Source organism: Sphingobium naphthae, assembly GCF_043589935.1.
In the GTDB taxonomy this organism is placed as follows: Bacteria; Pseudomonadota; Alphaproteobacteria; order Sphingomonadales; family Sphingomonadaceae; genus Sphingobium; species Sphingobium naphthae_A.
In genome coordinates this window covers 166,886-222,649 of the sequence record NZ_CP171454.1, presented here as the reverse complement: position 1 = coordinate 222,649, position 55,764 = coordinate 166,886, and the positions used below count along the sequence as shown (strand labels likewise).

The window sequence follows — 55,764 nt, the reverse complement described above, 5'->3', positions numbered from 1 at the left end:
GCGCGCGCGCGCCGGTGGCCAGGATGATGTTCTTGGCGGTCAGTTCCTCGGTCTTGCCGTCCTTGGTGACGCTGAGCTTGCCCTTCCCGGTCAGCTTGCCATCGCCCATGTGAACGGTGATCTTGTTCTTCTTCATCAGGTGCGTGACGCCCTGATTGAGCTGCTTGGCGACGCCGCGCGAGCGCTTCACCACGGCGGCGATGTCGGCGCTGATCTTCTCGGCGGCCAGGCCATAATCGCCGGCATGCTGCATATAATGGTAGATTTCAGCCGACCGCAGCAGCGCCTTGGTGGGGATGCAACCCCAGTTGAGGCAGATGCCGCCCAGATTCTCGCGCTCGACGATGGCGGTCTTGAGCCCCAGCTGGGCGGCGCGGATCGCGGCGACATAGCCGCCGGGGCCGGAGCCCAGAACGATGAGATCGTAATTCTCAGCCATGATCAGTCTCTCTAATCTATTCCGCCGGAAGCGGCGGCACGGAACGGGGCTGGCGATCTTCGCCGATCGCCACGAAAGTAAAGGTCGCGCGGGTCACGCGATAGCTGCGGTCGTCATGCCGGGTCCGCCGCCAGGCCTCGACATCGATCTTCATCGACGTGCGGCCGACCGATTTCAGGGTCGCGAACACGGATACCTCGTCACCGACGACGACAGGCCGCAGGAAGGTCATGCCCTCCACCGCGATCGTCACGGCGCGGCCGTGGCTGTATCGGGCCGCGACCGAACCGGCCGCCGAATCCATCAGGCTCATCAGCCAGCCGCCGAAAATATCCCCATAGGGATTGGTGTCGGCGGGCATGGCGATGATGCGTACTGCCGGGCTGGCTTCCGGCGGCTGTTCGTCCGGGTGGCCCATCAGGCGAGCAGGCCCATCGGGTTCTCGATCAGCTCCTTGAACACCTGCATCAGGCGGGCGCCATCCGCCCCGTCGATGGCGCGATGGTCGAAGCTGCCGGTTGCCGACATGACGGTCGCGATCTGCACCGCGTCCTCGACGATATAGGGCCGCTTCTCACCCGCGCCGATCGCCATGATCATGGCCTGCGGGGGATTGATAACCGCTTCGAACTGCTTGATGCCGAACATGCCCATGTTCGACAGCGACGCGGTGCCGCCCTGATATTCCTCGGGCTTCAGCTTGCCGTCCTTGGCGCGGCTGGCAAGGTCCTTCATCGCGGTGGAAATGGCGGCGACGCCCTTGCTGTCGGCTTCGGTCACGATGGGCGTGATGAGGCCGCCGGGAATCGAGACGGCGACCGAAATGTCGGCGCGCTTGAACTGGAGCATCTGGTCGCCTGCGAACTGCACATTGCATTCGGGCACCTGCACCAGCGCGACGCCCAGCGCCTTGATCAGCAGATCATTGACCGACAGCTTGACCTTGCGGCTTTCCAGGCCGGCATTCAGTTCCGCGCGCAGCTTCAGCAGCTTGTCGAGCTGAATGTCCACGGTCAGGTAGATGTGCGGCACCTGCTGCTTGGACTCGGTCAGGCGGCGCGCGATCGTCTTGCGCATGCCATTGAGCTTGATGACCTCGTGCGGGATGCCGAAATCCTGTGCGGCGGCCGCGACCGGCGCGGGAGCCGGCGCGGCGGCGGCAGCGGCTGCGGGTGCAGCGGCGGCGGCGGGTGCAGCGCCGGGCTGCGCGGCCTCTATATCGGCCTTGATGATGCGCCCGTTGGTGCCGCTGCCCTTGACGCTTGCCAGGTCGATGCCCTTGGCTTCGGCCAGGCGACGCGCGAGCGGGCTCGCCTTGACGCGATCACCCGATGCCGGCGCGGCGACGGGCTTCTCCGGAACGGCGTCGGCCTTGGCCGCGGGCGCAGCCTCCGCCTTTTCCGGCACCGGATCGGCCTTGGGCGCGGGCGCATCGGCGCCGCCGGCGGCAGCCGCGGCGATATCCTCGCCTTCCTCGGCGATGATCGCGATCACGGTGCCGACCTTCACGCCCTCGCTGCCTTCCGACACCAGGATCTTGGCGACGACGCCCTCATCGACCGCTTCGAATTCCATCGTCGCCTTGTCGGTCTCGATCTCCGCCAGCAGGTCGCCGGACGAGACGGTATCGCCTTCCTTGACCAGCCACTTGGCCAGCGTGCCTTCCTCCATCGTGGGCGAAAGGGCGGGCATCTGGATCTTCTTGCTCATGCGTGCGGGGCCTCTTCTTGATTATCCGGCGGTCGCCATTTGCCGCCGTGTTTCCACCCATTCGCCGGATCGGTCAAGCAGCGGCTTGCGCAGACGTCATTTATACCCCACATTTCACCTGACTGGTTCGTTGACGTCTTCTTCCCGACCGTCACGGCCATAAGTTCAACGCGGGGGCGATTAAAAATGCGGACATATCTGGTCGTTGTGGACGAATCGCCGGAGGCGGAAACCGCCCTCCGCTTTGCCGCCCGGCGCGCCGCGAAGACCGGCGGCGCGGTGCGCATCCTCGCCCTCATCCCGCCCGCCGAGTTCGTGCAGTGGGGCGGCGTCCAAGCGACGATGGAGGATGAAGCGCTGCAACGCGCCGAGGCGCTGGTCACCAGCGCGGCGGGAACGCTGAGCGACGAATCCGGCATCCGCCCCAGCATCACCGTGCGCCAGGGCGATGCCGTGGCTGTCGTCCGCAAGACGCTGGAGGAAATGGACGATGTCGCCGCGCTGGTGCTGGGCGCAGCGGCGAGCGGCAATCCGGGCAAGCTCGTCACGCATTTCGCTGGCGCGGATGCCGGCAAGCTGCCCTGCCCGATCATGGTCATTCCCGGCGGACTCGACGCCGACGCGATCGACCGGCTGAGTTGATAGAGACTGCCACGCGCATTCAGTGACGCAATCCGCGTGCGGGCGACTTGCCACGCGGGCGCAGTGCGGCGGTTCAGCGCTTATGCTTGCCCCGCTTCGATCCCATATGCCGGATGTTGGTCGGCCGGCCCCGCTTGATTCCGGGGCGGGTCCGGTCGCGCTTCACTGGTCCCCCGCGGGGAGCCGGCGAGTCGGGCAGCTCGAAGCGCAGTGAGCCGTTGATCGGGTCTGCCTCCGCCAGTCGCAGCTCCAGCCGCTGCCCCACCGTGTAGCGATCGCCGCTCTCGACGCCCTGCAGGGCCTTGCCCGCTTCGTCATAGAAGAAATGCTCGGCGCCCATCGTCGAAACCGGCACCAGCCCGTCGCCGCCCAATCCCTCCACCGTCGCGAAAAAGCCGAAATTCTGCACGCCCGTGATGCGCGCCGGCATCACCTCGCCGACATGCGCCGCCAGATAGGCCGCGACATAGCGGTCGATCGTTTCCCGCTCGGCCTCCATCGCGCGCCGCTCATGGCCCGAGATCATCTCGCCGACACGGCCCATATTCTCATAATCGTCCTGGCTCAGCGAGGAGCGGTCCGGAACGTCCTTCCCCTTGGGCGCGGGCAGTTCCAGCCCATAGGCGCCCACCAGCGCCCGGTGCACCAGCAGGTCGGCATAGCGACGGATCGGCGACGTGAAATGCGCGTAGCTGCCCAGCGCCAGCCCGAAATGCCCCATATTCTGCGGCGCATAATAGGCCTGGGTCTGGCTGCGCAGGATCATCTCCATGATCTGCGGCTTTTCCTCCGCCTCGCCGATCTTCGCGATCAGCTGGTTGAAGGTGGAGGGCTTGACCACCTGCCCCAGCGCGAAACTGATGTCGAAGGTGGCGAGATAATCCTTGAGCGCCACCAGCTTGTCGCGGCTGGGCGGCTCGTGAACGCGATACATGACCGGCGCCTTCTTCGCTTCCAGCGCCTTGGCGGCAGCGACGTTGGCCGCGATCATATAATCCTCGATCAGCATATGCGCGTCGAGCCGCTCGCGCACCGCGACGCTGACGATCTTGCCCATCTCGTCCAGCACCACGCGCCGCTCGGGCAGGTCAAGCGCCAGCGGGTCGCGCGCCTGCCGCGCCTTGCGCAGCAGCGCCCAGCACGCCCAGAGCGGCTTCAGCGCCGGTTCCAGCAAGCCATTGTCCTTGGTCCCGTCGATCGCCGCTTGCGCATCTTCATAGGCGAGCACCGCCGCCACGCGGATCACCGCCCGCGTGAAGCGCCACGCCGTCACCTTGCCCTGGGCGTTGATGGTGAGGTGGCATGCCATCGCCGCCCGGTCCTCGCCCGCCCGCAGCGAGCACATGTCCGACGAAAGCTGGTGCGGCAGCATCGGCACGACCAAGTCGGGGAAATAGACGCTGTTGCCCCGCTTGCGCGCTTCCTTGTCGAGCGCGCTGCCGGGCCGCACATAATAGCTGACGTCGGCGATCGCGACGATCGCCTTGTAACCGCCGGGATTGGCCTCATCCTCGTCCGGCGCGGCCCAGACCGCATCGTCATGATCGCGCGCATCGACCGGATCGATCGCGACGATCGGCAGATGCCGCAGATCCTCGCGCTTGTCCGCGTGCAGCGGCAGGCTGGCGACGGCCAGCGCTTCCTCCTCGACCCGCTCCGGGAAGACATGGGGAATGCCATGTTTGTGGATCGCGATCAGGCTGAAGCTGCGCGGCGCGAAGGGATCGCCCAATATGTCGGTCACTCGCGCGGAGATGCGCGGCGGGCGGCCATGCGGCTCCGCCAGCACCAGGTCGCCCGGCCTCGCCTCGCCCGCGTCGCTGATCGGCGTATCCTTGCGGATGCGCTTGTCGACCGGGCGCAGCCACAGCTTGCCGTCCGCCATTTCCTCGACCACGCCCAGCAATTCCTCGCTGGCCTTGGCGAGCTTCTTCATCGGGTGCGCGATCCAGCCGCGTCCTGCTTCCTCGGTGCGCGCAAGGATGCGGTCGCCGATCGTCAGCGCCCCCCGCTTGCCTCGCTCCACCACGCGCAGCCGTGGCGCGGGCTGGCCCTCCGCTTCCCAGCGTTCGGGCGTGGCGATCAGCACCATGTCGTCGACATCGACGATGCGCAGCACCGTCACCTTGGGCACGCCGCCCATCTTGTGAAAGGCGCGCGCCGGGCCGATGTCGATCAGCCCCTCATCCGCCATGTCCTTCAACAGCGCCTTGAGCGCGATCTTTTCCTGGCCCTTGAGGCCGAAGGCCTTGGCGATCTCGCGCTTGCCGGCGGGCGTGTCGGCATCCGCGATGAAGTCCATCACCTGTTCGCGGGTCGGCAGGCCAGCGGGGCGGACCTTGGCGGGTTTCTTCTGTTTCTGGTTGGAAGCCATCAATCAGCTATAGGGACGCGCGGTGCGCAGCGCCAGTGCCGCCGCCGGACTGCTCCGCGACCTTGCGCATGTTCGCTTTCTGTTCTAAACATCCGCCATGGCGATCGAGAAAGGCAGAGGCGCGACCCTGAACGACGAAAGCCGCCGCTTCGCCCTGCCCGAGCGACAGGTCGATGGCGACTGGCTGGACATGGCGGAAGCGATCGACGGGCCGGCCCCCCGCCTGCGCACCCAGGTCACAGTCGAGCATCCCCGCACGATCATCGCTCGCAACAACTCGCCCGACATCGCCTTTTCGCAGTCGATCAACGCCTATCGCGGCTGCGAACACGGCTGCATCTATTGTTTCGCGCGGCCGACCCATGCCTATCTCGACCTCTCGCCCGGGCTGGATTTCGAAAGCAGGCTCTTCGCCAAGCCTGATGCCGCCACCCTGCTGCGCAAGGAACTGGGCAAGCGCGGCTATGTCGTCAGCCCCATTGCCATGGGCACCAATACCGATCCCTATCAGCCGATCGAAAAGGATTGGCGCATCACGCGGCAAGTGCTGGAAGTGCTGGCCGAAACCCGGCATCCCACCTTCATCACCACCAAGTCTGACCGCATCCTGCAGGACATCGACCTGCTCGCCGATCTGGCGCGCGACAATCTGGTCGCGGTGATGATTTCGGTGACGACGCTGGACCCCAAGGTCGCCCGCACGCTGGAGCCGCGCGCCGCCCATCCCGAAAAGCGCCTGGCCGCGATCACCCGCCTGGCGGAGGCGGGCGTGCCCGTGACCGCCAACATGTCGCCCATCATTCCGGCGATCAACGATCATGAAATCGAAAGCGTTGTCGCTCGCGTCGCCGCCGCCGGTGCGCGCCACGTCAGCTATATCCTCGTGCGCCTGCCGCATGAAGTCGCGCCCCTCTTCCGCGCCTGGCTGGACGAACATCATCCCGACCGCGCGGGGAAGGTCATGGCGATCATCCGTGACCTGCGCGGCGGCCGGGACAATGATCCCCATTTCGGCAGTCGGATGAAGGGGCGAGGCGTCTGGGCCGACCTCATCCGCACCCGCTTCATCCGCGCCAGGCGCAAGGCGGGCCTGGGCGGCGAGAAACTGGCGCTGCGAACCGACCTGTTCCGCCCGCCCGAAGGCGCACAGATGCGGCTTTTCTGAAGAAGCCACCATTATCAGGAGGACGCGAGAGGTCAGGCTGCATAAAGGCTGTAAATTCGCCGCACTCCCCTGCCTTGGACGCTGTAAGCGCCGGGACAATCACCCGCCGCGCAGCAGGCCTACGGCCGCGTCCTTTTCGAACAGGTAGAGGCATGTCCGCGCCGCCTGTCCGCGCGGGCTGTCCAGGCCGCCGTCGCGCTCGATCAGCAGATGCGCGTCGTCACGGGCGCTGTCGACCAGCGCCGCCATATGTTCGGGCGTCGCCAGCTTCATCTGCGCCTCGCCCGACTGGCGCGTGCCCAGCACTTCGCCCGCGCCGCGCAGCTTCAGATCCTCCTCGGCGATGCGGAACCCATCATTGGTCTCGCGCATCAGCGCCAGCCGCGCTCGGGAGGTTTCGCCCAGCGCATTGCCGCGCAGCAGCAGGCAGGTCGACGGCTTGTCCCCCCGTCCGACCCGGCCGCGCAACTGGTGCAGCTGCGCCAGCCCGAACCGGTCCGCGCCCTCGATGATGATGAGGCTGCTATTGGGCACGTCGACGCCCACTTCGATGACGGTCGTCGCCACCAATATCTGGGTGCGGTTGGCGGCGAAGGCCTCCATCGCCGCGTCCTTGTCAGGCCCCTTCATCCGCCCATGGACCAGGCCCACGCGCTCGCCAAAGCGCGTCTTGAGGGATTCCGCCCGCGCCTCGGCCGCTGCCTGGTCGCTGGTTTCGCTTTCCTCGACGAGCGGGCAAACCCAATAGGCCTGGCCGCCGCCATCGACATGGCGGGCGAGTGCATCGACCACCTCGTCCAGCCGGCTCGCCGCCATCACCAGCGTCCGGATCGGCTGGCGCCCCGGCGGCATTTCATCCAGCCGCGACACGTCCATTTCGCCATAATAGGTCAGCGTCAGCGTGCGCGGGATCGGCGTCGCGGTCATCACCAGCAGATGCGGCGAGCGCTCCGCCTTGCTCGCCAGCATCATGCGCTGCGCCACGCCGAAGCGATGCTGCTCGTCGATCACTGCCAGGCCCAGCGCCTTGTAGCGCACCGCTTCCTGGAAGATCGCGTGCGTGCCCACCAATATGTCGATGCTGCCATCGGCAAGGCCCATCAGCGTCGCTTCGCGCACCTTGCCCTTTTCGCGGCCGGTCAGGATCGCGATTTCGACCGGCAGGCCCGACGCCATCTTGCGCAGCGTCTCATGATGCTGCCGCGCCAATATCTCGGTCGGCGCCAGCATCGCGCCCTGCATGCCCGCCTCGACCGCGTTGAGCAGCGCCATCAGCGCCACCAGCGTCTTGCCCGACCCGACATCCCCCTGCAGCAACCGCAGCATCGGCGTCGCCTGCGCCATGTCGCCCTCGATCTCGCCAATGGCGCGGCGCTGCGCGCCCGTGGGCGCAAAGGGCAGCTTCAGCATCGCGCGCAGTCGCCCGTCGCCCTGGATGCTGACGCCCCGCCGCCGCCGCGACGATTGCCGCACCAGCATCAGCGCCAGCTGCCCGGCGAAAATCTCGTCATAGGCCAACCGCTCGCGCGCCTGGGCGTCGCCCGGATCGGCATGGGCGCGGGCCAGCGCATCGCGCCAGGCCGGCCATTGCTGGCGGGCGAGCAGGCTGGGCTCGATCCATTCGGGCAGGTCGGGCGCGCGCGCCAGCGCCTGCGCCGCGAGATCGCGCATGCGATTGTTGGTCAGTCCTTCTGACAGCCCATAGACCGATTCGCGCGCCGGCACCGTGCCGGCTTCCTCGGGCGGGAGGACATGGTCGGGATGGACGATCTGGAGATTGTCGCCATAGGCCTCCAGCTTGCCGCAGATGAACTTGGCTTCGTTGAGCGGGAGGAGCTTGCGCGGCCAGCCGCTGTTCCGGCCGAAATAGACGAGCGTGACGCCATTGCCATGGGCATCCATCGCCAGCACGCGGAACGGCGCGCGCGCGCTGCCGCCGGCGCGATAGTCCACCGGCGTCAGCATGATGCCGATGACGCGCCCGGCGTCGGCCAGGTCGAGCCGGTCGGTCAGATGCCGGTCGACCCAGCTGACCGGCAGGTGGAAGGCGACGTCGACCGCGCGCGCCAGGCCCAGCCGCTCCAGCGGACGAGCGAGCGCGGGGCCCACCCCCTTGAACAGGGATATTTCGGCAAAGAGCGGATTGAGAATATCGGGTCGCATGTCTATCTGACGCGCTCTAACGCAGCCGGCGCGGCGCTTCAAATGCCTGATCGGCGGCGCTGCCATGGCCGTCAAAGGAACAAATTGTGAACGACACTCCCCAGATGCGCCGCATGAGGTTCCGGGCCTGGCATCGCGGGACGCGCGAAGCCGACTATATGGTGGGCGGCTTTTTCGATCGCTGTCACGCTATGTGGAACGAAGAGGAAATCGCGTGGTTTGAACGCTTTATGGAGGAACAGGACGCCGACATCATGGGCTGGGCCATGGGCACGATCCCGGTTCCCGAACAGTGGAAAGGCGCGATGATGGACAGATTCCTGAAGCTCGATTTCATCGAGATCAAGAATTAGCCGCCCAGCGCGATCAGGCCCCGTCCCGCTTGCGGGAAGGATTAGGGGACGGCTTGCAACGGCCGGATTCCTCGAACAGACCCTCCCCCGACCCCTCCCGCAAGCGGGAGGGGAGAGAAGAAAATGACCGATCTCCAAAAAATCCTGAAGGCCAAGGCGCCGCTTACCCTTTCCGGCGTTCCCGCCGGCTTCCAGCCCTGGCTGCTGGCCGACATCGCGCGCGCTGCCGGAGCGTCGAACGGGCGCGCGGTGTTCGTTGCCGCCGACGAGCAGCAGTTGCGCGCCATCGCCGACACCGCGCCGACCTTCGCGCCGGAACTGGAGATCATCGAGATACCGGCCTGGGACTGCCTGCCTTATGATCGCGCCAGCCCGTCGCTGCGCGCCGCCTCCGCGCGGCTGGCTGGCCTCTACGCGCTCCAGGCCAGCCCCAAGGGGCCGCAACTGGTCGTCACCACGCTGGCGGCGATGACGCAGCGCACGCTGACGCCCTTCCGCGTCCGGCAACTGGTGGCCAAGCTCGCGCCCAAGGAACGCATCGCGATCCAGCGGCTCGCCGAGATGCTGCAAGCCAATGGCTATGTGCGCACCGACACAGTGCATGATCGCGGCGAATTCGCCATTCGCGGCGGCATCGTCGATCTGTTTCCCGGCGGCGAGGAGCAGCCGCTGCGCCTCGACTTTTTCGGTGACGAGATCGAGACGGTCCGCCGCTTCGATCCCGCCGACCAGCGCACCACCGGCAGCATCGATGGCTTCACCCTGCTCCCCGCGTCCGAAGCGTTGCTGGACGAGGAGACGATCAAGCGCTTCCGCCTGCGCTACCGCGAGACCTTCGGCGCGACCGCGACGGGCGATCCGCTCTACCAGGCGGTCAGTGACGGCCGCCGTTTGGCCGGCATGGAACATTGGCTCCCCCTGTTCGAGGAGAAGCTGGTTCCGCTGACCGATCATCTGGGCGACGCAGTCATCATCCGCGACCATGGCGTGGCCGGCGCGGCCGAAAGCCGGTTCGAGGCGATCCGCGACTATCACGCCAACCGGGTGCAGGCGAAATCGGCGGATCCGGGTTCCTACCGGCCGTTGAAGCCCGACGCCCTCTATCTCGACGCCGCGCAATGGGATGCGTCGGTCGCATCGCTCCCCATGCATGCCACCACGCCCTTCCATGAGCCCGAAAGCGCCACGGTGCTGGACTTTGCGGTGGACGGGCCGCGCGACTTCACGCCCGAGCGCGCGCAGAACAGCAATATCTACGAAGCCGTGGGCAAACATATTGACGGCCTGCGCCGGGCGAAGAAGAAGGTCGTGATCGCCAGCTACTCCGCTGGCGCGCGCGAACGACTCTCGGGCCTGCTCGCCGACCATGGCGTCGCCCGCCTCGCCGCCGCCGATGACTGGCAGGAGGCGCTGGGCCTGGCTGCCGATGGCCGCGTGACGCTGCTCGTCCTTGGCCTCGACCACGGGTTCACCGCGCCCGATGTCGCGCTGCTGACCGAACAGGACATGCTGGGCGACCGGCTGGTGCGCCGCGCCAAGCGCAAGAAGAGCGCCGACGCTTTCCTGCAGGAACTCGCCACGCTGACGCCCGGCGACCTGGTGGTCCATCGCGACCATGGCATCGGCCGCTATGACGGGCTGACGCAAATCCCGGTGGCCAAGGCGCCGCATGATTGCGTTGCGCTCGAATATGCGGGCGGCGACAAGCTCTACGTGCCGGTCGAAAATCTGGAAGTCCTCTCCCGCTACGGCTCGGAAACCGACGGCGTCAGCCTCGACAAGCTGGGCGGCGAAGCGTGGCAGCGGCGCAAGGCGAAGATGAAGGAGCGCATCCGCGAGATTGCGGGTGAATTGCTGAAGACCGCCGCCGCCCGCGCGCTGCGCCCCGCCACCGTCGCCGAACCCGACGCGGCCGGCTATCCCGCCTTCGTCGACCGCTTCCCCTATCAGGAAACCGACGATCAGGATCGCGCCATCAGCGACGTGATCGAGGATCTGGGCGCGGGCAAGCCGATGGACCGGCTGGTCTGCGGCGATGTGGGCTTCGGCAAGACCGAAGTCGCGCTGCGCGCCGCCTTCGTCGCCGCGATGGCTGGCATGCAGGTCGTGGTCATCTGCCCCACCACCCTGCTCGCGCGCCAGCATCACATGAATTTCGTGGATCGCTTCCGCGGCTTCCCGATCGAGATCGGCCGCCTCTCCCGCCTCGTCCCCGACAAGGAGGCGAAGGCGGTGAAGGCCGGCCTTGCCGATGGCAGCATCGACATCGTCGTCGGCACTCACGCCCTGCTCGCCAAGGGCATCGAATTCAAGCGACTCGGCCTTGTCATCGTCGATGAGGAACAGCGGTTCGGCGTCACGCACAAGGAACGGCTGAAATCGCTCAAGACCGACGTGCATGTGCTGACGCTGACCGCCACGCCGATTCCGCGCACGCTGCAGATGGCGATGTCGGGCCTGCGCGAACTCAGCGTCATCCAGACCCCGCCGGTCGATCGCCTGGCGGTGCGCACCTATGTCATGCCCTGGGACGGCGTCGTCATCCGCGAAGCCCTGCTGCGCGAACATTATCGCGGCGGGCAGAGTTTCTTCGTCGTGCCCCGCATCTCTGACCTGACCGAGGTCGAGGAGTATCTGCGCACCGAAGTGCCGGAGGTCAAACCCATCGTCGCCCATGGCCAGATGAGCGCCACCGATGTCGAGGAGCGCATGTCCGCCTTTTACGACAAGCGTTACGACGTGCTGCTGTCGACCACGATCGTCGAAAGCGGGCTCGACATTCCCAGCGCCAACACGCTCATCATCCATCGCGCCGATCGCTTCGGCCTGGCGCAGCTCTACCAGCTGCGCGGGCGCGTGGGCCGCTCCAAGACGCGCGCCTATGCCTATTTCACGACGCCCGCCAACCGCATCATCACCGATACGGCGGAAAAGCGGCTCAAGGTCCTGTCCGATCTCGATACGCTGGGAGCGGGCTTCCAGCTTGCCAGCCACGATCTCGACATTCGCGGCGCGGGCAACCTCGTCGGCGACGAACAATCGGGCCATATCAAGGAAGTGGGCTTCGAACTCTACCAGTCGATGCTGGAGGATGCGATCCTCGACGCCAAGGCCGGCGGCATCGCGGCCGAGCGGCGCAGCGACGACTTCTCGCCGCAGATCAGCGTCGACGCGCCCATCCTCATCCCCGAGGATTTCGTGCCCGACCTGGACCTGCGCATGGGCCTGTATCGCCGCATCAACGAGCTGGAGGATCGCCAGGGGCTGGAGGCGTTCGCCGCGGAACTGATCGACCGGTTCGGCAAGCTGCCGCTGCCGACGCAGAATCTGCTCAAGATCATCGAGATCAAGCAGAACTGCCTGACGGCCAACATCGCCAAGATCGACGTCGGTCCCAAGGGCGCGCTCGTCACCTTCTTCGAGGATCGCTTCCCAAGGCCCGAAAATCTGGTCGCCTATATCCAGAAACTGAACGGGGTCGCCCGCCTGCGTCCCGACAGCAAGATCGTCCTCGACCGCGCCTGGGCCGACCCCCAGGCGCGCCTCAACGGCGTGCTGCAATTGTCGAAGGGGCTGGCGAAGGCGGCGGCTTAGGTCGGAGGGGGCGTGGCGGATTCGGTCAGATCCAGCACTTCGAACCCCGATGATCGCACGCGGCGGCGGATAAGGCTGCCTATCGGCGTGCGATAGGTGCTCCCGCGCGTGAACCGCTCTATGCGGTAGCTGCCAGGGTCACCGGCGCTGCTGTCGCCACTGCGCGCAGAATAGCGGCGCTGGGCGATCTGCGCCAGGATCGCGGGCGCCCATGCCTGCGCGTTCGAGCCACGCAACAACTCGGCTTCCGCCGTGCGCCCATCGGGTCTTATCCAGAACCCGACGTCGACCCACTGGATTCCGGCCAGATCGCTGGACCGCGTATCGATGGCGTCAACCAGGCCGAAGGAACGGGCATGCGCGTTCGCAGCGGAGCTTGCATCCCTTGGATAGGGCGGCGCCCAGAGGAGTATCGGCGCCTCCCCCTGGCCCTCCCCAATCTCTCCCGCCAGTTTCGTGATCGCCGCGTCGTCGCCGTCGCTGACCGCGATGCGCAGGCGCACGACCTTGAGTGCCGTGCGGAAGCGCTCTTCCTGCGCGATGGGGCGACGTTCCAGGGCATCCAGCATCGCATTCGCCTCACGCGACTTGCGCATCGCCGCGGCCAGCCAGACCCGCTTCAATCCAGCCATCATGGCGGCGGCAGACCGCCCATTTCCCAGCGCCTCCTCCTCGATACCCCGATAGGTGCGTTCGGCCTGTGGGAAATTTTTCAGCTTGATCCACATGTCGCCAAGGGCCGTCGTGGCGGACAGAACCGCGGGATCTTCGGCCGGCAGATGATCGCGCAGGGTTTCAACCTGGTGCGCGACCGCCCGGCGGTAGTCGTCCTGGTCGCCTTCATGCAGGGACACTGTCGCCATGGCTTCATACAGAGCGGCCACAGGGCGCGGCGCCTCTGCCGCTTTGTCCCGGTTGCGCGATATAGCTCTGGCTAACAGCGCCTTTGCGTCCAGATAGTCTCCCTCGCGAAACTTTTCCTCCGCCAGCGCGATCGTAGCCTGCGCGTCGCGCAGCGTCGTGCATTCACCCCGCGCGCATTTCGCCTGCGCCTCAACCAGGCGTTCGCCGGTGACGATGATGTCCGACGGGGACTGGAGAAGGAGCAACAGAGCGAGCATCGGCTTACCTCCTGTCATGCCGACCCATGTTGAACATTGTGAGCGTGGTTTTGCAAGCAGCTGCCGAAGGCTAACTCCAGTCCGCCAGAACCTGGCGCGCTCCTCTTGCACCGGACCGCGTTGCCATTTCTCATCATCCAGAAAAGGGTCAGCAACAGAAACGGTCTACATCGCCTTCGCCGACCGCGCGCAAAAGCGCGGCGTGCTAGCAGGAGACAGATATGAGCCTCATCATCGCTCTGGCGGCGGCCGCCGCGAGCCATAGCGTGTCGATCGTGCATCAGGGCCAGCCGATCGCCGCCACCTACACCGCCCGCGCCGACATACGGACCCGCACGGTCGGCGCGAAACTGCCCAATCGCATGGACATGCAGCGTTGTCGCTGGAGCGCGACCATCATCGTCGATCGCACGCTCGACCATGGGCCGGCGCTGGCCCGCACCATTCCCACCGACCAGCATTTTTCGGGCAGCGAAGCCGGCGCCTGCACGACCGGTCGCAATCCCGCCGTCCAAGCCCTTGCACAACATCGCGAAAAGATAGAGGCGCATCTGGTCGCGGTGGCGCAGGCCGATCGTGCGACGCTCCTTGCTGAACTGGACTCGGTACGCAATCTTGCTTCAAACTGACCGCTATTTCCGCCTGGCATGGCTGGGGGCCTGGTTGCTCGCCGGCCATGCCCTTCCCGCCGCCGCCCAATATGCCGCCAGCCCCACGATGACGCTGGAAGCCGCCAGCGATGAGCGCCGCCGCGGCCTCAGCTGGAGCGAGGGCGATCCCGTCCTGCGCGGCAGCGTGTCCGTACCGATCGCGCCGGGTCTCAGCCTCGATGGCGCTGCGACCACGCTCTGGGGCAGCGATCGCCATGGCGGCTCGGACGCGGCCATTGATCTCGGCGGCACCTATGCCCGACAATTGGGCGGATTTCGCCTGACCGCGGAGGGACGCTATCATCTCTTCCCCGGCGCGATCGACCGCGGCGCGGGCTGGAGCTATGGCGAAGTCGGCGCGATCGCCGGCTTCTCGCTCGGCCCCGCCAGCGTCGATCTGGGCGCGCGCTACGCCCCGCGCCAATCCGGCATCGGCGGCGACAATCTCTATCTGTCGAGCAGCGCCGCCATAGGCATTCCCGGCACTCCGCTGACCCTGTCGGGTCATGTCGGCCGCTCCAGCGGCGATGCGCGCGACCCCGTGCGCGCGGCGCGGCTGCGCCCGACGGGTAATTACTGGGACCATGGCGTGGCGATCGACTGGTATCGCGGTCGCTGGTCCGCGGGGCTGCGCTATGCCGACACCGACATGGACACGTCCGACAGCGCCCATGCCGGCGCCAGCCTGATCGCGCGGGTAGGCGTCACCCTGTAGCGCATGCTGCGCCGGCGCGGCCCAAAACTCGACGCGCCGCCCATAACGATAAGCATGTCCTGCCGGCCTGCGCTCTGCTACAAGCCCGGCAGGAGGACGTCCCCATGCCTGTTGAAATCACCATCCTCGCCTGGGGCATGATCCTGCTCCTCGTCCACATCTTCGCCGCCGGCCACGCCAAGACGAAGCAATATGGCGCGAAGTGGAATATGGGCGCGCGTGATGAGAGCCTGCCGCCGCTGGCCCCGGTGGCCGGCCGCCTCAGCCGGGCCGAGGCCAATTATCGCGAGACGCTCCCGCTCGCCATCGTCGCTTTGCTGGGCGTGGTGCTGGCCGGGCGGACCAGCGACTGGACCGCGCTGGGCGGCTGGATCTGGCTCACCGCGCGGATCGTCTATCTCCCGCTCTACGCTTTCGGCATTCCCGTCGCGCGCTCGATCATCTTCCTCGCCAGCCTTGCCGGCCTGCTGATCGTCCTCTGGCCGCTGCTCGGCGTCTAGGCCCTCGCGATGCTTGCCCCGCGCCGCTCCCGCCGCTAAGCGCGCGCCCCATGACAGCGCACAAGTCCGGCGATCCCACCACCCTCAACCGCCTCTATGGCCGCCAGTCGGGGCCCAGGCTCCGCAAGGGCCAGCAGGAGATGGTGGACACCCTGCTCCCCGCCCTTTCCGTCCCGGCCGAAGGGCCGGTCACGGCGGCCGACCTGTTCGGCTATGACCGCCCGCTCCATTTCGAGATCGGCTTCGGCGGCGGCGAGCATATGGCCTATCGCGCCGACATGCTGCCCGATCATGGCTTCATCGGCTGCGAACCCTTTCTGAACGGCGTCGTCCAGGCGCTTGGCCATGTCCGCGACAAGGGCCTTGGCAATGTCCGGCTGCACATGGGCGATGCGCTCGACGTGCTGAGCCGCATTCCCGACGGCGCGCTCAGCTTCGTCTATTTGCTCCACCCCGATCCCTGGCCCAAGGCCCGCCACGCCAAGCGCCGCATGATGAACCCCGGCCCGGTGGCGATGATCGCGAGGAAGCTCAAGCCCGGCGGCGAATTCCGCTTCGGCACCGATCATCCCGTCTATCTGCGCTGGGCGCTGATGGTGATGAACGGCCATCCCGATTTCGACTGGCTGGCGAGCGAACCCCGCGATTTCCAGACCCGCCCCGGCGGCTGGCCCGAAACCCGCTACGAAGCCAAGGCCCGGCGCCTGGGCCATGAAGTCTGGTATTTCCGCTACCGCCGCCGCGCCGAACCATGACGCCTGCTCACCCGGCGAACTCGGCCTGACGACCCCCTGCGCAAAATAAGCCATGGACGCGTCCATCCCGCTGATGGTAGCGCTATCGTCAAGGTTCGAAACCGTGGGAGAGGATAGTTGAAGCACAGATATGCCCTTGCCTGGAGCGCGCTCGCGATCGCGACGCTGACCGGCTGCCAGCAGCAGCCCGACGCGCCCAACGCCGCCGCGGCCCGGCCTACCTCCGCTATGCGCCCTGCTTCCGATTATCTGTCGCAGCCGCTGGTGAAGGACATCTACACCGCCGACCCGTCCGCCCATGTCTGGGATGGCAAGATCTACGTCTATCCCAGCCACGACATTGACGGCCCCACGCCCGAGGATGATCTGGGCAGCCATTTCGAGATGCGCGACTATCGCGTGCTGCGCATGGACCGGATCGGCGGCCCGGTGACGCTCGGCCCGGTCGCGCTCGACGTCAAGGACGTGCCCTGGGCCGACAAGCAGATGTGGGCGCCCGATGCCGCGAAGAAGGGCGACACCTACTATCTCTACTTCCCGGCCAAGGACAAGCAGGGCGCCTTCCGCATCGGCGTCGCCACGTCCAAGGACCCGATGGGCCCCTTCAAGGCGCAGCCTCAGCCGATCAAGGGCAGCTATTCCATCGACCCCGCCGTCTTCACCGACGATGACGGGCAAAGCTACATGTATTTCGGCGGCATCTGGGGCGGCCAGCTTCAGCGCAATGTCGATGGCGTCTATGATCCAGACGGGTCCAAGACCGACCTTGGCCAGGATGACAAGCCCGCCCTCGCCCCGCGCGTCGCGAAGATGACCGACAACATGCTGCAATTTGCCGAAACGCCCAAAGCCGTCCAGATCGTCGATGAACAGGGCAAGCCGCTGCTGGGCGGCGATCATGACCGGCGCTTCTTCGAAGCGTCCTGGATGCACAAATATCAGGGCAAATATTATTTCAGCTATTCCACCGGCGACACCCATTATCTCGCCTATGGCATCGGCGACAGCCCCTATGGCCCCTTCACTTACAAGGGCCGCATTCTGGAGCCGGTCGAAGGCTGGACGACCCATCATTCCATCGTCGAATGGAATGGCAAATGGTGGCTCTTCTACGCCGACACCCAATTGTCGGGACAGACCCGCCTGCGCAACGTCAAGGTGACGGAGCTTCACTATAATCCTGACGGCACGATCCGCACGATCAATCCGTTTGTGACCAGCGCAGCGAAGGCTCCGGCCGCGCATTGATGTGGCAAAAGGGCCGCGCGTCCGGCTTTTCCCGGACCGCGGCCTTGCCTCGGCTGGCTCGCGACCATAGAGGGAAAGGCCAAGGCCGGCCGTTGGCCTTTTCAGCCGAACCGCGGAGCAGCTTGTGGCACAGCCCCCCCCCCTCGTCGCCCCTTCCGTCCCTCGCGGCCGGGAGTCCGCCAGCGCATGAGCAGGACGGGCCGCCGCTGGACCATGCGCCGCGTGCGCGCGCTGATCCGCCATAGCGGCCCGACGTCGCTGCTGTTCCGTCGCCGCCTCGCGCTGATGGGCGGCGCCATCCTGGTCGGGCTCGCCGCGCTCGTCTTCGCCTGGGCGGCGGACGAAAGCAGCGAAGCCTTCGAGCAACTCACCCATCGCCTTCCCCTGCTGCCGCTGCTGCTGACCCCGCTCGGCTTTGCCGGCATCGCCTGGATCACCCGGCGCTACGCCCCCTTTGCCGGCGGTTCGGGCATTCCGCAGGTGATCGCCGCCACGCGCCTGCCCGAACAGATTGGCGGCCGCCTGGTCGATCTGCGCACCGCGCTGCTGAAGGTTGCGCTGACCCTTGCTGGCCTGCTGGTCGGCGCATCGGTCGGACGCGAAGGGCCGACGGTCCAGATTTCCGCCGCCATCCTCGCCCGCGTCCATTCCGTGCTGCAGGTGCCGCTGCGCGCATCGGTCATGGTGGCGGGCGGCGCGGCCGGGGTCGCCGCGGCCTTCAACACGCCGCTCGCCGGGATCAGCTTCGCGATCGAGGAACTGGCTTCGGCCTATGAGCAGCGCATGACGCTGCTCGTGATCACCGCCGTCATCATCTCGGGCATGGTCAGCCTGGGGCTGGCCGGCGACTATGTCTATTTCGGCGCGGTCGCCGCCCATCTGCCGCTCGGATCGGCGATGGTCGTGGCCTTGTTCGCCGGCGTGCTGGGCGGCCTGTCGGGTGGCCTCTTCGCCCGGCTCGCGCTGGCGGCGGCGACCAGCCGCAACCGGCTGACCGACTTCAGCCGCGCGCATCCGATCCGCTTCGCCGCCTGCTGCGGCGCGGTGGTCGCGATCATCGGCGTTCTCACCGACCTCACCTGGGGCACCAGCTATGCGCCCGCGCGGCATCTGATCACCGGCGGCCAGGAACCGCTCTGGTTCGCACCCGCCAAGTTTGTCAGCACGCTCGCCACCAGCATATCGGGCATCCCCGGCGGCATCTTCGCGCCGTCGCTCGCGACCGGCGCGGGCTTTGGCAATCTGCTGCGCTGGATGTTCCCGGAACAGCAGGGCAGCGCGGTCGTGCTGCTCGGCATGGTCGCTTATTTCACCGGCGTCGTTCGTGCGCCGCTCACCGCGGTCATCATCATTTCCGAAACCACCGGCAGCCGCGGCTTCATGCTGCCGCTGCTCGGCGCGGCGCTGGTGGCCGATGGCGCGGCGCAGCGCATCTGCAAGGAACGGCTCTATCACGGCCTGTCGCGCAATTTCCTCGACCGCGCGAAGGCCGCCCAGCCCGGCTGAACAAAGCGCCATGGCAGGTGTTGGCCTCTCTGAAAGGAGAACGCCCATGTCCAGCAGCTATGAAGAAATGATCCGCGAGGACGGCCTGCCCGGCCACGAATCCAAGCTCGATCCCAAGCCTGAATGGGAACCGCGCTATCCCGGCTCCGGCAGGCTGGAGGGCAAGGTGGCCCTCATCACCGGCGCCGACAGCGGCATCGGCCGCGCCGTCGCCGCGCTCTACGCGCGCGAAGGCGCCGACGTCGCGATCCTCTATCTGTGCGAACATGACGATGCGCAAAAGACCGCGGAGATCGTGAAGGCCGAAGGGCGCGAGGCGCTGACCATCGCCGGCGACATCGGCGACAAGGCGTTCTGCGAGAACGCCGTCGCGCAGGTCATCGACCGCTTCGGCAAGCTCGACATCCTCGTCAACAATGCCGGCGAACAGCATCCTGACCAGGACATTACCGACATCACCGAGGAGCAGCTGCGCCGCACCTTTCAGACGAACATCTTCGGCATGTTCTTCCTGACCCAGGCCGCCCGCCCGCACCTCAAGGACGGCGCGGCGATCGTCAACTGCACGTCAGTCACCATGTATCAGGGCGCGTCGGAACTGCTCGACTATTCCAGCACCAAGGGGGCGATCACCGCCTTCACGCGCAGCCTGTCGGAAAATCTGGTCAAGCACGGCATTCGCGTCAATGCCGTGGCGCCTGGGCCGATCTGGACCCCGCTCAACCCCTGCGGCGGCGCGAGCGAGGAGAAGCTGGAGCATTTCGGCGAGTCGACCCCCATGGGCCGGCCTGGCCAGCCAAACGAGGTCGCCCCCGCCTTCCTCTTCCTTGCCTGTCAGGACGCCAGCTATATGACGGGCCAGGTGCTGCATCCCAATGGCGGCATGATCGTCAACGGCTGATCGCACCGGCTGCGAACAGGAAAAGGCCCGGATCGCTCCGGGCCTTTTTGCGTGCGGCGATGAAGGGGCCGCGTCAGTTGCCGACGAGCGTGCGCACTTCCTTCCCGGCGTCGCCGCTCGCATCGGCATAGCGCTCGCGCGTTTCTGCGCGCGCGATGGCGGCGGTGACGGGTGCCTCGACATGGGCGATCGCCTTGGCCCGGCAGTCGCGCAGGGCGGCCGCATCATTGGTCCGGCACACCCGCATCGCGGCGCGGCCGATCCGGCTGCGCAGCAGCTTCTGGTCCGCCGGATCGGACAGGTTCAGGTCGCCATGATAGACGGGCGTGGTGCGGCCGTTGGACTGGAAATCCTCGGCCTGGGCCTGGGCCGCGCCGGCGGTCAGGACCAGGGCGGCGGCGGCAAAGGGGGCGGCGATCGCGAACGAACGAAACATGGGCATATCTCCTCAATCTCTGTCGTGGCGGCGTCGCCAACGAGGGGGCGGTGCGGCGCCGGGTGCGAACGGGCGGAGCGTGGAGGTCTTGAAGGGGTCAGCCCCTCTCCCGTTCGCCCATTCCTTCTACGCCGGGCCGCCCTGCGCCGCGCGGCTGCTTCGACCGGATACGATCCGCATCGGCGAACGGCACGCGCTTCGACAAAGGGGCGACGGACGGGGGACGAACGGCGCGACCAACGACATGAAGCCGTCCGCCAACGACATGCTGCCGTAGCGGAATGCGCCCATCGCAACGAAGGATCGGGATGAAAAGAAAACGCCCCCGGCGCAAGGGATTGCCGGGGGCGTATCCAGGCGCTGTCGGGCACTCCGGATCGGGACAAACTGTCGAAAGGCAAACGACGCCATGAGCGCTGAACCGTGCCTTAACATGCCCGATCATAGCCGACGGACCGTGCAGCACCGCCGCCGTTCGATGATCGACCGCACCGCTGCGGCGGGCGGCATGGCGCGCCGATCAGGCGCCGATCAGCGCCGACCAACGACATGCCGCGCGCCGGCGGACACCCCGGCGGCCGCGCGCCCGCCCTTTCAGATTTCCGCGAAGAAAGCCGGCAGCACCTCCACCTCCTCGCGCACCACCTGCCGCACCCGCACGCCCAGTTCGCGCTCGCGCAGCAGGGCGCACAGCGCTTCTCCGTCGATCAGGTCGATCGCCGGCGCGCCATCGCGCGTCGCTTCCTTGCGCGCCTCGGCGGTGAAGCTGCCGGTGGTGATGATCAGCCCCTTGTCCGCCCGCCCCTGCATCGCCCCGCGAAAGTCGCGCACGGTCGACGACGGCACGGATCCCGCATAGCGCTTGCACTGGAACAGCACCTGGAAACTGATCAGGTTCATGCGCAGCACGCCCGACCCGTCAATGCCGCCATCGCCCGACTTGCCCGTCACTTCGACGCGCACGAAGCCGCTTTCCCGCAACAGCCGCTGCGCCAGCCGCTCGTACCCGTCGGGCGGCATGGCCTTCAATGTCGCGAGAAGCGTGTCGGTCCATTCGGCCGCCTCCTCCTCGCTCTGCTGTTCGTGCAGGATGATGTCCTCCCCCTGCGCGGATGCGCTGGAGGCACCCGCTTGCGCGGCCGCAGCCTCCTTCGCCTTCTTGCGCGCATAGAGTTTCGCATTGTGCGCGCTGCCCGCCGCCGCGACCATCTTGCGCACCGCGTCATCGCTCAGCGCGGCGGCATGGCGCCCCTCATCGGTCAGCACCCAGACGCCCCGGCCGCCGCTGCCCAGCAGCCCCGCGATCTTCAGGTAACTGCGCGCCCAGGACATGCGGTCGGGCACCATCGCCGCACCGGACGTGGGATAGGCCGCCTCCATCTGCGCGGGCGTGATGCCTTCCGCCTCGATCAGCGCCGCCTCGATCTCCTCGATCGTCGCCGACCCGCCATGGCTTTCCAGCACCTTGAGCGTGGGCAGCAGGAAATCTTCCAGCTTGGGAATGGTCGGACTCATGCCTCCGCCCCCTTCTTCGTCCGCGCGACCTTGCGGCTTACGCGCTTGTTCTGCTTGGCCGCTTCCTGCGCCATCGGGTTGACCAGCGCTTCATAGAGGCCGAACAGATGCTCCACCCGCTCCCGGTCGCTGGCGAAGGGCGCGCCCTTCGCGCGCGGTCGGTAGAGCCGGTCCACCGCCAGGTCGAGCGCGGCATGCGCCTTGCGCAGGTTGGCGGGCATGGTGTCGGGATCGTAGAGGTCGGCGAGGCTCGACGTCGGCCACGCCGCCCGCGCATCCAGCACCCCCTGCGCCAGCCGCTCCACCTCCAGCCGCTGCGCATCAGTCGCATCGGGCCAGGGGAAGGTGTTGTAGACGAGGCCGGGGGAATATTGAAAATCGCTTTTCAGCCGCCCGCCTACATAGCTTAGCCACGACATATGCATGGCGCTTGTCAGCACACCGAAATCAAGGAGCGTGGCGTGCACTACAACCAACACCTTGTTGCTGGGTATAGTTGGTGGCTCCAGCCAGCCAATCGGCACATATTTCCTACGCTCGGAACTTACTTCAGGAAAAACCAGATATGGCTCGTCCGGAATGGTCGTCACTTCAAACTGCGTCGGGAAGTCTGCCAATTGTCGGGTCTTGGTCTTTTGGCTCTTTTGGCGAAACTCTCGTGTCGCCCTGACCCTCGCGAACACCTCTGGCATGTCACGCAGCTCTGACGGCGATAGGGAGGAAAGAGACAGTATCCACCGCTGACTGCTCTGAATGAACTCCTGAGAACCGACGTAAGGAACTAGATATGCGCCTGCCCTAGGTTCCGACTGAAGAAATTGCTCCCGTTCCGCCGCATCAAAGATGTAATTCCCCCCCTCTACCGGTTTGGTGCCCATCCTCATCGGTCGCGCACCGCTAAGTGGCTTCGTCGATCCCCTTACCATCAGGTGACGTTGGCTTACGCCCGAAGCATCAAACAGATACGCGGTCAGAGCTTCATGCCGCGTCTCATCCGGCTCGCCGTTTATATTGTCGTAACTGAAAAGCCGCTTTTCCTGCGGCTCATAGTCGCGATGGATCAACCCAACGATCACGACGTGGACATGCGCCTTGCCCCGCGCGTCCGATCCCCACGCGAAGGTGCGGTGGGCAAAGCTGATCTCCAGCCCGTATCGCTCGAACAAGATCGGCCATAGCTGCGCCACCTGTTCCCCCTGCGTGATCGAATTGGTCGCGACGAAAGCGATGCGCGTCGGCCCGCCCGCGACATAGGCGCCCGCCTTGATGAACCAGGCCGACACGTAGTCAATTGATCCGGCACGACCGTTTTTCGCGCCGATCACCCGCCCCATTTGCTCGCGCTGTTGCGGCGACTGGTAGCTTTGACCCACGAACGGCGGGTTCCCCATCACCGCAAAGCAGCGGTCATGCGGCAGCACATCCTCCCATTCGATCTTCAGCGCGTCGCCATGGACGACATGCGCGCTGTCGGTCAGCGGGATGTCCGCGAACACCTTGCCATAGACGCGGCCCAGTTCGATGTTCGCCAGATGCTCGGTCATCCACATCGCCACCTCGGCAATATGGGCGGCGAATTCGTCCAGTTCGATGCCGTGGAACTGCGCCAATCGCACGACGCTCAGCGCCTCGACTTCCAGCAGCAGCGGGCTGTTGACGTCATAGACCTGCTCCAGCAGTTCCTGCTCCATCGCCCGCAATTCGCGGTAGGTGACGACCAGGAAATTGCCGCATCCGCACGCCGGATCGAAGAATTCCAGCGCGCCCAGCCTTTCCTGAAACGCCAGCAGCGCCGCGCGCCTGCCCCCGTCGCGCCGGGCCTTCAGCCGGTCCAGCTCGGCGCGCAGATCGTCCAGGAACAGCGGCCCGATCACCTTTCGGATGTTCGGCTCGGTCGTGTAATGCGCGCCCTTTTTGCGCCGCTCGGCCTTGTCCATCACCGACTGGAACAGCGACCCGAAAATGGCGGGGCTGACCTTGCCCCAATCGAACTTCGCCGCTGCAATCAGGTCGTCGCGCATCTGCGCGTCGAACACGGGCGTGCGCAGGTGGCCGGTGAACAGCTTGCCATTCACATACGGAAATTTGCCGAATTCCGGATCCAGACCGACGACGCGCCGGTCCTCCGGCGTGTCCAGCACCTCGAACAGTTCATTCAGCACCCGGCCGACATTGCTCCCGTCCGCGTCCGTACGTTCCTCGATCAAATAGAGGAAATCGTCTTTCGTCTCGAAAATGCCGGTGTCGTCGGCGAACAGGCAGAACAGCAGCCGCACCATCAGCCGCTCCAGGTCGGTGCCCCGGTAATTTTTTCCTCCAGCGCATCGTGGATCGTGCCCAGCAGTTCGGCCGCCTTGATGTTGACCGCCGCCTGCGTGCCATAATGGCGCCGCTGCACGCCCAGCATGAAGGCGAAAGCTTCGACATGCTTGTGCAGGTGCGGCAGGGTGAAGGCGATCTCGCGCCGCGTCTCCAGCTCCAGCAGGCGGAACCGCTGAAAATCGCAGGTCAGCACATATTTCGGCAGGTCGCGATCGTTGAGGCCCAGCACATAGTCCAGCGCCTGCCCCTGCGCCTTGAACAGGTCCTTGCCCGCACTCTTCTGCTCGACCAGCAGCACGCTCGGCCAGAACAGGTCGATGAACCCGCGCCGATTGCGTTCGATCAGGTCGATCTTCCGCTCGAAGATCGCCACCTTCTTGCGATCGACGCCGAAAATCTCGAAAAATTCATTGTAGAAACTCTGCGTCTCGCCCTTTTCATAATGGGCGTCGGCCCACCGTTCCGAAAATCGGCGCGCCCGTGTGCGAATTTCCTGCCAACTCAGCCGCATCTCAGTCCCCCGTCGGTGAACAGACTAGAGGGGCCACTGCCGCGATCACAAGCAAAAAGAACCGCTTGCCCGCCGCTTCTTCCCCTGACGCGGCCCGCTTCCTATCTTGTCGGGCAAACGCGCTCCCGGCGCTTGCCCGAACAGAACAAATCTGGAACAATATCCCCCATGAGCCTTACCCACATTTCCGTCCGCGGCGCGCGCGAGCATAATCTCAAGGGCGTGGACGTCGACCTGCCGCGCGACTCCCTCATCGTCATCACCGGCCTGTCGGGATCGGGGAAATCGTCGCTCGCCTTCGACACCATCTATGCCGAGGGGCAGCGGCGCTATGTAGAATCGCTGTCTGCCTATGCGCGCCAGTTCCTGGAGATGATGCAGAAGCCCGACGTCGAGCATATCGAGGGCCTCTCCCCCGCCATCTCCATCGAGCAGAAGACGACCAGCCGCAATCCGCGCTCGACCGTGGCGACCGTCACCGAAATCTACGATTATATGCGCCTGCTCTGGGCGCGCGTGGGCATTCCCTATTCGCCCGTCACCGGCGAGCCGATCAGCGCGCAGACCGTCAGCCAGATGGTCGACCGCGTCCTCACCCTGCCGGAAGGGACGCGCTTCTACCTGCTCGCCCCCGTGGTGCGCGGCCGCAAGGGGGAATATCGCAGGGAACTCGCCGAATGGCAGAAGGCGGGCTACACCCGCGTGCGCATCGACGGCGAATTGTATCTGATCGAGGATGCGCCTGCGCTCGACAAGAAATACAAGCATGACATCGAAGTCGTGGTCGATCGCCTGGCGGTGAATGCCGACATGGCCACACGCCTTGCCGACAGTTTCGAACAGGCGCTGAAACTCGCCGACGGCCTCGCCTATGTCGACCTGGCCGATGGCGTCCTTCCCGGCCGGGAAGACGAAGCGCAATCCGCGGGCAAGATGAAGAATGCCGGCATCCCCGCCAACCGCATCGTCTTTTCCGAGAAATTCGCCTGCCCGGTCAGCGGCTTCACCATTCCGGAGATCGAGCCCCGCCTCTTCTCCTTCAACGCGCCGATGGGCGCCTGCCCGGCCTGCGACGGCCTGGGCGAACGGCAGGAGTTCGACCCCGAACTGGTCGTCCCCAACGAAGCCCTGTCCCTGAAGAAGGGCGCCGTCGTCCCCTGGGCCAAGTCCAACCCGCCCTCGCCTTATTATATGCAGGTCCTCGGCTCCCTCGCCAAGGAATTCGGCTTCTCGCTCGACACGCCCTGGGCCGACCTGCCCGGCGAAGTGAAGCTCGTCATCCTCCACGGCACCGGCGGCAAGCCCGTCACCCTGCGCTTCCAGGACGGCAAGAAGGCCTATGAGGTCCGCAAGCCCTTCGAGGGCGTGATCGGCAACCTCAACCGCCGCCTGCTCCAGACCGACAGCGCCTGGATGCGCGAGGAGCTGTCCAAATATCAGACCGCCATGCCCTGCGAGACATGCCACGGCGCCCGCCTCAAGCCCGAGGCGCTGGCCGTCAAGATCGCCGGCGAGGACATTTCCGTCTCCACCCGCCGCTCCGTGGTGGACGCGCTCGGCTTCTTCTCCACCCTCCCCGCCCAGCTCAACGATCAGCAGAACCAGATCGCCCGCGCCATCCTCAAGGAAATCGTCGAGCGCCTGGGCTTCCTCAACAATGTCGGCCTCGACTATCTCAACCTCGACCGCACGTCGGGCACCCTGTCGGGCGGCGAGAGCCAGCGCATCCGCCTCGCCAGCCAGATCGGCAGCGGCCTGTCGGGCGTCCTCTACGTGCTCGACGAACCCTCGATCGGCCTGCACCAGCGCGACAATGACCGGCTGCTCGTGACCCTCAAGCGCCTGCGCGACCTGGGCAACAGCGTCATCGTCGTCGAGCATGACGAGGATGCGATCCGCGCCGCCGACTATATCGTCGACATGGGGCCGGGCGCGGGCGTCCATGGCGGCACCATCGTCGCGCAGGGCACGCTCAAGCAGATCCTGAAAAACAAGGCCAGCCTCACCGCCGATTATCTGAACGGCACCCGCCGCATCGACGTGCCCGCGAAACGACGCAAGGGATCGGGCAAGAAGCTCACTGTCCACAATGCCCGCGCCAACAATCTGCGCGGCGTCACCGCGTCGATCCCCTTGGGCACCTTCACCTGCATCACCGGCGTCTCGGGATCGGGCAAGTCCAGCTTCACGATCGACACCCTCTACGCCGCCTCGGCGCGCACCCTCAACGGCGCGCGCATCGTCGCCGGCCCGCATGACAAGGTGACGGGCCTCGACCATTGCGACAAGGTGATCGACATCGACCAATCGCCCATCGGCCGCACCCCGCGCTCCAACCCCGCCACCTATACCGGCGCCTTCACCAACATCCGCGACTGGTTCGCGGGCCTCCCCGAAGCCCAGGCGCGCGGCTACAAGCCCGGCCGCTTCAGCTTCAACGTCAAGGGCGGCCGCTGCGAAGCCTGCCAGGGCGACGGCGTGCTCAAGATCGAGATGCACTTCCTCCCCGACGTCTATGTCACCTGCGACGTCTGCCACGGCGCGCGCTACAATCGCGAGACGCTGGAGGTGAAGTTCAAGGGCAAGTCTATCGCCGACGTGCTCGACATGACGGTCGAGGATGCGGTGGAATTCTTCAAGGCCGTCCCCCCCATCCGCGACAAGATGGCGATGCTCGCCGAAGTCGGCCTTGGCTATATCAAGGTCGGCCAGCAGGCGACGACCCTCTCGGGCGGCGAGGCCCAGCGCGTCAAGCTCGCCAAGGAACTCTCCCGCCGCGCCACCGGCAACACCCTCTACATATTGGACGAGCCCACCACCGGCCTCCATTTCGAGGACGTCCGCAAACTCCTCGAAGTCCTCCACGCGCTGGTCGACCAGGGCAACAGCGTGGTGGTCATTGAACATAATCTCGACGTCATTAAGACGGCGGATTGGATCATCGATATGGGACCGGAAGGTGGGGTCAAGGGCGGCGAAGTCGTCGCTATCGGCACACCTGAACAGGTCGTGAAAGAGCCAAGGTCATTTACTGGACACTACCTCAAGCCGCTTTTGAGCGCGCCCGGCGCGGTGGCTGCCGAATGACCACGAAGTCGTGCCCGCAGGGCGGACAGTCCGGGGGACTGTCCGATCGAGCATATGCGAAGCGCGACGTCATCAAGACGGCGGACTGGATCATCGACATGGGACCGGAAGGCGGCGTCAAGGGCGGCGAGGTGGTCGCGGAAGGCACGCCGGAGAAGGTGGTGAAGGAGCCACGCAGCTTCACCGGGCGGTATCTCGCGCCGCTATTGGGGCTGGAGGCTGTGGCGGCGGAGTGACCTAGTAGATTGCCCCAACCTGTTTCAGCAAAACAGCAGCTAAGGCGAGTGCTTCGAAAATAGGGCGCTCGCCCACAGAGTTCCAGAATTTGTTGGCGATTTCGGGAGAGGCAATCTTCGTGTCTGAAAAGAGCATGCCTGGGATTTTATCGATCACGATGGCGTTAAATTTGGCTGCCTTTTCCATATTCAAGACCATGATGGGGGAGATCGGGGTCCAACCTTCGTAGATTTTATCGACATTTAGGGCACCTTCATTTTTCGCCTGCACCAACATCGCGGAAATAAGAAGGCCAAGAAGGCGTTGCCGTTTCCCGGCTGCTGAACGCCCATCATACACGAAAGCCCCAACTACATACGCTAATATCAACAGGTTAGCGAAGTTACGCAAGACCTCATCTTCCGTGAAGTTTTCATCATTGCGCTGAGCCTCCACATGGGCACACACCCAAGCGGCTACCGTGTCGGCGGCTACATCAAGCAATGGTAAGCCGATGCCCTCCAATCCTGCCTTGATGCTTTGCACGGTCGCGAAATGAGGGAAATTTTGTCTAATATGAAGAAGTTCATGAACAACAAAGAGATTAATTGAAATCTGACTTGTTCTTATTGGCTCTTGCTCTTCCAGTCCAATTTCATAAGAGAGCAAAATTATTTCATCATGAATTTTCTTCAGAACTGAACACCTGAATGAGACCCTATTCTCCTTTTCGTCCAAGACGAAAGCAGAATCTCCGTCTTCTATGCTTACACAGAATTCTATACGATCCATGAGCGTGCTGACACTCATAAGAGGGTGAGTTAGCCTTCCTTGCTGGGCTAAAACGCTTAGACATAGCCGCACCTCTTTGACCGCTCGGTCAACTTCAGCCATCCAAAAGCCGTGGTCCTGTTCAGCGGTCATGATCGCCCCTTTACGCAATCGGCAGGAGATAGGAAACGAAAGGCACCCGTTCAAGGGCACAAATTTGCCCTACAAGGCCTATATCCGGGTACATTAATTATACGGAAACCAATTTATGCGCTTGTACACGTGCAGAGTGCCGGAGTATGGAACATTTATCATCCCAGATAGGTTGCCGGAGTCACCCTATCTTGTACCCTTTAAAAAACCGGGAGAAATGCAATGTCTGACCTGCAGTCACTGGATGTGACTCGCGCAAAGCGTTCACGCTCTAAACGGACATCTGCCGCTAAAATATCGCATGAAGGCGCAGCCTCCAAAGATTGGACGATCAAGGGCTTACCCAGTGAAACTGTAAATATCTCGCGAGAAGCGGCAAAGCGAAGCGGGATGAAAATCAACGCATGGGTGAGCAAAGCCCTTGAGACGGCGGCGTCTGACGACGCAATGCCCTCTTTTGCGAATGCGATGCAAACTCATAATCCTCAATTTGATGCCCATATTATCGAAGAAATCGCTAAACTTCGGATGCAAAATGAGGACTTGGCCCAAACCATTAACAGCATGAGTGCCCTTTTGCTAAAGATGTACGTCAAATCGTCGTGACCTTGACGGCGCAGCTCTAACAGAGCTGCGCCGTCACACATGTTTGCTTTGATATACATATCAGATAAACTCTTCGAATGACCAAGCTCACCCCCATCGAGTCCGAGTTCGCGACGACCGAGGAAGCGGAAGCCTTTGACGCATGGCTCCGCGCCACGGTCGAGGCGCGCATGGCTTCAGACAGCCCTCGCATTCCGCATGACGAGGTAATGGCACGGATGCAGGCAATCATTGATCGGCGCAAGAACGCCTGATGCTGCCGCTAGTCTGGCTTGACGAAGCGCTGGACGATCTCGAATCCATCATCGACTTCATCGAAGTCCAAAGCCCCTCCGCCGCCGAACGCATCGGTCAGGCGATCCGGCACAGCGCCGCACAGTTGCCGTACCACCCCTACATGCACCGCACCGGCCGCGTCCCCAGCACGCGCGAAGCCTTGGTAACGCCCAATTACCTCATCATCTATCGCGTCGCGCTCGACGCCATCGAAATCCTCGCCGTCAAACACACCCGCCAGCAATATCCCTAACGCTCCCCAAATTTGCAATTCCGCCCCCCTTCCCCTATATCCGCCTTGCTACAGTCGCAAATCGACGGTCTTCGGCGCTTTGCGGCACCAACTTCCTTCTTTCCCTGCCTCTCTGGCCCTCGGCCGCCCACACGGGGCGCGTCGCAAACAAGAAGGAAATACCCATGAGCATCGTCGGAACCGTCAAATTCTTCAACGCCGACAAGGGCTATGGCTTCATCGCCCCCGATGACGGCAGCCCGGACGCGTTCGTCCACATCACCGCCGTGGAGCGCGCGGGCCTCGCCACGCTGCGCGAAAAGGACCGCGTCTCCTATGATCTGGAGCAGGACCGCCGCGGCAAGATGGCCGCGGTGAACATCGCCCACGCCGAATAAGGCCGCATGCGGGGCGCGCCATCGGGCGCTGCCCCGCGCGCTGCCGGCCCCCGCTCGCTTGCGCCGTCCCGGCGCGGCGGGCGGCGCGGGTCAACCCCGGGACTGCGAAGGAGACTATCCATGGCCAATCCCGACTATCGCGCGCTCGCCGCTAAGGCTCATGCCGAAGCCGACGCCGCGACGCTCGACAATGTGCGCGACCGCTGCCTGCGGTCCGAAGCCGCCTTCCTCGCCATGGCCCAGCGCCAGGATCTGGGCGATCGCAACCGCGCCCGGCGCGAAGCCGAACTGGCCGAAGCCGCCGCCGATCATGCGCCGGACGCGCCCGCCGCGCCCTGACATCCGGTCGGCCCGAACATCCGGATAGGCCGGGAAATCCTATTTCGCTGTCCTACACGCCGCAAATCTGCCTAGCATCATGGTCAAGCCGTCCTTTTCTGCAGGAGCCTTGCCATGACCGTGCAATTCCCGCCCGTCACCCCCGCCCTTCCCGGCGATCTTCCCGCCCCCGCCGACGCGACCCGCGCCGATGGCTGGACGCCCGCGCGGCAGCGGCGCTTCCTGGAAACGCTCGCCGCCACCGGCGTCATCATGCTCGCCTGCGAAAGTGTGCGCATCACCACGCGCAGCGCCTATAATCTGCGCATCCGCCATGATGGCGCGGCCTTTCGCCTGGGATGGGACGCGGCGATCCTGATCGCGCGCGACCGGCTCGCGACCGATCTGCTCGCTCGTGCGATCACGGGGCAGGAGGAGGTCATCCGCCGCGATCCCGACAATTATGAGGTTCGCCGTCACCGCCACGACAATCGGCTCGCCATGTCGATGCTGGCCCGGCTCGATCGCATGGCCGACGCGCCGGCCGAAGGCTCCGACGCCGCGCTCGCCCGCATCGTCGCGCAGGATTTCACTGCCTATTGCGACATGATCTGTCCGCACGCCGTCATGCAGGATGAAGCGGAGCGGGATGGCCTGCCCCGCACCGGCCATGAACCCTCCGCGCGCGACAGCGCCGACGCGCAGACGCTGCTGGGCGAACGCCCGGACGATCCCGAGCCCGATGCGGGTCAGGCCGCCGCGCTGCTCGCCCCGGCGGCATCGGCCGCGATGTTCATCGCCGTGCGCCGCAATCTCCTCTCCACCGCCGCCCATGCCGGTGCGCAGGCGCAAAAACCCTGTCTTTCCGTCGCTGATGAACGGTGTGAACTTCCGCCGCAATCCTTCGAGCCGCTGCGCGCCACCTTGCCGCCGGAGGAAGCGGCGGCGCAGCTGCGCGGCGTCTTCTATGACGATGATCTCGGCCTGTGGCGCACCGATTTCCCGCCGCCGCCCGGTTTCGATGGCGAGCAGACCGAGGATATTTACGACATCGACGACTATGAGCGCGACCTGACGCCGGAGGAGGACGCCGCCCTCGCCCAGCGCGACGAGGAGGAGCGCCGCCCCTATGAGGACGCCGCCGCCCGCGCCCGAGACGCCTATTTCGGCTTCGCCCCCGGCGGCTTCACCGCCCGGACGCACCCGGGCGACGCGACAGTCTCGGACGTCGGGTCATGAACGGCCTCCTTGCTCTTCGCCGGCCCTGACCCTTTTTCCCCGCACGCGCCCCGGCGGCAGCGCTGTTCAGCTCCGTCAGGTCCGGTCCGCCGCGCATGAAAAAGGCCGGCGGATCGCTCCGCCGGCCTCTTCCTGTTCCGTGGAACGGCGGACTTAGAAGTCCATGCCGCCCATGCCGCCCATGCCGCCCGGCATCGCGGGAGCAGCCGACTTGTCTTCGGGCAGCTCGGCGATGGTGGCTTCGGTGGTGATCAGCAGACCAGCGACCGAGGCGGCGTTCTGCAGCGCGGTGCGCACGACCTTGGTCGGGTCGATGACGCCGGCGGCGACCAGGTTTTCATAGGTGTCGGTCGACGCGTTGAAGCCGAACGAGGTGTCGGTCTGGTCGAGCAGCTTGCCCGACACGACCGCGCCGTCATGGCCGGCATTGGCCGCGATCTGGCGGACCAGAGCGGTCAGCGACTTGCGAACGATGTCGATGCCGCGGGTCTGGTCGTCATTGGCGCCGGTCAGGCCCTCGATCGCCTTGTTCGCGTAGAGCAGCGCCGTGCCGCCGCCGGGGACGATGCCTTCTTCCACGGCCGCGCGCGTGGCGTGCAGCGCGTCGTCGACGCGGTCCTTGCGCTCCTTGACTTCGACTTCGGTCGCACCGCCGACCTTGATGACGGCGACGCCGCCGGCCAGCTTGGCAAGGCGTTCCTGCAGCTTTTCGCGGTCATAGTCCGACGTCGTGACGTCGATCTGCGCGCGGATCTGCTCGGTGCGGCCCTTGATCGCTTCGGCATCACCGGCGCCATCGACGATGGTGGTGTTGTCCTTGTCGATGGTGACGCGCTTGGCGGTGCCCAGCATGCCCAGGGTGACGTTCTCGAGCTTGATGCCCAGGTCCTCGGAGACGACTTCGCCCTTGGTCAGGACGGCGATGTCTTCGAGCATAGCCTTGCGGCGATCGCCGAAGCCCGGCGCCTTGACGGCCGCGACCTTCAGGCCACCGCGCAGCTTGTTGACGACCAGGGTCGCCAGCGCTTCGCCTTCGATGTCTTCCGCGATGATCAGCAGCGGACGGCCCGACTGCACGACCGCTTCCAGGATCGGCAGGATCGACTGCAGGTTGCTGAGCTTCTTCTCGTGGATCAGGATGTAGGGATCAGCGAGTTCGACCTGCATCTTTTCCGGGTTGGTGATGAAGTAGGGCGACAGGTAGCCGCGGTCGAACTGCATGCCTTCCACGACGTCCAGCTCGAATTCGAGGCCCTTGGCTTCCTCGACGGTGATGACGCCTTCCTTGCCGACCTTTTCCATCGCTTCGGCGATCTTCTGGCCGACTTCGACGTCGCCATTGGCCGAAATGATGCCGACCTGGGCGACTTCGTTCGAGCCGGCAACCGGCTTCGAGCGCGCCTTGATGTCCTCGACCACCTTGCCGACGGCGAGGTCAATACCGCGCTTCAGATCCATCGGGTTCATGCCGGCAGCAACCGACTTCATGCCTTCGCGCACGATCGCCTGGGCCAGGACGGTGGCGGTGGTGGTGCCGTCACCGGCGATGTCGTTGGTCTTCGAAGCGACTTCGCGGACCATCTGGGCGCCCATATTCTCGAACTTGTCCTTCAGTTCGATTTCCTTGGCGACGCTGACGCCGTCCTTGGTGATGCGGGGCGCGCCGAAGCTCTTGTCGATGACGACGTTGCGGCCCTTGGGGCCCAGGGTCACCTTGACCGCGTCGGCCAGGATGTCGACGCCACGCAGGATGCGCTCACGCGCGTCACGCGAAAACTTTACGTCCTTCGCTGCCATGATCTTCTACCTTTCGAAATGAGTGGGAATAAGGAAAACGGGATGCGATCAGGCGATGACGCCCAGGATGTCGCTTTCCTTCATGATGAGCAGGTCTTCGCCATCGACCTTGACTTCGGTGCCTGACCACTTGCCGAACAGGATGCGGTCGCCGGCCTTGACGTCCAGCGGGGTCACCTTGCCGTCTTCGGTCTTGGAGCCGGTGCCGACGGACACGATTTCGCCTTCCTGCGGCTTTTCCTTGGCGGTGTCGGGGATGATGATGCCACCAGCAGTCTTCTCTTCCGCTTCCACGCGGCGGACGAGAACACGGTCGTGCAACGGACGAAATGCCATGTTAAGTGCCTTTCCCTTGGCGATGGGATTGGGTCGGCGCTGGGGCTGAGGCTTGTCCTCGCAGGCCCGTCGCGCCTGTCCGTCTCCCGATGAACTTTCCTGTGTTAGCACTCATGGATGGAGAGTGCTAGCGGCGCGAATATGGCTTGCGGGGCGAGAGCGTCAAGAGGCTTCGGACAGGTTTTTCGCTCCCGCGCCGCATTTGGTCGAGCCTCCTGCGGCGAAGCGGCCTTCGCAACCGCCCGACGCCTTGCCCCGCCCCTCGCTGCTTCCTACCTGCCTCGGGTCATTCCGGCGTCAGAAGGAACTCCCCATGAGCGATTCCCCCTATACCCCGCCCAAGGTCTGGACCTGGGACAAGGCCAGCGGCGGCCAGTTCGCCAATATCAACCGGCCGATCGCGGGCCCGACCCATGACAAGGACCTGCCGGTCGGCGACCACCAGCTGCAGCTTTATTCGCTCGCCACCCCCAACGGGCAGAAGGTGACGATCATGCTGGAGGAATTGCTGGAGGCCGGCGTCAGCGCCGCCGATTATGACGCATGGCTCATCCGCATCGGCGAGGGCGACCAGTTTTCCAGCGGCTTCGTGGCGGTCAACCCCAACAGCAAGATCCCGGCGCTTGTGGACCATGGCGTCTCGCCGCCGCAGCGCGTGTTCGAATCCGGCGCGATCCTGCTCTATCTCGCCGAAAAATTTGGCATGTTCCTGCCGACCGATCCGGCGGCGCGCACCGCGGCGCTCAGCTGGCTCTTCTGGCAAATGGGCGCCGGCCCCCTGCTGGGCGGCGGCTTCGGCCATTTCTACGCCTATGCGCCGGAAAAATACGAATATCCCATCAACCGCTATGCCATGGAGGTGAAGCGGCAGCTGGACGTGCTCGACCGGCATCTGGCGGACAATGACTATATGGCGGGCGCAGACTATTCGATCGCCGACATGGCGATCTGGCCCTGGTATGGCGGCCTGGTGCTGGGCCGCGCCTATGACGCCGCCGAATTCCTGGATGCCGCCAGCTACAAGAACCTGATGCGCTGGGCGAAGCAGATCGACGCGCGCCCCGCCGTCAAGCGCGGCCGCATGGTCAACAAGGCGAACGGCCCGCTGGAGGAACAGCTGCACGAACGCCACGACGCGAGCGACTTTGCGACGAAGACGCAGGACAAGCTGCAGGGCGCCGCCTGATCCGATTGAATTACAACGGGCTGGACGGCGGTCCGTGTCATGGCGATAACCCAGCCTTCACGACAGAAGGGAGTCGCCGCACCATGGACCGCCGCCTATTTCTTTCCACCGCCGGAGCCTCCGCGCTCGCCGCCGCCGCGCCGCGCGCCTTCGCGCAAATGGCGGGCGCGCAGGGCGGCAGCGACGATGCGCGCCTGTCCGCCGCCTTCGCCGCCATCTTCGAGCGCGTGCTCGACCTGTCGCCGATGTTCGTCACCAGCCTTGGGCTCGACAAGGGCGCGCGCGCCGGCGCCAAGAGCCAGCTGGACGACAACAGCAAGTCGGGCATGATGAAGGAATTGGCCGCGACCCGGGCCGCGATCAAGGAGCTGGAGGCGTTCAAGGGCGCCAGCCTGTCCGACGCGCAGCGCCTCAACCTCGACGTCATCCTCTATTCGCTGGGGCAGCAGACGGTCGCGCCGGGCACCTTCGGCCTCAACAGCGTGCAGCGGCCCTATCGCATCTTCCAGCAGGGCGGCAGCTATTTCCGCACGCCCGACTTCCTCAACACCGCGCACACGATCAACGACAGCGCCGATTGCGAAGCCTATGTCGCGCGGCTCGACGCCTTCGCCGGCAATCTGCGCACCGACACGGCGCTGCAGCGGGACGAAGCGGCGCGTGGCTATCTGGCGCCGGCCTGGTCGCTCGACCTGACGCTGGGCCAGCTCAAGAAGCTGCGCGGGCAGCCGGCCGCCGACAGTTCGATGGTGCAGTCGCTGGTGAAGCGCGCCGCAGCCAAGGGCATCACGGGCGACTGGCAGGCGCAGGCGAGCGCGGTCGTCGAAAAGGCGATCTATCCCGCGCTGGACGAACAGATCGCCGCAATCGAGTCGCTGCGCGCACGCACGGCGGCCGGCGACGGCGTGTGGCGCACCCCGCGCGGCGATGAGATCTACGCCGCCGCGCTCAAGCAGGCCACCACCACCGACCTGTCCGCCGACCAGATCCACGCCATGGGGCTGGAGCAGGTCGCCGACATCAGCGCGCAGCTCGACACCGTCCTCAAGGGCGCGGGCTATACCAGCGGCACCGTGGGCGAGCGGCTGGCCAAGCTCAATGTCGAGCCGTCCCAGCTCTACCCAGACAGCGCGGAGGGGCGCGCCGCCCTGCTCGCCCAGCTCAATCGCGACGTCGACGCGATGAAGGCGAAGCTGCCCCAGGCCTTTGCCACCATTCCCGACACGCGGCTGGAAATCCGCGCCGTGCCGGTCGAGATCCAGGATGGCGCATCGAACGGCTATTATAACCGCGCCGCGCTCGACGGGTCGCGCCCGGCCATCTATTTCATCAACCTCAAAGACGTGGGCGACTGGCCGAAATATGGGCTGGGCGCGCTCACCTATCATGAAGGCGTGCCGGGTCATCATCTGCAGATTTCGACCGCGCAGACCGCGGGAGACATTCCGATGCTGCGCAAGATCGCCTTCATGAGCGCCTATACCGAAGGCTGGGCGCTGTATGCCGAGCAGCTGGCGGACGAGCTGGGCGGCTATGCGACGCCGCTCGACCGCGCGGGCTATCTCCAGTCCTTCCTGTTCCGCGCGGCGCGGCTGGTGGTCGACACCGGCATTCACGCCAAGCGCTGGAGCCGCGAGAAGGCGACCGCCTATATGGTGGAAAAGACCGGCTTCGCCCAGCCGCGCTGCCAGCGGGAGGTCGAACGCTACTGCACCCAGCCGGGCCAGGCGACCAGTTACAAGGTCGGCCATGGCGTCTGGACCAAGGCCCGCGCCGCCGCCCAGGCGGAACTGGGCGACGCCTTCGACATCAAGCAGTTTCATGCGGTGATCGAGGAAGGCGCGATGCCGCTGTCGATGCTGGAACAGCGCGTCGCCGCGCGCGCCAGGGCGGCAAAGCGCGCCTGACGCTACAAAGGGGGGAGGACGCAGCCGCCCTCCCCCATTTCCGGATCAGAAACGCACGCCCACGCCCATCCACAGTCGGGCGGGGTCGATCATATAGGCGGCCGTGTCGTAATTCAGCCGCTTGTCGAGCAGGTTCTGGACCCCGGCATGGAAGGTGAAGGCCGGGCTGATCTTGTAGGACGCGCCGATGTCGACGACCGTATAGTCGGGCGCCACGGTGGATTCGCCGCTGATCTGCGCTTCGGTCACGGCTTCCTCTCCGCGATAGACCGCCCGGACATAGGCGGACAAGCGCGCATCGGGTTTCCAGTTGAGCGACGCGCTCGCCTGCCGCTTGGGCGTGTCGTTGAGCGCCGCGCCCGCATTGGCCCCGGTCAGCTGTTCGGAATCGGTCAGCGTGCCGGTGGCGTTCAGCTTCAGCGCCCGGGTCAGCGGAATGTCGACTGACGCTTCGATGCCCCGCACCTTCGCCTTGTCGACATTGACATAGGTGGTGGGCGGCCGGCCGATGGAGCTGAGCGGTTCGTCCACGCACCATGCCCCCGCCTCCTCGCACGTCACGCGCGTGATCTTGTCGTTGAACCGGGTGTCATAGGCGGTCAGGCTGGCATTGAAGCCGCCGCGCGAGAAGAGCAGCGCCGCCTCGATCGTGCGCGACGTTTCGGCCTCCAGATCTGGGTTGCCGTAGATGGTTCCGCCGCGGCTGGTCTGGCCCCAATCCGCCAGCGTCTGGCGCAGGTTGGGCGCGCGGAACCCTTGCGAATAGCCGCCCTTCAGGGTCAGCTGCGACGAGATGTTCCAGACGCCGTAAATGCGCGGAGTCCAGTGGACGCCATATTGCTCGTCCTTGTCCATGCGGATGCCGCCGGTGATCGCCAACCCGTCGAGCAGCCGCACCTCGTTCTCGGCGAACAGCGCCCACGCCATGCGGCTGGCGCCGGTGGTGGTCGATCCCGACAGGCGGTTGCTGGTGAGGTCGGTCATGTCCTCATTGCGGAAGAAGCCGCCGATGCTCAACGTGTTGGACGGCAGCGGCACGACCCAGATGCTCTGCCCCACCCAGTTGCGGATGCGCTTTTCGCCTTCCACATGTTCGGCATCCTCATATTGCAGATAGGATTCCGACGTGGCGAAGCCCCATTTGCCGCTATGGCTGAGCGATCCGACATAGCGGTTCTGGGTCATCGTGGATTCGGTGCCGACGGGCGCCGTAGCGCTGGTTTCGTTGGTTTCGCCCGATACGGTGATGACCTTCTGCCGATAATAGCCGCCCTCGACCAGGAAGCTGTGATTGGCGCCGGCTTCGAAGCCGATCTTGCCCGCCAGGCTTTCGTCGCGGCGTTCGGGCGTGCCGCCGATCACCTTGTCGCCTTCGCGCCGGGCGATCGATCCCTGCAGCTGCAGGCCAACGCCACTAGTCAGGGGACCCGACAAGTAGAAATTGCCGTCGGCGATATTGCCATAGTCGCTGCCCAGCTGCATCGTGCCGTTGACCCGCGCGCTGCCGCGCCAGCCGCTGCCGATGCGGCGCGTGATGATGTTGACGACGCCGCCCATCGCGTCCGATCCGTATAGCGACGACATCGGCCCGCGCACCACCTCGATCCGCTCGATCGCTTCGAGCGGCGGCAGCAGGCCGCCTTCGCTGATGCTGCCGCCATTGGTGCGGGATTCGCGCGACGACAGCCTTTTGCCATCGACTAGGATCAGCGTATATTGCGGCGACATGCCGCGGATCGAGATGTCGCGGCTATTGCCTTCGCCCGGCGTCACCGTGACGCCCGGCACTTCCAGCAGCGCGTCGGTGACTTCGCGATAGGGCATGCGATCCAGCGTCTCGCGATTGATCACGGTGATGGAGGCGGGCGCATCACGCACCTCCTGCTCGCGACCCGCGGCGGTCACCACGATCTGGGTGGGATCGGTGGCCTCGTCGGCCCATGCGGTCTGCTGGGCGGCGGCCAGCGCCGCCAGCGCGGCTGAAGCGCGCAGCATCCTGTTGTAACTCATCTCGCCCCCTTAGGCTGTTTCTGCGACCGATAATCAGTTGCAGGAACGCCGTTGCCAGAAGCGTCGGGTCAGGCCAAATATCGAGAATGGATAAAGGTCATGCGTCGACCTTATGCGGCGTCGTGCCGCAATGCGCCGCCAGCACATCGCTCAGCCAGGCAACCGCCGGATCGCGGCGCGACCGTTCGTTCCACAGCAGGCGATAGCCGAACTGGCCGATCTGCTCGGGCGCGGGACGACTGGCCAGCCCATGACATTGGCACAGGCTGTGTGCCAGGCGCGCGGGCAGCGTCAGGATCGCGTCGGGATGCGGGAACAGCAGCGGCGCGGCCTGGAAATAGGGCAGCCGCGCGATGACATGCCGGCGCGCCGCCAGGCTCCCGAGCCGATGGTCGATCCGGTCGAACCCGGTATCGCTGACGGTGAAGCTGATATGCGGCCAGGCGAGGAACGCCTCGACGTCCAGCGGCTCTGCGCTCCCGCCCGCCATCAACGGATGATCGGGCAGGGTCACGCAACGAAAGCCTTCCAGGAACAGGAAGCGTTCATAGGTGACCGCCGGATCGGGATCGAGCCCGCTGATGACCAGGTCGACCTCGCCAGCGGTCAGCGCGCGGGCCATGTCGCTGCCCAGCGGCACAATGTCGATCGACGCACCGGGCGCGGCGCGCATGATTGCACCCAATGCTGGCGCGACGACCGCGGCAACCCCGAAGTCGGTGGACGCAATGCGAAAGCGCCGCTGCAACTCCGCCGGATCGAAATGCGGCGGCGCCAGCAGCGTCGTGGTCGCCGCCAGCCAGGCCTCCACCGGCTCGGCCAGTTCCTCGCCCCGCCGCGTCAGCGCCATGCCCGTGCCGGTGCGCACCAGCAGCGGGTCGCCCAGCAAATCGCGCAGTTGCGCCAGCGATCGGCTGATCGCGGGCTGGCTGACCCCCATATGCCGCGCGGTGCGCGTCACGCTGCGGGTGCGCAGCAGCTGGGCCAGGATCACCAGCATGTTCAGGTCGAAATGAGCACCAGGCAGCATCAGGTCCATTCGCGTCAGTTAATGCGAGTGATTCCCGTTAGCAGCCGATCAGCGCCTCATCCAGTTTGCAAATGTAATCAATTGTGGCGCGCGTCACTCGTAGCTCATATCCTGATAGCCATCGTCGGCAATGTCGGAAAAGCGCGTGATCTTGGCGTCGAACTTCATCCGGATGCGTCCGGTCGAACCATGGCGCTGCTTGGCGACGATCACTTCGGCAAGGCCATAGATGCGCTCCATATTCTCCTTCCACGCGGCATAGGCGGCCTCGTCGTCGGGCTTGGGCTCCTTGGCTGCTTCGTAATAATCCTCGCGGAACACGAACCAGACCATGTCGGCATCCTGCTCGATCGAGCCGGATTCGCGCAGGTCGGACAGTTGCGGGCGCTTGTCCTCGCGCTGTTCGACGGCGCGGCTGAGCTGCGACAGCGCCAGCACCGGCACGTGCAATTCCTTCGCCAGCGTCTTCAAGCCACGGGAAATCTCCGAAATCTCGTTCACGCGATTGCCGTCGCCGCGCCCGGTGCCCTGCAGCAGCTGGAGATAATCGACGACGATGAAGCCGATGTCGTGCCGCCGCTTCAACCGCCGCGCGCGCGTGCGCAGCGCCGCGATCGTCAGGCCCGGCGTGTCGTCGATGAACAGCGGCAGCTCCTGCAGCTCGCGCGCAGCGCGCGACAGGTTCTGGAAGTCCGCGCGGCTGATCTTGCCCATGCGCAGCGCTTCGCCCGAAATGCCCGACTGTTCGGCGAGCACGCGGGTCGCCAGCTGGTCGGCCGACATTTCCAGGGAGAAGAAGGCGGTCTTGGCCCCCATATTCTTTTCCGGCGGAATGCCGTCGGCATTGTCCCGCACCCAGCGCGACGCCGCATTATAGGCGATGTTGGTCGCCAGCGACGTCTTGCCCATGCCCGGACGCCCGGCCAGGATCATGAGGTCGGAATTGTGCAGGCCGCCGATCTTGGCGTTCAGGCTGTTGATGCCGGTGGTGATGCCCGACACATGGCCGCCGCTGTTGAGCGCACGCTCCGCCACCTGCACGGCCATGGTCGACGCCATGAGGAAGCTCTTGACCGACCCGGTCTCGCCCTCACCTTCCGACACCTTGTACAGCGCGACTTCGGCCGCCTCGATCTGCTCGCGCGGGTTGACATCCTCGCTGGTATCCAGCGCATTTTCAACCAGTTCCCGGCCGACGCTCACCAGTTCCCGCAACAGCGCCAGGTCATAGATCTGGCTGGCGAAATCGCGCGCGCCGATCAGCGCCGCGCCATTGCCGGTCAGCTGCGCCAGATAGGCCGCGCCGCCCAATTCCTTGAGCGCCGGATCCTGCTCCAGCATCGGCTTGAGCGTCACCGGGTTGGCGACCATGTCCTTGTCCAGCAAGCGCATGATCGCGTCATAGATGCGCCCATGCAGCGGCTCGAAGAAATGCTCGGCCTTGAGCTTGAGCTGCACGTCCTCGGCGATGCGATTGTCGATCATGATCGCGCCCAGCAGCGCGGCTTCGGCTTCGACGTTGCGCGGCAATTCGGCGCCGCCCGTTTCGGCGGGATTGATTTTCAGCAGTTCGACCATCGGCCCTCTTTCCTCTCCCGGCACGGCGCGCGCAAGAGGTCATGCGGAACACAGCTGTGGATAAGTCCCGCTTGCATTTGGGCGCGCGCCGCCGCACTGACTATGCGCTTCATCATGGCCGATCCGCGCATCATAGACATCCAGCTCGACGAGCGCACGATCCTGTGGCGCAATGCCGACGTGGAGCAGGAACGGCGTATCGCGATCTTCGACCTGCTGGAGGATAATCATTTCGCCCCCCAGCGCGTCCATGCCGATGGCTATGCCGGTCCCTACAAGGTGGTGCTGCGGGTCGAGGAAGGCCGGCTGGTCATAGAGATCAACCGGGAAGACGACAGTCCGCTGGAAGCGATCATCCTCAGCCTCGGCCGTTTCCGCCGGCCGATCCGCGACTATTTCGCCATCTGCGACAGCTATTATCAGGCGATCAGCAACGCCTCGCCCCAGCAGATCGAAACCGTCGACATGGCCCGGCGCGCGATCCACAATGATGCGGCCGAAACGCTGATCGAGCGGCTGGAAGGCAAGATCAAGGTCGATTTCGACACCGCGCGGCGGCTCTTCACGCTCATCTGCGTGCTGCATATCAAGGGGTAGTGGGATCAGGGAATTGACGTTCGGGGGCATGCTGGTCCGTATCGGGGCGGGGCTGGCGGTGATCGCGGTGCTGGCATTGGCGCTGTGGCTCTATGCGCGCGCCTGGGCCCCTTCGCGGGAGGATTATCCGGTGCAGGGCGTGACGATCAGCGCAGCGCAAGGCACGGTCGACTGGGGCACGCTGGCGGCGCAGGGCGCCGACTTCGCCTATATCCGCGCCGCCCGCGCCGATGGACGGCGCGACGCCGCCTTCGCCGCCAACTGGCGCGGCGCGCGCGCGGCGGGAATGCGCTATGGCGCGCTCATCGAATTCAGCCCCTGCCGCAGCCCGATCGACCAGGCGACCGGCTTCATGACCACCGTGCCGCGTGACAATGCCGCCCTGCCCCCGGTGATCCGCCTCGCCTTCGCGCCCGGCTGCGCCAAGCGGCCCGGCCGCGACCTGTTGCTTTCCAACCTCAACACCCTCATCAACCTGGTCGAAGGACAGGCGGGCAAGCCCGCGCTGCTTAACGTGACCGAGGATTTCGACCAGGCCTATGACATTGGGGCGGGGATCAACCGCACCCTTTGGCTCGACGGCAATTTCCTGGCGCCCGATTATGCCAGCCGCCCCTGGGTGATGTGGACAGCCACCGACATGCGGCATATCGACGGCGTCGATGGTCCGGTTCGATGGAATGTGGTGGCGCGCTGATGGCGGAAAATGACGATGTGCAGCAACTGGTCGCCGCCGCGCGCGCCGCGATGGCCCATGCCCACGCACCCTATAGCCGCTTCGCCGTGGGCGCGGCGGTGCGCCTGATCGACGGCAGCATCGTCACCGGCTGCAATTTCGAAAATGCGAGCTATGGCCTGTCGCTCTGCGCCGAAACGGTGGCGCTCGCCACCGTCAATGCGCAGGGCCGCTTCGCCGACGTCGCCGCCATCGCCGTCGTGGGCGGCGCGATGGACAGCCAGGACGAAGCGCTCGTCACCCCCTGCGGCCGCTGCCGGCAGGTGATGAACGAAGCCGAGCAGATGGCCGGGCGCCCGCTCGCCATTTATTGCGCGACGCCCAGCGGCGGCCAGGTGCTCGACCTCACCCTCGCCGATCTCCTGCCCCATGCCTTTGGCCCCAAGGACCTGGGCATCCGCCCCCTGAAAAAGAGCTGACAGACATGGCCATTCTTTCCGACAAGTGGATCCGCGAAAAGGCGCTTTCGACCGGCATGATCGAACCCTTCGTCGAAAGCCAGAAACGCGACGGCTGCATCAGCTACGGCCTGTCCTCCTATGGCTATGACGCGCGCGTGGCGGACGAATTCAAGATCTTCACCAATGTCGACAGCGCAGTGGTGGACCCCAAGGATTTCGCCGCCAACAGCTTCGTCGATCGCAAGACCGACGTCTGCATCATCCCGCCAAACAGTTTCGCGCTCGCCCGCACAGTCGAATATTTCCGCGTGCCACGCGACGTGCTGGTGATCTGCCTTGGCAAATCCACCTATGCGCGTTGCGGCATCATCGTGAACGTGACTCCGCTGGAACCGGGCTGGGAAGGGCATGTAACGCTGGAATTTTCCAACACCACACCGCTGCCCGCGAAAATCTACGCCAATGAAGGCGCCTGTCAGTTCCTCTTCCTGCAGGGCAACGAACCGTGCGAAGTCAGCTATGCCGACCGCGCGGGCAAATATATGGGGCAGCAGGGCGTCACCCTGCCCCGCCTCTGACCCGCCGCCCCCTGTCCTGAGCCGCGCCGCCCGCCGCCATGGCGGGTCGCCCGGCCTCGACCGTTTCTTCCTGATGACCGCGCCAGCAGGCCGGCAACATGGGGGAAATGGCGATGCGCCTTGTTCATGCCCTGGCCTGGCTCAGCTTGGCCTTCTGCACCGCGCCGCCCGTTCGGGCCGCCCCGCCGGACAAGGCGCTCAGCCAGCGCCACCGCTTCGACATCCATGTCCAGCCGCTCGGCAGCGCCCTGCGCCACGTCTCGACGCAGACCGGCATCCGCATCCTCTTTCCCTATGATGCGGTGGCGGGCATCCGCAGCCGCCGGGTCGAAGGCTGGATGACCACCGGCCAGGCGCTCCAACGGCTGCTGGCCGGCACGAAGCTCAAGATGACGACGACCGGCGCGGGGGTGATCGCGCTCGCCGCGCCGGTGCGCCAGACGGCGCGGCAAAGCCTGCTATCCTTCCAGTTCGCTCAGGCCAGCGCCGCCCCGGCCGACGCGCCCGCCGCCGCAGTGTCGCCCGCCCCAGATCCGGTGGCGGACCCCACCCCGATCATCGTCACCGGCACCCGCCAGGCCAGCCGCACCGTGGCCGACAGCATGGCTCCGATCGACGTGCTGGAGGCGCGCGATCTGGAAGCCAGCGGCAAGCAGTCGGTGCGCGACCTCCTCGGCACCCTCATCCCCTCGATCAGCGTGTCGAACAGCGGAGCGGGCGCCAGCTTCGCGATTAAGACGCTCTCCCTGCGCGGCCTGGCCGGCGACCAGCTGCTGGTGCTGGTCAACGGCAAGCGCCGGCACAACAGCGCGACCCTGTTCATCAACGGCACGACTCAGAATGGCCAGTCCCCGCCCGACCTGGACCTGATCCCGTCCAACATGATCGACCGGATGGAGGTGCTGCGCGACGGCGCATCGGCGCAATATGGGTCGGACGCGATCGCCGGCGTCGTCAACATCATCCTCAAGAGCGACACGAAGGGCGGCGCATCGGCGCTGGGGGGCGGCGCGCGGGACGGCGGCGGCGAACAGGGCCGGTATCAGGTCGATAATGGCTTCGCGATCGGCCGCGGCACCCTCCATGTCGCGGCCGACGCCTATCTTCAGGGCCGCACCATCCGCGGCGGCCCGATCACCTCCAGCCTCTATGCGGCCGGCGACCCGCGCGAAGCGACCGCTGACCGCATGCGCAACAAGCCCGGCCAGCCGCAGGTCGATGGCCTCAACCTGTCCTATAATGCGATGATGCCCATCGGCGCGGCGGTGGAGGCCTATAGCAGCGGCACCTGGTCGCGCCGCCACGCCGACGCGTTCCTCACCTACCGCACGCCCAACACTATCCTCAACATCCCGGCCATCTATCCCGAAGGCTATATCCCGCATTTTCATATCCAGGATCGCGACAGCCAGGTTACCGGCGGCCTGCGCGGTGATGGCCCCGCCGGTATCCGCTTCGACCTCAGCACCAGCTACGCCCGCAACCAGGCCCGTTATACCGAGGAGTCGCTCAACGTCTCGCTCGGGCCGGACAGCCCCACCCGCTTCCATATCGGCACGGTGACGGCGACCGAATGGACCAGCAATATCGACCTGCAACGCGATGTGCCGATCGGCCTTGCAGCGCCGCTGCTCGTCGCGCTGGGCGCCGAATATCGGGAAAATGGCTACAGCATCGCGGCGGGCGACCCCGCTTCCTATATCGACGGCGGCTATCGCTCGCCCGCCGGCGCCCCCTTCGCCGGCGAAACCCGCACGCCCGGCGCGCAGGGCGTGACCGGCTTCGCCCCCGAAACCGCCGGCCATTACCGGCGCCATGCCTGGTCCGCCTATCTCAACCTGGAACAGAAGATCGCCGACGGCGTCGAGGTCGCGCTGGCCGGCCGGCATGAGGATTATTCCGACTTCGGCACCACCGACACATGGAAAGTCTCGGCCCGCATCGAACCCCTGCGCGGCGTCGCGCTGCGGGGCACCGCCAGCACCGGCTTTCGCGCGCCCACGCTCCAGCAGCGCCATTATGCCTCATCCAGCACCATCGGCGTGCTGTTCCCCGGCGAAACCACCACCCGCCTCGCCCCGGTGCGCGCGCTGCAGGTCGATGATCCCGTCGCCGTCGCCTGGGGCGCGCAGCCGCTCAAGCCCGAAAAATCCACCAACCTTTCCGCCGGGCTGGTGCTGACGCCGCTGTCCGGGCTCAGCCTCACCATCGACACCTATCAGATCAGGATTCGCGACCGCATCCTGCTGAGCGGCACGCTCTCCGCTTTGCCCGACGCGACGCGCGCCAGCGGCTATAATGGTCTGGGCGACATATTGCTCGCCGCCGGACTGGACCCGGTGCAGAGCGGCTTCTATTTCTCCAACGCGGCCAGCACGCGCACTCGCGGTCTCGACATCGTCGCCAGCTGGCGCGCGGACCTGGGCGCGCGCGGCAGCGCGCTCCTCACCCTGTCAGGCAATCTCAACAAGACCATCTTCACGCGGCTCGACGTGCCGGACCTGCTCGCCGACATCGGCGTCAGCCTGATCGACCGGGCGCGGCAGGGCGATTTCACCAAGGGCACGCCGCGCAACAGGATCATCGCCAACCTCAACTGGACCCGGGGCGACGCGATGCTGAACCTGCGCGCGACGCGCTATGGCGAAGTGACGCAAGTCGCCGCCCGCACCGTCACTGTCGATGGCGACACCTATTATCCCGACGAAGTGATCGCGCCCAAGACCATCTTCGACCTGGAACTGAGCTACGCCCTGGCGCAGGGCGTCCGCATCGCAGCGGGCGCGAACAACCTCTTCAACATCTATCCGACGAAACTCAGCGCGGTGAACCAGGGGACGTCGGGCTTTTCGCTCTACAACCCCTATTCCCCCTACGGCATCAGCGGCGGCTTCTATTATGGCAAGCTCATGCTGACCTTCTGACGCGGGATTAGCGCTTCATTGCGCGCCGGTTACCATGGCGCGCGCCCGATCGGTGGCGCTGCGCGTATCGCCGGCCAGCTTCTTGACCTCCGCCGCCACGACCGCGAAGCCCTTGCCCGCCTCGCCCGCCCGCGCCGCTTCGATACTCGCGTTGAGCGCCAGCAAGTTGGTCTGGTTGGCGATCAGGCCGATGCTGTTGACGATGTCCGACAGCCCGTCGACCGTGTTGCGCAATTTCATGCGCAGCTGGTGCGCGGGCGTCGTGTCGGTCGCGATCTTGAGGATGCGTTCGACCGATCCGTCGGCGCGGAACACCGGATTATAGGTCGCCTGCAGCCATATGGCCCGGCCGCCCTTGCCGACCCGCTTATATTCGCCCGCATCGAACTCGCCACGCCCCAGCTTGCGCCAAAAATCGGCATAGGCGGCCGTTTCGGCATAGCCGGGCTCGCAGAAGATGCGGTGATGACGGCCTTCCACATCGGCCAGGGCATATCCCATCGTCGCCAGGAACGAATCATTGGCCCAAAGGATGGTGCCTATGGGATCGAATTCGATCACCGCCTGCGACCGGCATATCGCGTCCCATGCCGCCTGGGGGCTGTGCGTGGCTTGCACCATTCAACGAAAACTCCTTCGCAACTCCGCTAGGCGTCGGCTGGTAACCAAGCCGTTAAGAATGACGGGCGCGACTCTTTCGGACACGAAAAGGCCGGGCGCCCTTGCGAGGCCCGGCCTTCTCACCCCCGAAATCTTCTTCGCGTCAGGCGACCTTGGCCTGCGTCTCCTCGACTTCGTCGGGATCGCGCAGCACATAGCCGCGGCCCCAGACCGTCTCGATATAATTGTCGCCGCCGCAGGCCAGGGCCAGCTTCTTGCGCAGCTTGCAGATGAACACGTCGATGATCTTGAGTTCGGGCTCGTCCATCCCGCCATACAGATGGTTGAGGAACATCTCCTTGGTCAGCGTCGTGCCCTTGCGCAGCGACAGCAGCTCCAGCATCGCATATTCCTTGCCCGTCAGGTGGACGCGGTTGCCGTCCACTTCGACCGTCTTGGCGTCCAGATTGACCGACAGCTTGCCGGTGCGGATGACCGACTGGCTATGCCCCTTGGATCGGCGCACAACGGCATGGATACGCGCGATCAGCTCTTCGCGGTGAAAGGGCTTGGTCACATAATCGTCCGCGCCGAAGCCGAAGGACCGGACCTTGCTGTCCATCTCGCTGATGCCCGACAGGATCAGAACCGGCGTCTGCACCTTGGCCGCGCGCAGCTTCTTCAGCACGTCATAGCCGTGCATGTCCGGCAGGTTCAGGTCTAGGCAGATGATGTCATAATCATAGAGCTTGCCGAGGTCCAAACCCTCTTCGCCCAGATCGGTGGTGTAGACGTTGAAGCCTTCGGTCGTGAGCATCAGCTCGATCGCCTTGGCGGTGGTCGGTTCGTCCTCAATCAGCAGCACGCGCATGTGAAGCCCCTTTGCGTCGCAGTCCCGTTCACCCCACCAGAACGGCTTCTGCTCCAAATCATTAACCAAAAAACTTCTGAAGGACAAAGGTTAATTTTTCGCTAACTGGCGGGAATCCACGAGTCGCAGCAAAATGACTCTCTTAACAGAGGCTTGAAAGTCGTAGGTCGCGGGCGGCGTCTGGCCTCAAAACTGGTCGATGTCCTTTCTGCAAGGTTAAGCCGCCCATGACCCGTTCGGCGAAAATTCACGAAGGTTGATGCGCGCGGTTAACAGCCATGATGCCGGGTCAGATAGTCCAGCAGCGCCTCGACCCGCGCCGGCCGCAGGCGCGATGGCGGCGTCACCAGATGCAGGCCGAAGGGCGCGGGCCGCCATTCGGTCAATATCTCCTCCACCTCGCCGGCGGCCAGCGCGTCGCCGATGATGAAGTCGGGCAGCCGCGCGATGCCCACGCCCAGCCGCAGCGCCGGCAGCATCGCCTCGCCGCTGTTGACGGTGATGCGGCTGCGCACCTGCACCGCGACATTCTGCTGCCCCGGCCCGGCAAAGCGCCACACGTCGGGCGTCGCGACATTGGAATAGCACAGACAGTCATGGCCGCTGAGGTCGGTCGGATGCGTGGGGCGCCCGCGCTCTGCCAGATAGGCGGGCGATGCGATGACATGCATGTGCACGTCGGCCAACCGCCGGGCCCGCAGCGAACTGTCGGGCATGTCGGCAATGCGCAGGGTCGCGTCCAGTCCCATTTCGACGATGTCGATATGCGCGTCCGACAGATGCAGGTGGACATCGACCAGCGGATGGTCCTTCGTGAACTGAGCCACCAGCGGCGCCACGCGCAGCAGCCCGAACGTCATCGGCGCGCCCAGCCGCACCACGCCCGACAGGTCCGCCGTCTCGTCCCGCGCCGCTTCCTCCGCCGCCTGTGCCTCGGCCAGGATGCGCTGCGCATGATCGGCCAGCCGCTTGCCACTTTCGGTCAGCGCCAGCCGCCGGCTGGTGCGATTGAACAGGCTGGTGTCAAGATGCTCCTCCAGCCGCGTCACCGCCTTCGACACCGTCGCCTTGGACACGCTCAGCGCGCGGGCCGCGTCGGTGAAGCTGCGATGCTCCACCACCGCAGCGAACATGGCCCAGGCTTCGAAGTCGGGAAGGCGCATCGGGAAACAATCCGTTTCAAAGCTGCTCGTTCAAGAAACGATCCTGATCGCTAGATTGTCGGAAAGCAAGCCGGAACCGCCGGCACCGTAATGAAAGGCTTCTGCCATGACGACAACCAATGCGAGCCGCATCGAGCGCCGCCCCTTTGCGTCACTGGGCCATGCCGACCATGGCTGGCTCAACGCGCGCCACCATTTTTCCTTCGCGGACTATTATGACGAAGACCGGATGCACTGGGGTGCGATCCGCGTCTGGAATGATGACGAGATCGGTCCGCGTTCGGGCTTTCCGCCCCATCCGCACAGCGACATGGAAATCATCACCTATGTCCGCACTGGCGCGATCACGCATCAGGACAGCCTGGGCAACAAGGGCCGCACCGAAGCCGGCGATGTTCAGGTGATGTCCGCCGGCACCGGCATCCGCCACGCCGAATATAATCTGGAGGATGAAACCACCACCCTCTTCCAGATCTGGATCATGCCGCGCAGCCGCGGCGGCCAGCCCAGCTGGGGGGCCAAGCCCTTCCCCAAGGGCGAGCGCGCCGGCAAGCTGGTCGTCCTGGCCAGCGGTGACGAGTCTGACAAGGAAGCGCTGCGCATCCGCGCCGACGCGCGTCTCCTGGGCGGCACGATCAAGGCCGGGACCAGCGTCACCTATGACAGCGCGCCCGGCCGCCACCTCTATCTCGTCCCCGCCACCGGGCGGATCGAGATTGACGGCGAACGCTTCGACGCGCGCGACGGCGCCGCCATCGACAGCGGCGGCCCCATCACCATCACGGCGCTGGAGGACGCCGAGATCGTGCTGGTCGACAGCATCTGAACACCTTTTGGTCCGTCCGATCCCCTCCCCTCATGGACGGGCCGGGCCGCCTGCATTCCCTCCCTCCTGCAGGCGGCCACCCCTTTTCACCCTTTCAGGCAAGGAGACATGACAATGGCTAAGGTTCTGGTTCTCTATTATTCGTCCTACGGCCATATCGAAACCATGGCCAAGGCCGTGGCCGAAGGCGCGGCGGCCGCCGGCGCGCAGGTCGACATCAAGCGCGTGCCCGAAACCGCCCCGCTCGAAGTCGCGAAGAACGCGCATTTCAAGCTCGATCAGGACGCGCCGATCGCCACGGTGAACGAACTCGCCGACTATGATGCGATCATCATCGGCACCGGCACGCGCTTTGGCCGCATGTCCAGCCAGATGGCGGCTTTCCTCGATCAGGCCGGCGGCCTGTGGGCGCGCGGCGCGCTCAATGGCAAGGTCGGCGGCGCCTTCACCTCGACCGCCAGCCAGCATGGCGGTCAGGAAGTCACGCTCTTCTCGATCATTACCAACCTGCTGCATTTCGGCATGACCATCGTCGGGCTCGACTATGGCTTCCAGGGCCAGATGGGCGTTGACAAGGTGCGCGGCGGCTCGCCCTATGGCGCGACGACCCTCGCCGACGGCGACGGCAGCCGCCAGCCCAGCGAAGATGAACTGGACGGCGCCCGCTACCAGGGCCGCCGCATCGCCGAAACCGCGATCAAGCTGCACGGCTGACCGCTACCAAGTCACAAAGCAAACAGCTTAAGGGCTGGCGCACAAGACTTGCGCCAGCCCCTTCGCGCGCAGGCCACTCGGCCAGGAACCCGGACGCTATCAAGCTGCTCCCCGCCCCGCAGCGCCCCCGCCCCCAAAATCCCCGTCGTTCCCGCGAAAGCGGGAACCCACCCGCCCCCAACGCCTCGATCAGGAACTGGCCAGTCCAGACCGCCCAGCAAGGATCCGCCCCTCCCCGGCACGCGGAAGACAGTCGAAACGACCAACACAACCGTCATCCTCCCCTGGCAGGGGAGGTGGCTGGCCAAAGGCCAGACGGAGGGGTGTCACCCTCTCGCTAGCGGGACACCCCCCTATCAGGGGGATGGCTGCCCCCCTCTCCGTCATTCCCGCGAAAGCAGGAATCCAACTCACTACCGGGTCCGCGCCAGAATTTTTGAGCGTCGGATGTCGACCAAAGTAGGACATTCCTTCTCCCTTGAGGGAGAAGGATACGAAGCCTTGCCGCGGAGCGGCTAGGCGGAGTTGGATGAGGGGGATGGACCCGATACCGAGGTTGCCGCCCCCTCACCCCCTTCCCAAATAGGATATCATCTGATCTACCCTCATCGATGGACCCGCTCCCCTCCGCTCGGAACCCCGTCCGCGCCGGCGCATGCGCGTCATGCGATCGGCGCGCTGGTGTCGCTGATGAGGCGCGTCGCTGTCGCGTTGCGGTCGCTTACCGGTCGCCTTCCGGTCGCTTCCGGCCTGGAACCGCGACACCGTGTGAACTTCGGCCTGTGACCCTGGCGGCGCGTCCGTGGCGCGAAAAAATTGCTGGCGCATGTCACATCCCGCGCCGCCATCTCGTCATGGCTGCAGACCTCAAGCGAAAGGACTGCATCATGACTGCCAAGCTCGACCCCTTCACCGCCGCGCCCCGGGAGACCAAGGCGTGGTACGCCGCCAGCACCGCGATCGCCGAAGCGCTGGAGCCCGCGCTCGTCGAACTGGTCAAGATCCGCGCGTCGCAGATCAACCAGTGCGCCAACTGCCTCAACATGCACAGCGCCGACGCCCGGGCGCAGGGCGAAAGCGAACAGCGCGTCTACCTCCTCTCGGCCTGGCGTGAGGCGCCCTGCTATACCGATCGAGAACGCGCGGCGCTTGGCTGGACCGAAGCGATGACTCGCCTGTCCGAAGGACCAGAGCTGGAAAATGCCCGCCAGGCGCTCCAATGGGAGTTCAGCGAGGAGGAACAGGTGCAGCTGACCTTGATGATCAACATCATCAATGGGTGGAACCGCCTGGCGGTGGGCTTTGGCCTGTGGCTCGAAACGCCCGCGACCAAGGCGCGGGACGCCGCCCAGGCGATGGTCGCCGCCTGATGGCGCCGGGGACGCAGATGGACGCAGCGGCGCGCTTCGACCCGCTGCGTCCCCGCCTCGTGCGCATCGCCTATCGCATGCTCGGCTCGGTCGCCGATGCCGAGGATGTGGTGCAGGACGCCTTTCTGCGCTGGATGGGCGCGGATCATGCCGCGGTGCGCGAACCCGAAGCCTTTCTCCGCCGCATCGTCACGCGCCTCTGCCTCGACCAGCTAAAATCCGCGCGGGTCCGCCGCGAAACCTATGTCGGCCCCTGGCTGCCCGAGCCGCTGGTCGAGGATGCGGAGGCGGAGCCCGACGACGTCACCCTGCCGCTGATGCTGGCGCTGGAGCGCCTGTCGCCGCTGGAGCGCGCCGCTTTCCTGTTGCACGATGTCTTTGGCCTCGGCTTCGATGAGGTCGCCGCCACCATCGGCCGCGACGCTGCGGCCTGCCGGCAACTCGCCGCCCGGGCGCGCAGCCATGTCCGCGACGCACGGCCCCGCTACCGCATGGAGCAAGCGCGCGGGCTGGAGATCGCCAGCGCCTTCTTCGCCGCCTCGCGCAGCGGCGACATGCGCGCGCTCGGCGCGATGCTGGCGCAGGATGTCAGCCTGCACAGCGACGGCGGCGGCAAGCGCCCGGCGGCGGTTCGCCCTGCGCTCGGCCATGCGCAGGTGATGCAGGTGCACAAGGCGCTGGGCGTGCTGTTCGGCAAATATGGGTCGACCCTGCTGCGCACCTGCCGGATCAACGGCCTGCCCGGCTTCGTCACGCGCGAGGCCGATGGCGAGATTCAGACCACCGCGCTGGCGATTGAGGATGGGCGGATCAGCGCCATCTATGTGATGCGCAACCCCGACAAGCTGCGCCATCTTCACTGACGCGCTAGAGGAAGACGCGCCGCAGCGGCGTCAACCGCACCAGGTGCCAGGCAAAGAAGGGCAGGACGAGGGCGAGAGCGAGAAGCCAGGCTTTAGACAGCGAGGGACCGCAATAATGGATGAGCGCGCCATGCAGATACATGATGACCAGCGAGGCGCGACCGAACTGCCTCAGCGGCCAGGCGTAGCGCGCGATCAGCGCCGACAGGCGAAACAGCAGCAGCGACGTCGCCACCGCGGACGCGATCGACAGCAGCGGCCAGCCATAATCCGCGACCTTCATGTTGAGCGTCGGAAAGACGCCTGCGAGCCCCGCCAGCGCCAGCAGGCCCAGCGGCAGGATCAGCTCGTTGCGCCAGCGGATGCGCGGCCAGGCCGCGCCCGTCCACAGCAGCAGCACGGCCATGGGCGCGCTGAGCAGGCCCAGCGGGGACTCGTCGAAAGCCCAGCCCAGCCCATAGGCCAGCAACGCCAGCGGCAGGAGCAGCAGCGCCCAGCGTCCGTCGAGCGGATCGGGCCAGCGGCGCAGCGCGATGTTGAACGCGATGCGCGCCACCATCAGGCAGGGCACGAACCAGAAAATGATGAACGGCCCGCCCAGCCAGGTTCCGCCCAGCAGGATCGATTCCATGTCCTGCGGCCAGTCGCGAAAGATCGGCGCCTTGCCCTTCATCGGCTCGACGATCTGGTCGGCCAGCAGGAGAAGGATCAGGAAGGCGGCATAGGGCCGCATTTGGGTGACGATCTGCCGCCAGGTGAAGGCCGCCACGGGATGCGGCCGCGACAGCATGCCCGACAGCAGGAAGAAGAGCGGCATGTGGAAACTGTAGATCGCATCGCGCGCCGGCCCGCGGGTCCAGACATGGCCCGCCACCACCGCGATGATGCCGATCCCCCGCGCCACATCGACCCAGTCCAGCCGAAATTGCGCGGTCGCCGCGTCATGCCCCCTGTTTTCCATCGCCTGCCCGCCCTATAGGATGCCGCGCGCGCGTCAATCGCCCCCTTGTTCCCGATAGGAAAACTTCCACTTGCCCCTGCTGACCGACCATGTCCTGTTCCTCGATGGCGAGGCGCTGATCCTCGACAAGCCCGCCGGCCTGCCGGTCGATGCGCCGCGCGACGGGTCGATGAGCCTGGAAAATCATCTCGCCTCGCTGACCTTCGGCTTCCAGCGCTGGCCGCTGCCCGTCCACCGGCTGGACCGGGACACCAGCGGCTGCCTGCTGCTCGCCCGCAACCCCAAGGCGCACAAGCGCTTCGCCGCCGCGTTCGAGGCCGGCACGGTGACCAAGCGCTACATCGCGGTGGTCGACGGCGTGCCGGCGGAGGCGGAGGGCACGATCGCGCTCTCGCTCAAGAAGGTCAGCACGCCGACGCAGGGCTGGCGCATGATCGCTGCCAAGGCGGGCAAGGCCGCCGTCACCCATTGGCGCAAGCTGGCGGAGCGCGACGGGCGCGCGCTGATCGCCTTCACGCCGGAAACCGGCCGCACCCATCAGATCCGCGTCCATGCCCAGCACGGGCTGGGCTTTGGCATCATGGGCGACCCGGTCTATGGCAATGGCGAAGGGCCGATGCTGCTCCACAGCCGGTTCCTGAGCCTGCCGCGCGGCGACAAGCCGGCCGCGGAAGCGACCGCGCCGCTGCCGCAGAGCTTCGTCGCCGCCGGCTTCAGCCCGGAATATCTGGACGATGCCGGACTTTGATGTGCCCGAAGAGGCGCTGGAGGAGCGCTTCATCACCGGCGGCGGGCCGGGCGGCCAGAATGTGAACAAGGTCGCGACCGCGGTGCAGTTGCGCGTCAACCTGTTCCGGCTCGGACTGCCGCCCTATGCCTATCGCAAGATCAAGGAACTGGCGGGATCGCGCCTCACCGCCGCCAACGAGATACTGATCCAGGCCAACCGCTTCCGCACCCAGGAAGCCAACCGCCAGGACGCTCGGGATCGCCTGGCCGACATGATCGCCAGGGCTCATGAACGCGACGCCCGCCGCATCGCCACCAAACCCGGCAAGGCCGCCAAGGCCCGCCGCGTCGACGCCAAAAAAGCCCGCAGCTCCGTCAAGCAGGGCCGCGGAAAAGTGCGGATGGATTGAACATCATTGCAAGACCGACTGGCCACATGACCGGCCGCAGCCTAATGGATTGAACCATGTACGACTTCACCCCCACCGCCACCGCCGACAAGGCGACACTTTATGCCGACTTGCTCTCCGCCGCCGATGCGCTGACGGCCGGAGAGCCGGATCCGGTCGCCAACATGGCGAACCTGGCCGCGCTGCTCTGGCAGTTTCTGCCCGATCTCAACTGGGCCGGCTTCTACCGGATGGCGGACGGCGAGCTGGTGCTGGGGCCGT

General features: G+C 65.6%; 53 protein-coding genes (2 of these 53 only partly in view). 33 read left to right on the top strand and 20 right to left on the bottom strand.

What is annotated here, in order from left to right:
• The 3 genes in view from lpdA to ACGGKE_RS01085 are tightly spaced (at most 16 nt apart) and all read right to left on the bottom strand, a layout consistent with a single transcriptional unit that may run on beyond the window.
• Positions 1 to 439 carry the beginning of a dihydrolipoyl dehydrogenase gene (lpdA, locus tag ACGGKE_RS01095; RefSeq protein WP_394439333.1) on the bottom strand. 959 nt of this gene lie to the left of the window's left edge, so 439 of the gene's 1,398 nt are visible here — the first part of the coding sequence; it begins with the start codon at positions 437 to 439; its stop codon lies beyond the left edge, outside the window.
• 16 nt (positions 440 to 455) lie between these two features.
• A complete protein-coding gene (locus ACGGKE_RS01090) occupies positions 456 to 857 on the bottom strand; it encodes an acyl-CoA thioesterase (RefSeq protein ID WP_394439331.1) in 402 nt (133 codons plus the stop codon).
• Positions 857 to 2,149, bottom strand: coding sequence for a pyruvate dehydrogenase complex dihydrolipoamide acetyltransferase (locus tag ACGGKE_RS01085; RefSeq protein ID WP_394439329.1), 1,293 nt, complete (start codon positions 2,147 to 2,149; stop codon positions 857 to 859). The genes ACGGKE_RS01090 and ACGGKE_RS01085 overlap by 1 nt, the downstream gene beginning before the upstream one ends.
• Before the next feature lie 186 nt (positions 2,150 to 2,335).
• Here ACGGKE_RS01085 and ACGGKE_RS01080 point away from each other — a divergent pair, with 186 nt between their 5' ends.
• On the top strand, positions 2,336 to 2,791 hold the full coding sequence (locus ACGGKE_RS01080; RefSeq protein ID WP_394439327.1) for a universal stress protein: 456 nt from the start codon (positions 2,336 to 2,338) through the stop codon (positions 2,789 to 2,791).
• Between the two features lie 73 nt (positions 2,792 to 2,864).
• Here ACGGKE_RS01080 and rnr read toward each other — a convergent pair whose 3' ends face one another.
• A complete protein-coding gene (gene rnr / locus ACGGKE_RS01075) occupies positions 2,865 to 5,165 on the bottom strand; it encodes a ribonuclease R (RefSeq protein ID WP_394439325.1) in 2,301 nt (766 codons plus the stop codon).
• A gap of 97 nt (positions 5,166 to 5,262) precedes the next feature.
• On the opposite strand from rnr, the gene ACGGKE_RS01070 reads away from it, so the two are divergent.
• On the top strand, positions 5,263 to 6,330 hold the full coding sequence (locus ACGGKE_RS01070; RefSeq protein WP_394439323.1) for a PA0069 family radical SAM protein: 1,068 nt from the start codon (positions 5,263 to 5,265) through the stop codon (positions 6,328 to 6,330).
• Between the two features lie 99 nt (positions 6,331 to 6,429).
• Here the strand turns inward: ACGGKE_RS01070 and recG are convergent, their stop codons facing one another.
• Positions 6,430 to 8,493: an ATP-dependent DNA helicase RecG gene (recG, locus tag ACGGKE_RS01065; RefSeq protein WP_394439321.1), complete on the bottom strand. Its 2,064-nt coding sequence runs from the start codon at positions 8,491 to 8,493 to the stop codon at positions 6,430 to 6,432.
• Positions 8,494 to 8,579: 86 nt separating this feature from the next.
• Here recG and ACGGKE_RS01060 point away from each other — a divergent pair, with 86 nt between their 5' ends.
• Positions 8,580 to 8,846, top strand: coding sequence for a succinate dehydrogenase assembly factor 2 (locus tag ACGGKE_RS01060; RefSeq protein WP_394439319.1), 267 nt, complete (start codon positions 8,580 to 8,582; stop codon positions 8,844 to 8,846).
• A gap of 123 nt (positions 8,847 to 8,969) precedes the next feature.
• Complete coding sequence (mfd, locus tag ACGGKE_RS01055) at positions 8,970 to 12,440, top strand: transcription-repair coupling factor (RefSeq protein WP_394439317.1); 3,471 nt, start codon at positions 8,970 to 8,972, stop codon at positions 12,438 to 12,440.
• On the opposite strand, the gene ACGGKE_RS01050 is transcribed toward mfd, so the two are convergent.
• Positions 12,437 to 13,672, bottom strand: a complete 1,236-nt coding sequence (locus ACGGKE_RS01050; protein ID WP_394439314.1) for a hypothetical protein — start codon at positions 13,670 to 13,672, stop codon at positions 12,437 to 12,439. The genes mfd and ACGGKE_RS01050 overlap by 4 nt on opposite strands.
• Before the next feature lie 110 nt (positions 13,673 to 13,782).
• On the opposite strand from ACGGKE_RS01050, the gene ACGGKE_RS01045 reads away from it, so the two are divergent.
• The 7 genes from ACGGKE_RS01045 (at position 13,783) to ACGGKE_RS01015 (ending at position 19,836) form a co-directional block, all read left to right on the top strand.
• A complete protein-coding gene (locus ACGGKE_RS01045) occupies positions 13,783 to 14,190 on the top strand; it encodes a hypothetical protein (RefSeq protein ID WP_394439312.1) in 408 nt (135 codons plus the stop codon).
• On the top strand, positions 14,177 to 14,926 hold the full coding sequence (locus ACGGKE_RS01040; RefSeq protein ID WP_394439310.1) for a TorF family putative porin: 750 nt from the start codon (positions 14,177 to 14,179) through the stop codon (positions 14,924 to 14,926). Before ACGGKE_RS01045 ends, ACGGKE_RS01040 begins: the two co-directional genes overlap by 14 nt.
• A 104-nt stretch (positions 14,927 to 15,030) precedes the next feature.
• Positions 15,031 to 15,426, top strand: coding sequence for an MAPEG family protein (locus ACGGKE_RS01035; RefSeq protein WP_394439308.1), 396 nt, complete (start codon positions 15,031 to 15,033; stop codon positions 15,424 to 15,426).
• 50 nt (positions 15,427 to 15,476) lie between these two features.
• Positions 15,477 to 16,181, top strand: a complete 705-nt coding sequence (gene trmB, locus ACGGKE_RS01030) for a tRNA (guanosine(46)-N7)-methyltransferase TrmB (RefSeq protein WP_394439306.1) — start codon at positions 15,477 to 15,479, stop codon at positions 16,179 to 16,181.
• A gap of 117 nt (positions 16,182 to 16,298) precedes the next feature.
• Entirely contained in the window at positions 16,299 to 17,429 is a 1,131-nt protein-coding gene (locus ACGGKE_RS01025) for a glycoside hydrolase family 43 protein (protein WP_394439304.1), read from the top strand.
• Between the two features lie 186 nt (positions 17,430 to 17,615).
• The gene (locus ACGGKE_RS01020; RefSeq protein WP_394439302.1) at positions 17,616 to 18,935 is read left to right on the top strand and encodes a chloride channel protein; all 1,320 of its coding nucleotides are present in this window, start codon (positions 17,616 to 17,618) and stop codon (positions 18,933 to 18,935) included.
• Between the two features lie 46 nt (positions 18,936 to 18,981).
• A complete protein-coding gene (locus ACGGKE_RS01015; protein ID WP_394439300.1) occupies positions 18,982 to 19,836 on the top strand; it encodes an SDR family oxidoreductase in 855 nt (284 codons plus the stop codon).
• A gap of 73 nt (positions 19,837 to 19,909) precedes the next feature.
• On the opposite strand, the gene ACGGKE_RS01010 is transcribed toward ACGGKE_RS01015, so the two are convergent.
• The 4 genes from ACGGKE_RS01010 to ACGGKE_RS00995 form a co-directional block, all read right to left on the bottom strand.
• Positions 19,910 to 20,272 (bottom strand): UrcA family protein, encoded by a 363-nt coding sequence (locus ACGGKE_RS01010; protein ID WP_394439298.1) that lies wholly within the window; start codon positions 20,270 to 20,272, stop codon positions 19,910 to 19,912.
• A 594-nt stretch (positions 20,273 to 20,866) separates the two neighbouring features.
• On the bottom strand, positions 20,867 to 21,787 hold the full coding sequence (locus ACGGKE_RS01005) for a restriction endonuclease (RefSeq protein ID WP_394439296.1): 921 nt from the start codon (positions 21,785 to 21,787) through the stop codon (positions 20,867 to 20,869).
• Positions 21,784 to 24,066: a class I SAM-dependent DNA methyltransferase gene (locus ACGGKE_RS01000; protein ID WP_394439294.1), complete on the bottom strand. Its 2,283-nt coding sequence runs from the start codon at positions 24,064 to 24,066 to the stop codon at positions 21,784 to 21,786. Before ACGGKE_RS01000 ends, ACGGKE_RS01005 begins: the two co-directional genes overlap by 4 nt.
• Positions 24,066 to 24,620, bottom strand: a complete 555-nt coding sequence (locus ACGGKE_RS00995) for a type IIL restriction-modification enzyme MmeI (RefSeq protein ID WP_394439292.1) — start codon at positions 24,618 to 24,620, stop codon at positions 24,066 to 24,068. The genes ACGGKE_RS01000 and ACGGKE_RS00995 overlap by 1 nt, the downstream gene beginning before the upstream one ends.
• A gap of 168 nt (positions 24,621 to 24,788) precedes the next feature.
• Between ACGGKE_RS00995 and uvrA the strand changes: the two genes are divergently transcribed.
• The gene (gene uvrA, locus ACGGKE_RS00990; RefSeq protein ID WP_394439289.1) at positions 24,789 to 27,707 is read left to right on the top strand and encodes an excinuclease ABC subunit UvrA; all 2,919 of its coding nucleotides are present in this window, start codon (positions 24,789 to 24,791) and stop codon (positions 27,705 to 27,707) included.
• Positions 27,704 to 27,943, top strand: coding sequence for a hypothetical protein (locus ACGGKE_RS00985; RefSeq protein WP_394439287.1), 240 nt, complete (start codon positions 27,704 to 27,706; stop codon positions 27,941 to 27,943). Before uvrA ends, ACGGKE_RS00985 begins: the two co-directional genes overlap by 4 nt.
• 1 nt (position 27,944) lies before the next feature.
• Here the strand turns inward: ACGGKE_RS00985 and ACGGKE_RS00980 are convergent, their stop codons facing one another.
• Positions 27,945 to 28,847: a hypothetical protein gene (locus tag ACGGKE_RS00980; RefSeq protein WP_394439285.1), complete on the bottom strand. Its 903-nt coding sequence runs from the start codon at positions 28,845 to 28,847 to the stop codon at positions 27,945 to 27,947.
• Positions 28,848 to 29,069: 222 nt separating this feature from the next.
• Here ACGGKE_RS00980 and ACGGKE_RS00975 point away from each other — a divergent pair, with 222 nt between their 5' ends.
• The 6 genes from ACGGKE_RS00975 to ACGGKE_RS00950 all read left to right on the top strand — a co-directional run bounded on the left by ACGGKE_RS00975 (position 29,070) and on the right by ACGGKE_RS00950 (position 31,916).
• Positions 29,070 to 29,453, top strand: a complete 384-nt coding sequence (locus ACGGKE_RS00975; protein ID WP_394439283.1) for a hypothetical protein — start codon at positions 29,070 to 29,072, stop codon at positions 29,451 to 29,453.
• Positions 29,454 to 29,530: 77 nt separating this feature from the next.
• A complete protein-coding gene (locus tag ACGGKE_RS00970; protein WP_394439281.1) occupies positions 29,531 to 29,707 on the top strand; it encodes a stability determinant in 177 nt (58 codons plus the stop codon).
• The gene (locus ACGGKE_RS00965) at positions 29,707 to 29,982 is read left to right on the top strand and encodes a type II toxin-antitoxin system RelE/ParE family toxin (RefSeq protein WP_394439279.1); all 276 of its coding nucleotides are present in this window, start codon (positions 29,707 to 29,709) and stop codon (positions 29,980 to 29,982) included. The genes ACGGKE_RS00970 and ACGGKE_RS00965 overlap by 1 nt, the downstream gene beginning before the upstream one ends.
• 164 nt (positions 29,983 to 30,146) lie before the next feature.
• The gene (locus ACGGKE_RS00960) at positions 30,147 to 30,359 is read left to right on the top strand and encodes a cold-shock protein (protein WP_228168156.1); all 213 of its coding nucleotides are present in this window, start codon (positions 30,147 to 30,149) and stop codon (positions 30,357 to 30,359) included.
• Positions 30,360 to 30,479: 120 nt separating this feature from the next.
• Positions 30,480 to 30,698, top strand: coding sequence for a hypothetical protein (locus tag ACGGKE_RS00955; RefSeq protein ID WP_394439276.1), 219 nt, complete (start codon positions 30,480 to 30,482; stop codon positions 30,696 to 30,698).
• Positions 30,699 to 30,812: 114 nt separating this feature from the next.
• A complete protein-coding gene (locus tag ACGGKE_RS00950) occupies positions 30,813 to 31,916 on the top strand; it encodes a hypothetical protein (RefSeq protein ID WP_394439274.1) in 1,104 nt (367 codons plus the stop codon).
• A 153-nt stretch (positions 31,917 to 32,069) separates the two neighbouring features.
• Here ACGGKE_RS00950 and groL read toward each other — a convergent pair whose 3' ends face one another.
• Positions 32,070 to 33,713 (bottom strand): chaperonin GroEL, encoded by a 1,644-nt coding sequence (groL, locus tag ACGGKE_RS00945; protein ID WP_394439272.1) that lies wholly within the window; start codon positions 33,711 to 33,713, stop codon positions 32,070 to 32,072.
• 48 nt (positions 33,714 to 33,761) lie between these two features.
• Entirely contained in the window at positions 33,762 to 34,049 is a 288-nt protein-coding gene (gene groES, locus ACGGKE_RS00940; RefSeq protein ID WP_394439270.1) for a co-chaperone GroES, read from the bottom strand.
• Between the two features lie 313 nt (positions 34,050 to 34,362).
• Between groES and yghU the strand changes: the two genes are divergently transcribed.
• Entirely contained in the window at positions 34,363 to 35,235 is an 873-nt protein-coding gene (gene yghU / locus ACGGKE_RS00935; RefSeq protein ID WP_394439268.1) for a glutathione-dependent disulfide-bond oxidoreductase, read from the top strand.
• Positions 35,236 to 35,318: 83 nt separating this feature from the next.
• Entirely contained in the window at positions 35,319 to 37,142 is a 1,824-nt protein-coding gene (locus tag ACGGKE_RS00930; RefSeq protein ID WP_394439266.1) for a DUF885 domain-containing protein, read from the top strand.
• 45 nt (positions 37,143 to 37,187) lie between these two features.
• On the opposite strand, the gene ACGGKE_RS00925 is transcribed toward ACGGKE_RS00930, so the two are convergent.
• From ACGGKE_RS00925 to ACGGKE_RS00915, 3 genes are all read right to left on the bottom strand, one after another.
• Positions 37,188 to 39,152 (bottom strand): TonB-dependent receptor domain-containing protein, encoded by a 1,965-nt coding sequence (locus ACGGKE_RS00925; RefSeq protein ID WP_394439265.1) that lies wholly within the window; start codon positions 39,150 to 39,152, stop codon positions 37,188 to 37,190.
• A gap of 97 nt (positions 39,153 to 39,249) precedes the next feature.
• Positions 39,250 to 40,191: a LysR family transcriptional regulator gene (locus tag ACGGKE_RS00920; RefSeq protein WP_394439263.1), complete on the bottom strand. Its 942-nt coding sequence runs from the start codon at positions 40,189 to 40,191 to the stop codon at positions 39,250 to 39,252.
• Positions 40,192 to 40,275: 84 nt separating this feature from the next.
• On the bottom strand, positions 40,276 to 41,760 hold the full coding sequence (locus ACGGKE_RS00915; RefSeq protein WP_394439261.1) for a replicative DNA helicase: 1,485 nt from the start codon (positions 41,758 to 41,760) through the stop codon (positions 40,276 to 40,278).
• Positions 41,761 to 41,874: 114 nt separating this feature from the next.
• On the opposite strand from ACGGKE_RS00915, the gene ACGGKE_RS00910 reads away from it, so the two are divergent.
• From ACGGKE_RS00910 to ACGGKE_RS00890, 5 genes are all read left to right on the top strand, one after another.
• Positions 41,875 to 42,357: a UPF0262 family protein gene (locus ACGGKE_RS00910; RefSeq protein WP_228167043.1), complete on the top strand. Its 483-nt coding sequence runs from the start codon at positions 41,875 to 41,877 to the stop codon at positions 42,355 to 42,357.
• A gap of 28 nt (positions 42,358 to 42,385) precedes the next feature.
• Positions 42,386 to 43,054 (top strand): GH25 family lysozyme, encoded by a 669-nt coding sequence (locus ACGGKE_RS00905; RefSeq protein WP_394439260.1) that lies wholly within the window; start codon positions 42,386 to 42,388, stop codon positions 43,052 to 43,054.
• Positions 43,033 to 43,512, top strand: a complete 480-nt coding sequence (locus tag ACGGKE_RS00900) for a cytidine deaminase (RefSeq protein WP_394439258.1) — start codon at positions 43,033 to 43,035, stop codon at positions 43,510 to 43,512. Before ACGGKE_RS00905 ends, ACGGKE_RS00900 begins: the two co-directional genes overlap by 22 nt.
• A gap of 5 nt (positions 43,513 to 43,517) precedes the next feature.
• Complete coding sequence (gene dcd / locus ACGGKE_RS00895) at positions 43,518 to 44,072, top strand: dCTP deaminase (RefSeq protein WP_228167045.1); 555 nt, start codon at positions 43,518 to 43,520, stop codon at positions 44,070 to 44,072.
• 113 nt (positions 44,073 to 44,185) lie between these two features.
• Positions 44,186 to 46,996: a TonB-dependent receptor domain-containing protein gene (locus ACGGKE_RS00890; RefSeq protein ID WP_394439257.1), complete on the top strand. Its 2,811-nt coding sequence runs from the start codon at positions 44,186 to 44,188 to the stop codon at positions 46,994 to 46,996.
• A gap of 15 nt (positions 46,997 to 47,011) precedes the next feature.
• Here ACGGKE_RS00890 and ACGGKE_RS00885 read toward each other — a convergent pair whose 3' ends face one another.
• The 3 genes from ACGGKE_RS00885 to ACGGKE_RS00875 form a co-directional block, all read right to left on the bottom strand.
• On the bottom strand, positions 47,012 to 47,617 hold the full coding sequence (locus ACGGKE_RS00885; protein ID WP_394439255.1) for a PAS domain-containing methyl-accepting chemotaxis protein: 606 nt from the start codon (positions 47,615 to 47,617) through the stop codon (positions 47,012 to 47,014).
• Between the two features lie 142 nt (positions 47,618 to 47,759).
• Complete coding sequence (gene ctrA, locus ACGGKE_RS00880; protein ID WP_009821390.1) at positions 47,760 to 48,467, bottom strand: response regulator transcription factor CtrA; 708 nt, start codon at positions 48,465 to 48,467, stop codon at positions 47,760 to 47,762.
• A gap of 269 nt (positions 48,468 to 48,736) precedes the next feature.
• Positions 48,737 to 49,630 carry a LysR family transcriptional regulator gene (locus ACGGKE_RS00875; RefSeq protein WP_394439254.1) on the bottom strand — a complete coding sequence of 298 codons (894 nt, stop codon included), beginning with the start codon at positions 49,628 to 49,630 and terminating at the stop codon, positions 48,737 to 48,739.
• Between the two features lie 106 nt (positions 49,631 to 49,736).
• Between ACGGKE_RS00875 and ACGGKE_RS00870 the strand changes: the two genes are divergently transcribed.
• The 4 genes from ACGGKE_RS00870 to ACGGKE_RS00855 all read left to right on the top strand — a co-directional run bounded on the left by ACGGKE_RS00870 (position 49,737) and on the right by ACGGKE_RS00855 (position 53,403).
• Entirely contained in the window at positions 49,737 to 50,456 is a 720-nt protein-coding gene (locus ACGGKE_RS00870) for a pirin family protein (protein ID WP_394439253.1), read from the top strand.
• Positions 50,457 to 50,570: 114 nt separating this feature from the next.
• Entirely contained in the window at positions 50,571 to 51,170 is a 600-nt protein-coding gene (gene wrbA, locus ACGGKE_RS00865) for an NAD(P)H:quinone oxidoreductase (RefSeq protein ID WP_394439252.1), read from the top strand.
• 887 nt (positions 51,171 to 52,057) lie between these two features.
• The gene (locus ACGGKE_RS00860; RefSeq protein WP_394439250.1) at positions 52,058 to 52,540 is read left to right on the top strand and encodes a carboxymuconolactone decarboxylase family protein; all 483 of its coding nucleotides are present in this window, start codon (positions 52,058 to 52,060) and stop codon (positions 52,538 to 52,540) included.
• Positions 52,540 to 53,403 carry a sigma-70 family RNA polymerase sigma factor gene (locus ACGGKE_RS00855; protein WP_394439249.1) on the top strand — a complete coding sequence of 288 codons (864 nt, stop codon included), beginning with the start codon at positions 52,540 to 52,542 and terminating at the stop codon, positions 53,401 to 53,403. Before ACGGKE_RS00860 ends, ACGGKE_RS00855 begins: the two co-directional genes overlap by 1 nt.
• Positions 53,404 to 53,407: 4 nt before the next feature.
• Here the strand turns inward: ACGGKE_RS00855 and ACGGKE_RS00850 are convergent, their stop codons facing one another.
• Entirely contained in the window at positions 53,408 to 54,364 is a 957-nt protein-coding gene (locus ACGGKE_RS00850; RefSeq protein ID WP_394439248.1) for an acyltransferase family protein, read from the bottom strand.
• 70 nt (positions 54,365 to 54,434) lie between these two features.
• Here ACGGKE_RS00850 and ACGGKE_RS00845 point away from each other — a divergent pair, with 70 nt between their 5' ends.
• The 3 genes in view from ACGGKE_RS00845 to ACGGKE_RS00835 are tightly spaced (at most 56 nt apart) and all read left to right on the top strand, a layout consistent with a single transcriptional unit that may run on beyond the window.
• A complete protein-coding gene (locus ACGGKE_RS00845) occupies positions 54,435 to 55,112 on the top strand; it encodes an RluA family pseudouridine synthase (RefSeq protein WP_394439247.1) in 678 nt (225 codons plus the stop codon).
• On the top strand, positions 55,099 to 55,503 hold the full coding sequence (arfB, locus tag ACGGKE_RS00840; protein WP_394439246.1) for an alternative ribosome rescue aminoacyl-tRNA hydrolase ArfB: 405 nt from the start codon (positions 55,099 to 55,101) through the stop codon (positions 55,501 to 55,503). The genes ACGGKE_RS00845 and arfB overlap by 14 nt, the downstream gene beginning before the upstream one ends.
• Positions 55,504 to 55,559: 56 nt before the next feature.
• Positions 55,560 to 55,764 carry the 5' end (the start) of a GAF domain-containing protein gene (locus ACGGKE_RS00835; protein WP_394439245.1) on the top strand. 281 nt of this gene lie beyond the right edge of the window, so the window shows 205 of its 486 coding nt (coding positions 1-205); its start codon is at positions 55,560 to 55,562; the stop codon falls past the right edge of the window.

What these genes read in the sequence shown, in the direction of transcription:
- ACGGKE_RS00855 (WP_394439249.1), top strand. Translation starts at nt 52,540, where the DNA reads ATGGCGCCGGGGACGCAGATGGACGCAGCGGCGCGCTTCGACCCGCTG.
- recG (WP_394439321.1), bottom strand. Translation starts at nt 8,493, where the DNA reads ATGCGACCCGATATTCTCAATCCGCTCTTTGCCGAAATATCCCTGTTC.
- ACGGKE_RS00980 (WP_394439285.1), bottom strand. Translation starts at nt 28,847, where the DNA reads ATGACCGCTGAACAGGACCACGGCTTTTGGATGGCTGAAGTTGACCGA.
- ACGGKE_RS01045 (WP_394439312.1), top strand. Translation starts at nt 13,783, where the DNA reads ATGAGCCTCATCATCGCTCTGGCGGCGGCCGCCGCGAGCCATAGCGTG.
- wrbA (WP_394439252.1), top strand. Translation starts at nt 50,571, where the DNA reads ATGGCTAAGGTTCTGGTTCTCTATTATTCGTCCTACGGCCATATCGAA.
- ACGGKE_RS00870 (WP_394439253.1), top strand. Translation starts at nt 49,737, where the DNA reads ATGACGACAACCAATGCGAGCCGCATCGAGCGCCGCCCCTTTGCGTCA.
- rnr (WP_394439325.1), bottom strand. Translation starts at nt 5,165, where the DNA reads ATGGCTTCCAACCAGAAACAGAAGAAACCCGCCAAGGTCCGCCCCGCT.
- groL (WP_394439272.1), bottom strand. Translation starts at nt 33,713, where the DNA reads ATGGCAGCGAAGGACGTAAAGTTTTCGCGTGACGCGCGTGAGCGCATC.
- ACGGKE_RS00950 (WP_394439274.1), top strand. Translation starts at nt 30,813, where the DNA reads ATGACCGTGCAATTCCCGCCCGTCACCCCCGCCCTTCCCGGCGATCTT.
- ACGGKE_RS00860 (WP_394439250.1), top strand. Translation starts at nt 52,058, where the DNA reads ATGACTGCCAAGCTCGACCCCTTCACCGCCGCGCCCCGGGAGACCAAG.
- ACGGKE_RS00900 (WP_394439258.1), top strand. Translation starts at nt 43,033, where the DNA reads ATGGAATGTGGTGGCGCGCTGATGGCGGAAAATGACGATGTGCAGCAA.
- ACGGKE_RS00925 (WP_394439265.1), bottom strand. Translation starts at nt 39,152, where the DNA reads ATGAGTTACAACAGGATGCTGCGCGCTTCAGCCGCGCTGGCGGCGCTG.
- ctrA (WP_009821390.1), bottom strand. Translation starts at nt 48,467, where the DNA reads ATGCGCGTGCTGCTGATTGAGGACGAACCGACCACCGCCAAGGCGATC.
- ACGGKE_RS00970 (WP_394439281.1), top strand. Translation starts at nt 29,531, where the DNA reads ATGACCAAGCTCACCCCCATCGAGTCCGAGTTCGCGACGACCGAGGAA.
- ACGGKE_RS01010 (WP_394439298.1), bottom strand. Translation starts at nt 20,272, where the DNA reads ATGTTTCGTTCGTTCGCGATCGCCGCCCCCTTTGCCGCCGCCGCCCTG.
- ACGGKE_RS00910 (WP_228167043.1), top strand. Translation starts at nt 41,875, where the DNA reads ATGGCCGATCCGCGCATCATAGACATCCAGCTCGACGAGCGCACGATC.
- ACGGKE_RS00885 (WP_394439255.1), bottom strand. Translation starts at nt 47,617, where the DNA reads ATGGTGCAAGCCACGCACAGCCCCCAGGCGGCATGGGACGCGATATGC.
- ACGGKE_RS00930 (WP_394439266.1), top strand. Translation starts at nt 35,319, where the DNA reads ATGGACCGCCGCCTATTTCTTTCCACCGCCGGAGCCTCCGCGCTCGCC.
- mfd (WP_394439317.1), top strand. Translation starts at nt 8,970, where the DNA reads ATGACCGATCTCCAAAAAATCCTGAAGGCCAAGGCGCCGCTTACCCTT.
- yghU (WP_394439268.1), top strand. Translation starts at nt 34,363, where the DNA reads ATGAGCGATTCCCCCTATACCCCGCCCAAGGTCTGGACCTGGGACAAG.
- ACGGKE_RS00920 (WP_394439263.1), bottom strand. Translation starts at nt 40,191, where the DNA reads ATGGACCTGATGCTGCCTGGTGCTCATTTCGACCTGAACATGCTGGTG.
- ACGGKE_RS00915 (WP_394439261.1), bottom strand. Translation starts at nt 41,760, where the DNA reads ATGGTCGAACTGCTGAAAATCAATCCCGCCGAAACGGGCGGCGCCGAA.
- ACGGKE_RS00960 (WP_228168156.1), top strand. Translation starts at nt 30,147, where the DNA reads ATGAGCATCGTCGGAACCGTCAAATTCTTCAACGCCGACAAGGGCTAT.
- ACGGKE_RS00985 (WP_394439287.1), top strand. Translation starts at nt 27,704, where the DNA reads ATGACCACGAAGTCGTGCCCGCAGGGCGGACAGTCCGGGGGACTGTCC.
- arfB (WP_394439246.1), top strand. Translation starts at nt 55,099, where the DNA reads ATGCCGGACTTTGATGTGCCCGAAGAGGCGCTGGAGGAGCGCTTCATC.
- ACGGKE_RS00850 (WP_394439248.1), bottom strand. Translation starts at nt 54,364, where the DNA reads ATGGAAAACAGGGGGCATGACGCGGCGACCGCGCAATTTCGGCTGGAC.
- ACGGKE_RS01015 (WP_394439300.1), top strand. Translation starts at nt 18,982, where the DNA reads ATGTCCAGCAGCTATGAAGAAATGATCCGCGAGGACGGCCTGCCCGGC.
- ACGGKE_RS01000 (WP_394439294.1), bottom strand. Translation starts at nt 24,066, where the DNA reads ATGGTGCGGCTGCTGTTCTGCCTGTTCGCCGACGACACCGGCATTTTC.
- ACGGKE_RS00905 (WP_394439260.1), top strand. Translation starts at nt 42,386, where the DNA reads ATGCTGGTCCGTATCGGGGCGGGGCTGGCGGTGATCGCGGTGCTGGCA.
- ACGGKE_RS01080 (WP_394439327.1), top strand. Translation starts at nt 2,336, where the DNA reads ATGCGGACATATCTGGTCGTTGTGGACGAATCGCCGGAGGCGGAAACC.
- trmB (WP_394439306.1), top strand. Translation starts at nt 15,477, where the DNA reads ATGACAGCGCACAAGTCCGGCGATCCCACCACCCTCAACCGCCTCTAT.
- ACGGKE_RS01070 (WP_394439323.1), top strand. Translation starts at nt 5,263, where the DNA reads ATGGCGATCGAGAAAGGCAGAGGCGCGACCCTGAACGACGAAAGCCGC.
- dcd (WP_228167045.1), top strand. Translation starts at nt 43,518, where the DNA reads ATGGCCATTCTTTCCGACAAGTGGATCCGCGAAAAGGCGCTTTCGACC.
- ACGGKE_RS00975 (WP_394439283.1), top strand. Translation starts at nt 29,070, where the DNA reads ATGTCTGACCTGCAGTCACTGGATGTGACTCGCGCAAAGCGTTCACGC.
- ACGGKE_RS00955 (WP_394439276.1), top strand. Translation starts at nt 30,480, where the DNA reads ATGGCCAATCCCGACTATCGCGCGCTCGCCGCTAAGGCTCATGCCGAA.
- groES (WP_394439270.1), bottom strand. Translation starts at nt 34,049, where the DNA reads ATGGCATTTCGTCCGTTGCACGACCGTGTTCTCGTCCGCCGCGTGGAA.
- ACGGKE_RS01005 (WP_394439296.1), bottom strand. Translation starts at nt 21,787, where the DNA reads ATGAGTCCGACCATTCCCAAGCTGGAAGATTTCCTGCTGCCCACGCTC.
- ACGGKE_RS01020 (WP_394439302.1), top strand. Translation starts at nt 17,616, where the DNA reads ATGAGCAGGACGGGCCGCCGCTGGACCATGCGCCGCGTGCGCGCGCTG.
- ACGGKE_RS00875 (WP_394439254.1), bottom strand. Translation starts at nt 49,630, where the DNA reads ATGCGCCTTCCCGACTTCGAAGCCTGGGCCATGTTCGCTGCGGTGGTG.
- ACGGKE_RS01035 (WP_394439308.1), top strand. Translation starts at nt 15,031, where the DNA reads ATGCCTGTTGAAATCACCATCCTCGCCTGGGGCATGATCCTGCTCCTC.
- ACGGKE_RS00995 (WP_394439292.1), bottom strand. Translation starts at nt 24,620, where the DNA reads ATGCGGCTGAGTTGGCAGGAAATTCGCACACGGGCGCGCCGATTTTCG.
- ACGGKE_RS00965 (WP_394439279.1), top strand. Translation starts at nt 29,707, where the DNA reads ATGCTGCCGCTAGTCTGGCTTGACGAAGCGCTGGACGATCTCGAATCC.
- uvrA (WP_394439289.1), top strand. Translation starts at nt 24,789, where the DNA reads ATGAGCCTTACCCACATTTCCGTCCGCGGCGCGCGCGAGCATAATCTC.
- ACGGKE_RS00890 (WP_394439257.1), top strand. Translation starts at nt 44,186, where the DNA reads ATGCGCCTTGTTCATGCCCTGGCCTGGCTCAGCTTGGCCTTCTGCACC.
- ACGGKE_RS01090 (WP_394439331.1), bottom strand. Translation starts at nt 857, where the DNA reads ATGGGCCACCCGGACGAACAGCCGCCGGAAGCCAGCCCGGCAGTACGC.
- ACGGKE_RS01085 (WP_394439329.1), bottom strand. Translation starts at nt 2,149, where the DNA reads ATGAGCAAGAAGATCCAGATGCCCGCCCTTTCGCCCACGATGGAGGAA.